General features: G+C 37.4%; 52 protein-coding genes, 1 other RNA gene and 1 pseudogene (1 of these 54 running past the window's edge). 28 read left to right on the top strand and 26 right to left on the bottom strand.

Annotated features, from left to right (window positions below):
- From VZD24_RS13965 to VZD24_RS13935, 7 genes are all read left to right on the top strand, one after another.
- Positions 1–923, top strand: the 3' portion of a protein-coding gene (locus tag VZD24_RS13965) for a T9SS type A sorting domain-containing protein (protein WP_279448626.1). The gene continues 652 nt to the left of window position 1, outside the view; 923 of the gene's 1,575 nt are visible here — the last part of the coding sequence; its start codon lies off the left edge, out of view; its stop codon occupies positions 921–923.
- Between the two features lie 294 nt (positions 924–1,217).
- A complete protein-coding gene (locus VZD24_RS13960) occupies positions 1,218–2,717 on the top strand; it encodes a T9SS type A sorting domain-containing protein (protein WP_342687902.1) in 1,500 nt (499 codons plus the stop codon).
- A gap of 71 nt (positions 2,718–2,788) precedes the next feature.
- A complete protein-coding gene (locus tag VZD24_RS13955; protein ID WP_342687903.1) occupies positions 2,789–3,790 on the top strand; it encodes a glycosyltransferase family 2 protein in 1,002 nt (333 codons plus the stop codon).
- 26 nt (positions 3,791–3,816) lie between these two features.
- Positions 3,817–4,767 carry a CdaR family protein gene (locus tag VZD24_RS13950; RefSeq protein ID WP_342687904.1) on the top strand — a complete coding sequence of 317 codons (951 nt, stop codon included), beginning with the start codon at positions 3,817–3,819 and terminating at the stop codon, positions 4,765–4,767.
- A gap of 29 nt (positions 4,768–4,796) precedes the next feature.
- A complete protein-coding gene (gene coaE, locus VZD24_RS13945; RefSeq protein ID WP_279448619.1) occupies positions 4,797–5,375 on the top strand; it encodes a dephospho-CoA kinase in 579 nt (192 codons plus the stop codon).
- A gap of 82 nt (positions 5,376–5,457) precedes the next feature.
- Entirely contained in the window at positions 5,458–7,017 is a 1,560-nt protein-coding gene (locus tag VZD24_RS13940; RefSeq protein WP_342687906.1) for a sensor histidine kinase, read from the top strand.
- Between the two features lie 12 nt (positions 7,018–7,029).
- A complete protein-coding gene (locus VZD24_RS13935; RefSeq protein WP_279448616.1) occupies positions 7,030–7,746 on the top strand; it encodes a response regulator transcription factor in 717 nt (238 codons plus the stop codon).
- Positions 7,747–7,781: 35 nt separating this feature from the next.
- On the opposite strand, the gene miaA is transcribed toward VZD24_RS13935, so the two are convergent.
- The 7 genes from miaA to VZD24_RS13900 form a co-directional block, all read right to left on the bottom strand.
- A complete protein-coding gene (gene miaA / locus VZD24_RS13930; protein WP_342687908.1) occupies positions 7,782–8,699 on the bottom strand; it encodes a tRNA (adenosine(37)-N6)-dimethylallyltransferase MiaA in 918 nt (305 codons plus the stop codon).
- Positions 8,699–9,547, bottom strand: a complete 849-nt coding sequence (locus tag VZD24_RS13925) for an ion transporter (protein WP_342687909.1) — start codon at positions 9,545–9,547, stop codon at positions 8,699–8,701. Before VZD24_RS13925 ends, miaA begins: the two co-directional genes overlap by 1 nt.
- Positions 9,548–9,586: 39 nt before the next feature.
- A complete protein-coding gene (locus VZD24_RS13920) occupies positions 9,587–10,966 on the bottom strand; it encodes an exonuclease domain-containing protein (RefSeq protein ID WP_342687910.1) in 1,380 nt (459 codons plus the stop codon).
- A 37-nt stretch (positions 10,967–11,003) separates the two neighbouring features.
- Positions 11,004–11,660 (bottom strand): YggS family pyridoxal phosphate-dependent enzyme, encoded by a 657-nt coding sequence (locus VZD24_RS13915; protein WP_342687912.1) that lies wholly within the window; start codon positions 11,658–11,660, stop codon positions 11,004–11,006.
- A 30-nt stretch (positions 11,661–11,690) separates the two neighbouring features.
- Positions 11,691–12,929, bottom strand: a complete 1,239-nt coding sequence (locus VZD24_RS13910; RefSeq protein WP_279448607.1) for a DUF1015 domain-containing protein — start codon at positions 12,927–12,929, stop codon at positions 11,691–11,693.
- 48 nt (positions 12,930–12,977) lie between these two features.
- Entirely contained in the window at positions 12,978–13,868 is an 891-nt protein-coding gene (locus VZD24_RS13905; protein ID WP_342687913.1) for a 3-hydroxybutyryl-CoA dehydrogenase, read from the bottom strand.
- Positions 13,869–13,955: 87 nt separating this feature from the next.
- A complete protein-coding gene (locus VZD24_RS13900; protein ID WP_279450277.1) occupies positions 13,956–14,924 on the bottom strand; it encodes a Gfo/Idh/MocA family protein in 969 nt (322 codons plus the stop codon).
- Between the two features lie 235 nt (positions 14,925–15,159).
- On the opposite strand from VZD24_RS13900, the gene VZD24_RS13895 reads away from it, so the two are divergent.
- Positions 15,160–15,801, top strand: coding sequence for a protein-L-isoaspartate(D-aspartate) O-methyltransferase (locus VZD24_RS13895; RefSeq protein WP_342687914.1), 642 nt, complete (start codon positions 15,160–15,162; stop codon positions 15,799–15,801).
- On the opposite strand, the gene VZD24_RS13890 is transcribed toward VZD24_RS13895, so the two are convergent.
- From VZD24_RS13890 to VZD24_RS13875, 4 genes are all read right to left on the bottom strand, one after another.
- Positions 15,798–16,313 (bottom strand): GNAT family N-acetyltransferase, encoded by a 516-nt coding sequence (locus VZD24_RS13890; RefSeq protein ID WP_279448601.1) that lies wholly within the window; start codon positions 16,311–16,313, stop codon positions 15,798–15,800. The genes VZD24_RS13895 and VZD24_RS13890 overlap by 4 nt on opposite strands.
- A 69-nt stretch (positions 16,314–16,382) precedes the next feature.
- Positions 16,383–18,863, bottom strand: coding sequence for a DUF5686 and carboxypeptidase regulatory-like domain-containing protein (locus VZD24_RS13885; protein WP_342687915.1), 2,481 nt, complete (start codon positions 18,861–18,863; stop codon positions 16,383–16,385).
- A 158-nt stretch (positions 18,864–19,021) separates the two neighbouring features.
- Positions 19,022–19,486 (bottom strand): SsrA-binding protein SmpB, encoded by a 465-nt coding sequence (gene smpB, locus VZD24_RS13880; RefSeq protein ID WP_279448597.1) that lies wholly within the window; start codon positions 19,484–19,486, stop codon positions 19,022–19,024.
- Between the two features lie 67 nt (positions 19,487–19,553).
- Positions 19,554–20,108 (bottom strand): SixA phosphatase family protein, encoded by a 555-nt coding sequence (locus VZD24_RS13875; RefSeq protein WP_279448595.1) that lies wholly within the window; start codon positions 20,106–20,108, stop codon positions 19,554–19,556.
- 156 nt (positions 20,109–20,264) lie between these two features.
- On the opposite strand from VZD24_RS13875, the gene VZD24_RS13870 reads away from it, so the two are divergent.
- The 3 genes from VZD24_RS13870 (at position 20,265) to VZD24_RS13860 (ending at position 21,622) form a co-directional block, all read left to right on the top strand.
- A complete protein-coding gene (locus tag VZD24_RS13870; RefSeq protein WP_279448593.1) occupies positions 20,265–20,450 on the top strand; it encodes a CsbD family protein in 186 nt (61 codons plus the stop codon).
- A 386-nt stretch (positions 20,451–20,836) separates the two neighbouring features.
- Positions 20,837–21,118: a TlpA family protein disulfide reductase gene (locus tag VZD24_RS13865; protein ID WP_342687918.1), complete on the top strand. Its 282-nt coding sequence runs from the start codon at positions 20,837–20,839 to the stop codon at positions 21,116–21,118.
- Positions 21,119–21,280: 162 nt separating this feature from the next.
- Entirely contained in the window at positions 21,281–21,622 is a 342-nt protein-coding gene (locus VZD24_RS13860; RefSeq protein WP_342687919.1) for a T9SS type A sorting domain-containing protein, read from the top strand.
- Positions 21,623–21,701: 79 nt separating this feature from the next.
- Here the strand turns inward: VZD24_RS13860 and clpB are convergent, their stop codons facing one another.
- Positions 21,702–24,302, bottom strand: coding sequence for an ATP-dependent chaperone ClpB (gene clpB, locus VZD24_RS13855; RefSeq protein WP_342687920.1), 2,601 nt, complete (start codon positions 24,300–24,302; stop codon positions 21,702–21,704).
- Between the two features lie 226 nt (positions 24,303–24,528).
- Between clpB and ytxJ the strand changes: the two genes are divergently transcribed.
- Positions 24,529–24,921: a bacillithiol system redox-active protein YtxJ gene (ytxJ, locus tag VZD24_RS13850; RefSeq protein WP_279448588.1), complete on the top strand. Its 393-nt coding sequence runs from the start codon at positions 24,529–24,531 to the stop codon at positions 24,919–24,921.
- A gap of 5 nt (positions 24,922–24,926) precedes the next feature.
- On the opposite strand, the gene VZD24_RS13845 is transcribed toward ytxJ, so the two are convergent.
- The gene (locus VZD24_RS13845) at positions 24,927–26,111 is read right to left on the bottom strand and encodes a hypothetical protein (RefSeq protein ID WP_342687921.1); all 1,185 of its coding nucleotides are present in this window, start codon (positions 26,109–26,111) and stop codon (positions 24,927–24,929) included.
- Between the two features lie 123 nt (positions 26,112–26,234).
- Here VZD24_RS13845 and VZD24_RS13840 point away from each other — a divergent pair, with 123 nt between their 5' ends.
- Positions 26,235–26,441: a hypothetical protein gene (locus VZD24_RS13840; protein WP_342687922.1), complete on the top strand. Its 207-nt coding sequence runs from the start codon at positions 26,235–26,237 to the stop codon at positions 26,439–26,441.
- A gap of 108 nt (positions 26,442–26,549) precedes the next feature.
- On the opposite strand, the gene fahA is transcribed toward VZD24_RS13840, so the two are convergent.
- The gene (gene fahA / locus VZD24_RS13835; RefSeq protein ID WP_342687923.1) at positions 26,550–27,830 is read right to left on the bottom strand and encodes a fumarylacetoacetase; all 1,281 of its coding nucleotides are present in this window, start codon (positions 27,828–27,830) and stop codon (positions 26,550–26,552) included.
- 277 nt (positions 27,831–28,107) lie between these two features.
- Between fahA and glyA the strand changes: the two genes are divergently transcribed.
- From glyA to VZD24_RS13820, 3 genes are all read left to right on the top strand, one after another.
- A complete protein-coding gene (gene glyA, locus VZD24_RS13830) occupies positions 28,108–29,382 on the top strand; it encodes a serine hydroxymethyltransferase (protein WP_279448582.1) in 1,275 nt (424 codons plus the stop codon).
- A gap of 96 nt (positions 29,383–29,478) precedes the next feature.
- Positions 29,479–29,958 (top strand): nucleoside deaminase, encoded by a 480-nt coding sequence (locus VZD24_RS13825; protein ID WP_279448580.1) that lies wholly within the window; start codon positions 29,479–29,481, stop codon positions 29,956–29,958.
- Between the two features lie 168 nt (positions 29,959–30,126).
- Positions 30,127–30,624 (top strand): lipocalin-like domain-containing protein, encoded by a 498-nt coding sequence (locus tag VZD24_RS13820; RefSeq protein WP_342687924.1) that lies wholly within the window; start codon positions 30,127–30,129, stop codon positions 30,622–30,624.
- Between the two features lie 165 nt (positions 30,625–30,789).
- Here VZD24_RS13820 and VZD24_RS13815 read toward each other — a convergent pair whose 3' ends face one another.
- The 3 genes from VZD24_RS13815 to VZD24_RS13805 form a co-directional block, all read right to left on the bottom strand.
- Positions 30,790–32,322 (bottom strand): hypothetical protein, encoded by a 1,533-nt coding sequence (locus tag VZD24_RS13815; protein WP_279448578.1) that lies wholly within the window; start codon positions 32,320–32,322, stop codon positions 30,790–30,792.
- Between the two features lie 182 nt (positions 32,323–32,504).
- Positions 32,505–33,578, bottom strand: coding sequence for a carboxypeptidase-like regulatory domain-containing protein (locus VZD24_RS13810; protein ID WP_342687926.1), 1,074 nt, complete (start codon positions 33,576–33,578; stop codon positions 32,505–32,507).
- 188 nt (positions 33,579–33,766) lie between these two features.
- Positions 33,767–34,813 carry a glutaminyl-peptide cyclotransferase gene (locus tag VZD24_RS13805; RefSeq protein WP_342687927.1) on the bottom strand — a complete coding sequence of 349 codons (1,047 nt, stop codon included), beginning with the start codon at positions 34,811–34,813 and terminating at the stop codon, positions 33,767–33,769.
- A gap of 87 nt (positions 34,814–34,900) precedes the next feature.
- On the opposite strand from VZD24_RS13805, the gene ffs reads away from it, so the two are divergent.
- From ffs to fsa, 4 genes are all read left to right on the top strand, one after another.
- Positions 34,901–34,999, top strand: an RNA gene (ffs, locus tag VZD24_RS13800) — signal recognition particle sRNA small type.
- Between the two features lie 306 nt (positions 35,000–35,305).
- Positions 35,306–36,112, top strand: coding sequence for an SDR family oxidoreductase (locus VZD24_RS13795; protein ID WP_342687929.1), 807 nt, complete (start codon positions 35,306–35,308; stop codon positions 36,110–36,112).
- Positions 36,113–36,387: 275 nt separating this feature from the next.
- Positions 36,388–37,476 (top strand): T9SS type A sorting domain-containing protein, encoded by a 1,089-nt coding sequence (locus VZD24_RS13790; protein WP_279449428.1) that lies wholly within the window; start codon positions 36,388–36,390, stop codon positions 37,474–37,476.
- A 176-nt stretch (positions 37,477–37,652) separates the two neighbouring features.
- The gene (fsa, locus tag VZD24_RS13785; RefSeq protein ID WP_279448567.1) at positions 37,653–38,306 is read left to right on the top strand and encodes a fructose-6-phosphate aldolase; all 654 of its coding nucleotides are present in this window, start codon (positions 37,653–37,655) and stop codon (positions 38,304–38,306) included.
- A 12-nt stretch (positions 38,307–38,318) separates the two neighbouring features.
- On the opposite strand, the gene VZD24_RS13780 is transcribed toward fsa, so the two are convergent.
- Positions 38,319–39,707 (bottom strand): TlpA family protein disulfide reductase, encoded by a 1,389-nt coding sequence (locus VZD24_RS13780; RefSeq protein WP_279448565.1) that lies wholly within the window; start codon positions 39,705–39,707, stop codon positions 38,319–38,321.
- A gap of 142 nt (positions 39,708–39,849) precedes the next feature.
- Here VZD24_RS13780 and VZD24_RS13775 point away from each other — a divergent pair, with 142 nt between their 5' ends.
- On the top strand, positions 39,850–41,475 hold the full coding sequence (locus tag VZD24_RS13775) for an ABC-F family ATP-binding cassette domain-containing protein (protein WP_279448564.1): 1,626 nt from the start codon (positions 39,850–39,852) through the stop codon (positions 41,473–41,475).
- Between the two features lie 18 nt (positions 41,476–41,493).
- Here VZD24_RS13775 and VZD24_RS13770 read toward each other — a convergent pair whose 3' ends face one another.
- Genes VZD24_RS13770 through VZD24_RS13760 form a run of 3 tightly spaced genes read right to left on the bottom strand, consistent with a single transcriptional unit; the run spans position 41,494 to position 42,735 of the window.
- The gene (locus VZD24_RS13770) at positions 41,494–41,727 is read right to left on the bottom strand and encodes a hypothetical protein (protein ID WP_342687930.1); all 234 of its coding nucleotides are present in this window, start codon (positions 41,725–41,727) and stop codon (positions 41,494–41,496) included.
- A 4-nt stretch (positions 41,728–41,731) separates the two neighbouring features.
- Positions 41,732–41,974, bottom strand: coding sequence for a putative signal transducing protein (locus VZD24_RS13765; RefSeq protein ID WP_342687931.1), 243 nt, complete (start codon positions 41,972–41,974; stop codon positions 41,732–41,734).
- Positions 41,975–42,018: 44 nt separating this feature from the next.
- Complete coding sequence (locus tag VZD24_RS13760; protein ID WP_342687932.1) at positions 42,019–42,735, bottom strand: hypothetical protein; 717 nt, start codon at positions 42,733–42,735, stop codon at positions 42,019–42,021.
- Positions 42,736–42,891: 156 nt separating this feature from the next.
- Here VZD24_RS13760 and VZD24_RS13755 point away from each other — a divergent pair, with 156 nt between their 5' ends.
- Together VZD24_RS13755 and VZD24_RS13750 are read left to right on the top strand one after the other, a co-directional pair.
- A complete protein-coding gene (locus VZD24_RS13755) occupies positions 42,892–43,461 on the top strand; it encodes a fasciclin domain-containing protein (RefSeq protein WP_342687933.1) in 570 nt (189 codons plus the stop codon).
- A gap of 110 nt (positions 43,462–43,571) precedes the next feature.
- Positions 43,572–44,147, top strand: coding sequence for a fasciclin domain-containing protein (locus VZD24_RS13750; protein WP_342687934.1), 576 nt, complete (start codon positions 43,572–43,574; stop codon positions 44,145–44,147).
- A gap of 67 nt (positions 44,148–44,214) precedes the next feature.
- Here VZD24_RS13750 and pheT read toward each other — a convergent pair whose 3' ends face one another.
- The 4 genes from pheT to VZD24_RS13730 all read right to left on the bottom strand — a co-directional run bounded on the left by pheT (position 44,215) and on the right by VZD24_RS13730 (position 50,077).
- Positions 44,215–46,641: a phenylalanine--tRNA ligase subunit beta gene (gene pheT, locus VZD24_RS13745; protein ID WP_342687935.1), complete on the bottom strand. Its 2,427-nt coding sequence runs from the start codon at positions 46,639–46,641 to the stop codon at positions 44,215–44,217.
- Positions 46,642–46,759: 118 nt separating this feature from the next.
- The gene (locus VZD24_RS13740; protein ID WP_279448551.1) at positions 46,760–47,965 is read right to left on the bottom strand and encodes an MFS transporter; all 1,206 of its coding nucleotides are present in this window, start codon (positions 47,963–47,965) and stop codon (positions 46,760–46,762) included.
- Positions 47,966–47,998: 33 nt separating this feature from the next.
- Positions 47,999–49,231 carry a M48 family metallopeptidase gene (locus VZD24_RS13735; RefSeq protein WP_342687936.1) on the bottom strand — a complete coding sequence of 411 codons (1,233 nt, stop codon included), beginning with the start codon at positions 49,229–49,231 and terminating at the stop codon, positions 47,999–48,001.
- A gap of 39 nt (positions 49,232–49,270) precedes the next feature.
- Positions 49,271–50,077: a TrmH family RNA methyltransferase gene (locus VZD24_RS13730; protein ID WP_342687937.1), complete on the bottom strand. Its 807-nt coding sequence runs from the start codon at positions 50,075–50,077 to the stop codon at positions 49,271–49,273.
- Between the two features lie 161 nt (positions 50,078–50,238).
- Here VZD24_RS13730 and VZD24_RS13725 point away from each other — a divergent pair, with 161 nt between their 5' ends.
- Positions 50,239–52,077, top strand: coding sequence for a T9SS type A sorting domain-containing protein (locus VZD24_RS13725; RefSeq protein WP_342687938.1), 1,839 nt, complete (start codon positions 50,239–50,241; stop codon positions 52,075–52,077).
- Positions 52,078–52,185: 108 nt separating this feature from the next.
- On the top strand, positions 52,186–53,031 hold the full coding sequence (locus VZD24_RS13720) for a DUF6503 family protein (RefSeq protein ID WP_342687939.1): 846 nt from the start codon (positions 52,186–52,188) through the stop codon (positions 53,029–53,031).
- Positions 53,032–53,125: 94 nt separating this feature from the next.
- Here VZD24_RS13720 and VZD24_RS13715 read toward each other — a convergent pair whose 3' ends face one another.
- A complete protein-coding gene (locus VZD24_RS13715; protein ID WP_342687940.1) occupies positions 53,126–54,193 on the bottom strand; it encodes a DUF3810 domain-containing protein in 1,068 nt (355 codons plus the stop codon).
- A gap of 206 nt (positions 54,194–54,399) precedes the next feature.
- On the opposite strand from VZD24_RS13715, the gene VZD24_RS13710 reads away from it, so the two are divergent.
- The 3 genes and pseudogenes from VZD24_RS13710 to VZD24_RS13700 all read left to right on the top strand — a co-directional run.
- Positions 54,400–55,851: an aminoacyl-histidine dipeptidase gene (locus VZD24_RS13710; protein ID WP_342687941.1), complete on the top strand. Its 1,452-nt coding sequence runs from the start codon at positions 54,400–54,402 to the stop codon at positions 55,849–55,851.
- A gap of 494 nt (positions 55,852–56,345) precedes the next feature.
- Positions 56,346–57,323 carry a zinc-dependent metalloprotease gene (locus VZD24_RS13705; protein ID WP_342687942.1) on the top strand — a complete coding sequence of 326 codons (978 nt, stop codon included), beginning with the start codon at positions 56,346–56,348 and terminating at the stop codon, positions 57,321–57,323.
- A gap of 11 nt (positions 57,324–57,334) precedes the next feature.
- A pseudogene (locus VZD24_RS13700) lies at positions 57,335–57,671 on the top strand (hypothetical protein); the annotation flags it as partial.

The raw sequence follows: 57,671 nt of genomic DNA, 5'->3' as shown, positions 1-57,671 counted from the left end.
CATTTACCGTCAATAATACACCAAATACTGAAAATTTTGTAGGCTATACTTCTGATGATGCTATAGGTAGAATTGAAATTCAAGCGGAAGCTGATGCCGGTGAATTGTTTGGTAACCTAGCATTTGGAACCGATCCTCTAGGTGGCGGTGGCGGCAGCGCTTGCCAAGAAGAGAACCCTAACGACGGTACTTTTGAAAACGGTTTTAACTGCTCTTCTGCATCTGCATTTATGACAGCTAATGACGTAACTGTTGCTATGAACGAAGATTTCGTTTTAACTAACATTACAGCAAGTATATTCGCCAACGGTGGAATTACCAATGTGGCCGTAAACTATTACGACGATGCCGCTGGTCTTCCAGGAAACCTTATTGGTTCTGTTGCTTCGGCTACAATCGACAACCAAACGGTTATTGGAAACAACTTTGGTTTTGATGTAAACGAAGTGGAGATGACCGTTCCGGCCTTTACCTTTGCAGGACAAGTAGCTTCGCCAACAACATACTGGATTGAACTTTCAGTTACCGACGGTGGTGCTACGGGTAGTGTATTCTGGGTAGTTACCTCTTCTACTATGGTTGGTAACCCTAGCGCACAGTTTGATGCAGCATGGGGCATTCCAGACCCATTAATGGACGGTGTTTACATCTGGGAAGGAGAATGTAATCCTTTAGGAGTTAGCGATAACGCACTTGCCGGATTCTCTTACTATCCAAACCCAGTTACCGATGTACTTTCTTTGAAAGCGGCAAGTAACATAGAAGCGGTTTCTATCTACAACCTATTAGGTCAGGAAGTATTGCGTACCGAAGTTGGTGCAACTACTTCAGATATTAACCTTTCTGGAATTACTACTGGCGCCTATGTTATGAAGGTTACCGTAAACGGCCAGACTGGAACATACAAGATTTTGAAAAACTAATTTTTCACAATTCTTATATAAAAGCCATCCACAAAAGTGGGTGGCTTTTTTTTGTTTAGATGTTTTTCTGAAAATTTTCCAATACTGCTTGGAGTTAAAGTAGGGGTACACCAAAGCTCAAACATTGTAAAATCAGAACTATTTGTAATTGGATAGGCTACAGAATTATCAAGTGTAAAGAGTTATCGAGTATTACCTAAGCTATCTTTTAATCAATCATTATTAATAGAAAATTTTGGAGGGGAAGAATATTTAAATATCTTTATAGCTAATTAACTTAAATCATTAAATATTATGAAGAAAATTACAATTATGATGTTATTGTTTGTTGCTGCTATCGGTTTTAGCCAGGAACAAGTAAAAATGCTCGGCAATGACAATCCAGTTATTTTTGAGCAACAACGCACCGAAGTAAACCAAACTACAATCATGCCGAACAATGCGGCACCGGTTACAGATATTGCTTTGTTGGGAAACAACAATCCAACTTATTTAGCAGCCTGTACTGAGGAAAACCCAAACGATGGTACCTTCGAGAATGGCTTTAACTGCTCGTCTGCGTCTGCTTTTATGACCGCTAACGATATTACAGTTGCTGCTGACGAAAACTTTACGTTAACAAATATTACTGCCAGTATTTTTGCCAACGGTGGAATTACTAATGTAGATGTTAACTATTATGACGATGCAGCTGGTCTTCCAGGAGCCCTTATTGGTTCTCAGGCTTCAGCTACAATCGACAACCAAACAGTTATTGGAAATAACTTTGGTTTTGATGTTAACGAGGTTGAAATGAGCGTAACTCCATTTGTTTTTAACGGACAAGCTGGTTCTTCTTCTACATACTGGATTGAACTTTCAGTTACCGATGGTGGTGCAACTGGTAGTGTATTCTGGGTAGTTACTTCTTCTACTATGGAAGGAAACCCTAGTGCTCAATTTGATGCTGCTTGGGGAATTCCAGATCCACTAATGGATGGTGTTTATATTTGGGAAGGTGATTGTGACCCAATTGGTGGTGGCGGTGGCGCTTGCCAAGAGGAGAATCCTAACGACGGTACTTTCGAAAATGGCTTTAACTGCTCTTCTGCATCTGCATTTATGACCGCTAACGACGTAACTGTTGCCGCAGGCGAAGATTTTGAACTAACCAACATTACAGCAAGTATCTTTGCAAACGGTGGTATTACCAACGTAGATGTAAACTATTACGACGATGCTGCTGGTCTTCCAGGAAACCTTATTGGTTCTCAGGCTTCAGCTACGATAGACAACCAAACGGTTATTGGTAACAACTTTGGTTTTGACGTTAACGAGATTGAATTGACCGTTACACCATTTACCTTTGCAGGTCAGGCAGGATCACCTACTACTTACTGGGTTGAACTTTCGGTTACCGATGGTGGTGCAACTGGTAGTGTATTCTGGGTAGTTACCTCTTCTACTATGGTAGGTAACCCTAGTGCTCAGTTTGATGCAGCATGGGGCATTCCAGATCCATTAATGGACGGTGTTTACATCTGGGAAGGAAACTGTAATCCTTTAGGAGTTAGCGATAACGCACTTGCAGGATTCTCTTACTATCCAAACCCAGTTACCGATGTACTTTCATTAAAAGCAGCAAGTAATATAGAAGCGGTTTCTATCTACAACCTATTAGGACAGGAAGTATTGCGTTCCGAAGTTGGTGCTACTACTTCAGATATCAACCTTTCTGGTATTGCTACCGGAGCCTACGTATTAAAGGTTACTGTAAACGGCCAGACTGGAACATACAAGATTTTGAAAAACTAATTTTTCACAATTCTTATATAAAGGCCATCCACGAAAGTGGGTGGCTTTTTTTATTTCATTAACTTAGCGCGATGCAAATAAGCTATTCTTTTATAATCCCAGTATATAACCGTCCTCAGGAAGTTAAGGAACTTTTAGAGAGTTTTGTTGCCTTAGATTTTAAAAAAGAGTTCGAAATTGTAATCGTGGAAGACGGTTCTACCGAAACATCAAAAGAGGTTGTGACACAATTTTCTGAGAAGCTTTCAATTTCATACTTTTTTAAACCGAATTCTGGTCCGGGCGATTCTCGAAATTATGGAATGGAACACGCAAAAGGCAACTACTTTATAATTTTAGATTCAGATTGTATATTGCCGCCGCATTATCTAAAAACTGTTGATACCTTTCTTCACGAAAACTATTTCCATTGTTTTGGCGGAGCAGATGCGGCACACAAAAGTTTTACTGCATTGCAGAAAGCAATTAATTATACAATGACTTCGTTTCTTACAACTGGCGGGATTCGGGGTAATATAAAAAGTGTAAATAAATTTGAACCCCGAAGTTTTAATATGGGCATTTCAAAACAAGCATTTTTAAAAACTGGGGGATATTCAAAAATACACCCAGGTGAGGATCCAGATCTTTCGCAACGTATCTTAAAAACAGGATTTGATACTACGTTTTTACCCGAGGCTTATGTATATCACAAACGGCGGATTTCTTGGAGTAAGTTTTATTTGCAAGTGAAAAAATTTGGATTGGTTCGCCCTATATTAAATAAATGGCATCCGGATGCAGCTAAAATAACATTCTGGTTTCCAACCTTATTTGTATTGTTTGTCTTGTTTTCCGTCTTGCTTTCAATACTTATAACGCCTTGGTTTTTACTGCCAATTCTTTTGTATTTAATTTTAATATTTATAGACTCAAGCCTCAAAAATCGAAGTGCCTATATTGGTATTCTTACCTTGCGAGCAGTTTTTGTTCAATTTTTCGGGTACGGGATTGCATTTTTAAAATCGAATTTTTTAATAAACATTTTAAAGAAAGATCCACAGGAACAATTTCCTTTTTTATTTTTTAAGTAAATTTATTGATGGCCAATAAAAATAGTATGACAAAAGGAATTTTTAAGAAGAATAAGAATTTAAAGATAAAACGCTTTTTATTCTTTCTGCTAATTGCTGCTATTTTCTGGATTTTAACCAAATTTAGTAGAGAGTTTACTACGACAATGGAAGCCAAAATTAATTATGAAAATATACCAGAAACCACGGCATTATCTGAAAAAAACTTGCACACCATTATGTTTGATTTAACGGCAAATGGTTTCGAAATTTTATTCTATAAATTTAAAAAACCGAGAATTGATGTACAAGTAAGTGAATTTTACGACAATGAAAAAGACCATTTCACCATTAGTAAAAATGAATTGTCGCGAATGGTTTCATCTAATTTTAATAGAAACTTAGGCATCAAAAATTTATCGGTAGAGGAATTAAAGGTTCTTTTGGACCCAATTGTGCTCAAAAAAGTAAAAGTAGTTCCAAGTACAAAACTTTCTTTTAAAGACGGATTTAAACCTATGGACAGTATAAAAATAAGTCCGGATTCGGTTACCATTTCAGGTCCTTCGGGTACATTAAAAAAAATAAATTCAATTGGAACCGAAGAAGTTTCATTGAATGGAATAGAAAAAAGTATTTCAAAATCTATAAGTTTGGTTTCACCTAATACCGAAATTGTTTCAATTAAACCCAACACCGTAACCATTAATTTAAAAGTAGCCGAATACTCCCAAGGACAATTTACGCTTCCCATAGAGGTGATTAATCTCCCGCCAGAAATGGAAATTAAATTAATATCGCCCTCCGTTACCGTATCGTACGATGTTCCGGTAAGCGAATTCACCAAAATTTCTAAAGAAAATTTTAGGGTTATATGCGATTACGCCAAGAGAAACAAAGACGACAATTTTATGTTGCCTACTTTAGAAAAAATGCCACCGGGTATTTTGAACGTTGTTTTTGAGCCAAAAAAAATCGATTTCTTTATTTTTAAATAATTTAACGATTACAACGTAAATATTACACAATGAAAATTATTGGTCTTACCGGAGGGATAGGAAGTGGCAAGACTACCGTGGCAAAAATGTTTTCTAAACTAGGCGTACCTATATATATTGCCGATGTTGAAGCTAAAAAACTTACCAATTCTTCCAAGATAATCCGTAGGGAATTAATTGCTCTTTTAGGTGAAAATGCCTACACAGACGCAGGTTTAAATCGCACCTACGTCGCAGATAAAATCTTTAACGATACAAACTTATTACAAGCGGTTAACAAAATTATACATCCACGAGTGGCCATGCATTTTAAAAAATGGACTACTAAACAAAATGCTCCATATGTAATAAAGGAAGCCGCTATCCTTTTTGAAAACGGCGGTTATAAACACTGCGACCTTACAATACTTGTTACGGCGCCAAAAGCCATTAGAATAGCGCGTGTTATGGCACGCGATAAAACTTCGAAAGAAGCAATAGAGCAACGCATTAATAACCAATGGAGCGATAAAGAAAAGCTAAAATTGGCCGATATTATTATCGAAAATACCACTATTGAAGCAACTAAAAAGCGCGTTTCTGAAATCCATAAAACGCTTCTGTTGTAAGGCGTTGTTATAGCTGTATATCTTTTGTTAACATTTGGTTAAACTACCAAGTGGCTAAATGTTAAAATCTTACTTTTGGGGTATGAACAAAAAGCTATTCGTATTGCTTATAGCGCTCATGAGCCTCTCATTATTGGGAATAGTATTTGTTCAGGGATATTGGATATCAAACGCTTATAAAACAAAAGCGGAACAGTTTACTATAAATTCCAAGCAGGTGATTTTGTCAGTGGCAAGGGAAATTCAGTTACGAGAAAACGAAGCGTATTATCAAGTTTACAGTGCGTATGTAGATAGCATACAGGTGCCCGACAGCCAAAGTTTTACAGAGTTAGCCTATCGAATTCAAAATAAGGCAACAAATGAAACTTTTATTTTTACCGATGGAATTTTAGAACAGGATTACAAACTTTCTTCTGGATTTTTTGATTCTGAAATGGATAGCATTCAATTTAGAAAACTTACCAGCAGAAAAACAAAGACAAAAATAACTGAAGGAATAGACGGAACCACCACAACCCAAACGAGAGTGGAGTCGTTTTCTAGATTAAAGGATTACGAACGCAAACAATTTGAAGATTTTGTTAGTAATGTAACATCAATGGTTCCTATATACAAGCGGGTTAAGGAAGAAGAGATTTCGGAACTAATTTCAAAAGAGCTAAAGGAGCGTGGGTTAAAATCTAAATTTGAGTTTGCCATTTTTAATAATAACCTTGAAACAAAAGTACGCTCAAAAAATTTTAAGTTCAATCCTGATAATACCTATATCGTTCCCCTGTTCGTAAATGAAAATAAAAGCAATTATGAGCTTTATGTAAATTTTTCAGAAAAGGAGAAATTAGTAATTAATAGTATTTTAGGAATGGCCATCCTCTCACTGGTATTTACGGCAGTGATTATATTGGCCTATTCTAGCGCGATTTCGCAGATATATAAGCAGCGTCAGATTTCTCAGATTAAGAGTGATTTTATCAATAATATGACGCACGAATTTAAAACGCCAATTGCAACTATTAATTTAGCGTTAGATTCTCTTAAAAACCCGAAAGTAAAGGATAACAAAGAGTTTTTGAACCGATATTTGGGAATGATTCGAGATGAAAATAGAAGAATGAATGCACAAGTAGAAAATGTACTTCGAATTTCAAAACTTGAAAAAAATGAGCTGGATCTACCAAAAGAGCGTGTAGATTTACAAGATTTGGTCGAAGATTCAATCTCGCACGTAAGCCTAATAGTTGAAGATAAAGGCGGTTATATAAACACACATTATGGAGCGCTTAAGTCTACGGTACTGGCAAACGAGTCGCATTTAACAAATGTAATAGTAAATATATTGGACAACGCAGTTAAATATTCTGAAGAGCAGCCAAAAATAGATATCTATTCAGAAAATGTTAAAAATAGTGTTATCTTAAAGATTCGCGACCAAGGCATGGGAATGAGCAAAGGGGTTCAGAAAAAAATATTTGAAAAGTTTTACCGTGAACACACGGGCGATATACACAACGTTAAAGGGCACGGACTCGGTCTAGCATATGTTAAACGAATTTTAGACGATCACGACGCCGAAATATTTGTTGAAAGTGAAAAAGGAAAAGGCAGCACCTTTATATTAAAACTACACCTAATATCTTAATATCTTAAAATTATGGAAACAGAAAACAAAAAAATACTCTTAGTAGAAGACGATCCCAATTTCGGAACAGTTCTTAAAGACTATCTAGCGATGAACGATTATAACGTTACACACGCAAAAAACGGAATGGAAGGTTTTGAAAAATTTAAAAAAGACGATTTCGATCTCTGCATATTAGACGTTATGATGCCTTACAAAGATGGGTTTACATTGGCTAAGGAAATACGTGAAAAAAATGAAGACGTACCTATTATTTTCCTTACAGCGAAAGCTATGAAGGAAGATGTGCTAAAAGGCTATAAAGTAGGTGCAGACGATTATTTAAACAAGCCTTTTGATAGCGAAGTATTGTTGATGAAAATAAAAGCTATTATTCAAAGAAAGGCAACAGATTCTATTGCAGATAGCAAGCAATTTGAATTTGAGATTGGTAATTTCCACTTAAATTCTAAGCTGCGTTTCTTAACCTACAATAAAGAAACCCCTATCAAATTATCGCCAAAAGAAAACGAATTGTTGCGTTTATTGGCACTTCATAAAAATGATTTAATGCCACGTGAATTGGCGCTAACCAAGATTTGGAGAGATGATAACTACTTTACCTCAAGAAGTATGGACGTTTACATTGCTAAACTCAGAAAATATCTTAGTAAAGATGATGGGGTAGAAATAATCAATATTCACGGTGAAGGTTTCCGATTGGTTGTTAAAAGCGAAGTAGACAACTAGTAGTGTAAATTAAGATATGTGTAAAAAAACGCCTCCTAGTGGGCGTTTTTTTCTTTTATATACTTTACAATTATTTTAGCGCTGGTTTTATAATCAAACCAGTGAATGGCATCATTTTTTTTAAACCACGTATTTTGGCGTTTTGCAAATCTTCTGGTGTTTTTTTTAATTTCAGCAATAGCTTCTTCCAAGGTAAAGTTTCCATCAAAATATTCAAAAAGCTCCCGATAGCCTACCGTTTGCAACGCGTTTCTTTTTCTGTGAGGTAGTAACGCTTTTGCTTCCTTAACCAAGCCGGCCTCTACCATCTTGTTTACCCGCAAATTAATTCGACTATAGATGGTTTCCCTGTCTGCCGTTAAGCCGACAAAAAGTGTTTCAAAATTTCTATGTACGGTTTTATTATTTAAGAAAGACGAATACGGTTTTCCCGTACCTCGATATATTTCCAGCGCCCGTACCAATCTGTGCGGATTTTGAATATCAACTTTTTCAAAATAAAGGGGATCTGCCTTTTTTAATTCATTTTGAAGTACTTCAATTCCGCTTTCCATCAGTTCGGTATTTAACTTGTCGCGTATGCCTGATTCTACTTTCGGAAAATTGTCTAATCCTTTTACCACTGCATCTACATAAAGTCCGGAACCGCCTACCATTATAACAATGTTGTGCTTTTTAAAAAGTGTAGTTAACAAAGCAATGGCATCTTTTTCAAAATCGCCCACCGAATAGTCTTCTAAAATACTTTTAGTTTGAATAAAATGGTGGGGTGCCGCATTTAATTCGTCCTCGCTGGGAACAGCGGTTCCAATGTGTGTTTCTTTAAAAAATTGTCTTGAATCTGCCGAGATTATTTCGGTAGAAAAAGCCTTTGCAAGTTTTACAGCTAATGAAGTTTTACCGATGGCGGTAGCGCCCACAACGCAAATAAGCAATGGTTTTTTGGAACGCATTACGCTATGGGGTTAGTTTCTGAATGCAATTCATAGCCACATTTATGACAGAATTTTGCATCATCTCTATGTTTAGATGCGCCGCAATTTCTACAAGACTGAGTGTTTACGTGAACAAAATCGTCTCTCTCTTTTCTTACATATTGGGCACTAATAATTCCCGTGGGTACAGCTATAACTCCATAACCTAGAATCATAATTATGGTTGCCAAAAACTGACCCGCAGGTGTAACGGGGGCAATATCGCCAAAACCTACCGTGGTAAGGGTAACGATGCACCAATATACACTAACCGGGATACTCTTAAAACCACTTTCTTCTCCTTCAATTAAATACATAAGCGTGCCTGCAATAATAGCGACAATAAGTACGGCAAAAATGAATATAAATATTTTTGCTCGGCTTTCTAAAAGTGCTTTTTTCAGTTTATTGCCTTCACCTATATACCGTGCTATTTTTAATATTCTAAAAACGCGCAACAACCGCATGGCCCGCACTGTAAGCAAATAGTTGCTTCCCACTAAAATAAAAGACAGGTATAATGGAATGGTTGACAACAAATCAATAATACCGTAGAAACTGAAAATGTAGTTTTTTGGTTTCTTTACAGTGATAATTCGAGCTATATATTCAATGGTAAAAAAGATGGTTATAATCCATTCAATAACATAAAACAATTTGTGATATTCTAAATCTATAGAACGTACGCTCTCTAGCATAACAATTATTACGCTAAGTAATATTAATATAAGTAGAATAATATCAAAAAGCTTCCCCATGGGCGTATCTGCCTCATAGATTATCTCATGAAATTTATAGCGCCAGGATTTTTTATTGCTTGGTTTCAATTTATATTATTTGAAAGACTAAAAATAGGGAACTTTAATTTAATTCACGGTATTGGCGGTAAGCTTAACCGTTTTAAGTACTTTTTTCCTTCGTAAATAACTTTGGATAATATGCTGTACATCCCGATTGTTTTGCATTGGATTTATGATAGATTTTAATATTTCAGGATTGTTTATTTGATGGTTCAAATTATAAAAACCGTATCCTTTATAAACACCGTTTTCAATTAAAATTACCGATCGTTCCTCAATTTCCCTTCCGCGATCTATTATTAACATGTTTTGGTTTTCGTAACTACATTTTTCCAAAAAAGAATTTACGCGGCTGTTATATTCAGCAACTGCCTCATTATTTACACATGCTCCAAAGCATTCTTGAATAGTGTAATTAAAACATTGTTTTTCTGTATGGTTTAGTCCAGTAAGTTTTTCACAAAGTTGATATTCTTCAGTTATTTTAAACAGTGCCGTTTTGGCCTGTTGATAATTGCCGAAGGTAGTTATGGCTTTTTTACGATTATCTGCCTTTTCAATTTTTAGATTCATATAGCCTTTTTCATCTACAAACGATGTAAGCTGATGCGTAAATGTAGTATGCCGCAATGCTCTGTTGTACAAAGGTTTGTTGTGTTTTATTTCTTCACATTCCTTTAATAGAGCAATAAGTTCGTTTCCTGTTTTTTCATATGAAACAGACTTTACTTCCAACTGAATTTTTTTAGATTTTCTGTTGTCACTTGTGAAATGTTGTGTTAGGCGTTTCTTAATATTTTTACTTTTCCCGATGTATATAATCTTGCCGGCCTCATTGCGCATATAATATACGCCAGTTTCAGAAGGCGTGTTTTTAATTATATCTAAGAGCTTTGGCTCTAGCTGTTTTTTGGTGTCTTTACGAAGGGTTTCGGTAATTATTTCTTTAGACTTGTCTTTGTCCAACAACATTTTAAAAAGTGCTACGGTTGCCTTAGCATCGCCTTGTGCGCGATGGCGGTCGCTTAAAGGAATGCCCAATGCGCGTACTAATTTTCCCAAACTATACGATGGCATATCTGGAATCAATTTTTTTGAAAGCTCTACCGTACATAGTGTTTTCTTTTCAAATTGATATCCCAATCGGTCAAATTCGGTTGTAAGAATTCGTTTGTCAAAAAGTGCATTATGCGCTACCACTACGCAGTCTTCGGTAATTTCGATAACGCGCTTTGCTATTTCGTAGAATTTTGGCGCATTCCGAAGCATTTCATTATTAATGCCGGTAAGGTTTACAACAAAGGGCTGTATGGGTATCTCAGGATTGATAAGACTTGAAAACTGATCGACGATTTGATGGCCGTCAAACCTGTATATTGCAATTTCGGTGATTCCCTCCTCATTGTATTTTCCTCCCGTCGTTTCTATGTCTAAAATTGCGTACACGTATTAAATTTATGGTTTTAATTTTAATTTCTGACTATTAATAATTGCGTTCCCCAAAAATGGCACTGCCCACGCGAATCATGGTACTGCCATTAGTTATGGCAATTTTATAGTCCCCGCTCATGCCCATACTAAGAATGGTAAATTGATTGTATTTCTCTTTGAAGTGATCAAAAGTATTTTTTAATTTTTTAAATTCTTCCGAAATCTGCTGCTCATTATTTGTAAAGGTTGCCATCCCCATGAGCCCTACAATACTTACATTTTTTAGGTTTTTAATTTCCTCGGAATCGAGAAGATTTGTAGCATCTTCTTCGCTCATGCCAAATTTACTTTCTTCTTCTGCTATTTTTATTTGAAGTAAGCAGTTAATAATACGATCGTTTTTTCCAGCTTCTTTATTTATTTCCTTTAAAAGTTTGTCACTATCTACCGCGTGAATTAAACTCACAAACGGTGCCATATATTTTACCTTGTTACGTTGCACATGGCCAATCATGTGCCATTGAATATCTTTTGGCATTTCTTGCCATTTCTGCTCCATTTCCTGTACTTTGTTTTCACCAAAAACACGGTGCCCAGCATTATAAGCTTCCATTAAATCGCTAACGGGCTTGGTTTTAGTAACCGCCACAAGGGTAACATTTGTAGGTAATTTGGAATTAAAATGTTTTAAATTTTCTGAAATCGTCATTGTGTTCTCTCTTTTCCTTTAATCCATTTATTAAAACTCATAAACCGTAACACCACTTCGAAGTTTGGGTTCAATATACGTACTTTTGGGAGGCATTTTTAAACCTTCATCAGCAATTTGTCGCAACTCTGCGGTGGTGACGGGCACCAAGCCAAAACCAACTGCAAATGTGCCAGAATCTACTACTGTTTTTACATACGCCAAGTCTTTTTTGCCGTGTGCGTATTCTATTCGTTGATCGTTTCTTAAATCTTCAATGCCTAAAAGTGGCTTTAAAATTGTAACATACAAAATATGCGTGTCTAAAGCATCGAGGGCATTGTTTATTTGGTATTTCGTTTTACGAAGGTACAATGAATAAAATTCGCCGTCTAAATACATACTGAAATGATGCAGTTTAGAAGGTTTATAGTAATCCATTCCGCGATTTTCAATTCTGAAATATTCATCCAGTTTAATTAAAAACTCTTCTTTGGTCATACCGTTTAGGTCTTTTATTAAACGGTTGAATTCATAAATTTTTAGATCGCTCTCGGGAATCAGGAAACTCATAAAGTAATTATAGGGCTCATCTCCCGTATGCTGCGGGTTTTCTACCTTTAAGTCCTTAGCTAACAAATAGGAAGAGGCGGAGCGGTGATGACCGTCCGCAATATATAAAGCTGGCATTTCTGCATATATTTTTTGAATTTTTTCCAACAATGCACTTTCATCAACATTCCATAAATAGTGGGTGTCTCTATAAGTTGTGGTAAATTCATACTCCGGCCGGGTTTGCATTATTTCGGAAATAATTGCCCCTAATTTGTCATTATCGGGATAGGTTAGGAGTACTGCTTCTGCATTAAAACCAACTGTTTTTAAATATTCCTTAAAAATCACTTCTCGAAACTCCAACGTATCTTCGTGTTTTTTAATAACATCGTCCTCGTAATCTTGCACGCTTGCAGCTGCCACGATGCCGTGAAATTTTCGGCCATCTCGATTAACGATTTTATAAATGTAAAACGAAGGCTTTTCGTCCTGCATAAATATTCCGTCCTCCTTAAATTCTTGATAGCGATTGCGCACCAACCCGTAACGTTCTTCGCCAGAAATCTCTTTTTGGTATTTATACCCTGGATTTACAATGTGCAAAAACGAAAACGGATTATCTCGCAAGCGCGATTCTACCTGCATTGCCGTGTAACTTTCGTACGAACGTGCTGCTAGTAAACTCACTTTGTCTCGCGTAGGCCGGACGGCTTTAAAAGGAATTATTTTTGCCAAATTTTAATTGATAATTTATAGTATTACTGCGTTAAGCAATAAAAAATATTACTTTTTAAATTGTGAGGAAATAGTTTCTGCCTTTCGGTTTTGGCTGTAATCGTAAAATCCTTCACCGCTTTTTGCTCCCAGTTTGCCTGCCATAACCATATTTACTAATAACGGACACGGGGCATACTTTGGGTTTTTAAATCCATCGTACATTACATTCAATATAGATAAACATACATCGAGTCCAATAAAATCGGCTAGCGCTAAGGGTCCCATCGGGTGCGCCATGCCTAGCATCATAACGGTGTCTATTTCTTTTACGCCAGCCACACCGTTATAAAGCGTTTCAACAGCTTCGTTAATCATTGGCATTAAAATTCTATTGGCTACAAAGCCTGGATAATCGTTAACCTCTACCGGTACTTTGCTTAATTTTTTTGAAAGTTCTTTAACGGTTTTAAACGTTTCTTCAGAAGTACTGTACCCTTTAATAATTTCGACCAATTTCATAATGGGCACAGGATTCATAAAATGCATTCCGATTACCTTCTCAGGTCGAGAGGTGGCGGAAGCAATCTGCGTAATGGAAATAGATGAAGTGTTGCTGGCCAGAATTGTTTCGGCAGGACAAAATTTATCTAAATCCCTAAAAATTTTCAGTTTTAAATCTAAGTTCTCGGTTGCCGCTTCTACAATCAAGTTGGCACCTTTTACGCCTTCTTCTAATTTTGTAAATGTTGAAATATTGCCTAGAGTGCGCGTTTTATCTGCTTCCGAAATTTTTTCCTTTGCCACCATTCTATCCAGATTTTTGGTAACAGTTGCCATTCCTTTCTCCAGCGATGTTTCAGAAAGATCAATTAAATTTACTTTGTAATCAAATTGTGCGAAGGTGTGGGCTATTCCGTTGCCCATGGTTCCTGCGCCTATTACTGCTATATTCTTCATTATTTAAATATTATATTTTAGATTTTAGAACTTTTATCCGTTCTCAGATTATTTTTTATTTTTTAATTTGTCTTTAGGAATTAGTGGCTATATTTTTTTAAAATTTTCAATTATCAACATTGCAACCCGCAGGGCTTCAGTTCCTTGTTTAAGAGATACTTCGGGGGTGCGGTCTGCTTTAATTGCTTCGTAAAAACTTTCAAGCTCGTCAAGAATTGCGTTGTTGGCTTCAATCTTTGGATTTTCAAAATAAATTTGCTTTTTTACGCCTTCGGCATTGGTAAGTACCATGGCAAAATCATCCAGCTTTTCGGGTGCGTTTTTCATTTTTACCACTTCACATTTTTTCTCAAGAAAATCTACAGATATATAAGCATCGCGCTGAAAAAAGCGTGCTTTGCGCATGCTTTTTAGCGAAATACGGCTAGCCGTTAAATTAGCTACGCAACCGTTTTCAAATTCTATTCTGGCATTAGCAATATCCGGTGTTTCGCTAATAACCGAAACCCCACTGGCACTCACCGCTTTTACAGGGCTTTTTACTACACTTAAAATAGCGTCAATGTCGTGGATCATTAAATCTAAAACTACTGAAACATCGGTCCCGCGTGGATTAAATTCCGACAGCCTGTGGGTTTCAATAAACATTGGATTGTGAATTTTATCTTTAATTGCCTGGAATGCAGGGTTAAATCGCTCAACCTGCCCCACTTGTCCGCGAACTTTTTTAAGCTTTGCCAAATCGCGAATTTCTTCAGCTTGCGTTACGGTTTGGGTAATTGGCTTTTCAATAAAAAGATGCTTGCCGGCATTAATTACCATTTTAGCACATTCAAAATGTTTACTGGTAGGAGTAACTACAACTACCATTTCGCTTGCATCTATAAGGCTTTCCATAGATGGAAAACTCTTGTAGCCAAATTCAGATTCTATTTTTTCTGAAGCCTCTTTGCTGGCATCGTAGAAACCTACAAGTTCGTATTTAGTAGATTGTTGCAGCAATTTTAAATGTATTTTTCCAAGGTGACCAGCACCCAGAACTCCTGCTTTTAGCATTGGCGTGTGATTTTTCACAAATGTAAGTGTTTTAGAGGGAAAGTTTAAACCTTTAGGAGGTTTATGGGGGTAAGAGCCTCGAGAAATTTACCGTGCAGCCTTTCTGTGTTTTTATAAATTTATCACTTAAACTATAAATTCGAAATTATTATGCGAAACGTGTAGCTTCATCTCCAAATTTGGTTACTTTGTAAGATTGATTGTTTAGCGTATAATTTGTAAAATCTGAAATAAAGTGAAAGATACATTTACCCATCAAGGAATGCGAAAAAAATTGGTTGAAACGCTTAAACAGAAAGGTATTGCCAATAAAAACGTGTTGCAGGCCATTGGTAAAATTCCGCGGCATCTCTTTATGGATTCCGGTTTCGTGGGACACGCTTATGTTGACAAAGCTTTTCCGATTGCAGCAGATCAAACTATTTCGCAACCCTATACCGTTGCCCGGCAAACCGAACTTTTAGAAGTTAAAAAGGGCGATAAGATTCTTGAGATTGGAACGGGAAGTGGTTACCAAGCATCGGTACTTTTAGAGATGGGAGCAGTACTATTTACAATTGAAAGACAAAATGAACTATTTAAAAAAACAAAACTTTTTCTTCCGAAGCTCGGATACAAACCCAAACGTATGATTTTTGGCGACGGCTATATTGGCCTTGAAGAAGAAGCTCCTTTTGATGGGATTATTGTAACTGCAGGCGCGCCTTTTGTTCCAAATGCATTGTTGGCACAATTAAAAGTTGGTGGAAAATTGGTTATTCCCGTTGGCGAAAATGTGCAAATTATGACTGTGTTTACCCGTAAATCCGATACCGAATTTGAGAAGGAAGAATACGGAGAGTTTAGATTTGTTCCGCTTTTGGAAGATAAAAACTAACGGTTTAAGTAAAACACCACATTGTCTTGGTTATGAATATCTTTACGTGTTGTGCTTGGAATAAATCCATGCTGTTTTAGTAGGCTTTTTGACGGAATATTCCTATAATCTGTAAAGGCTTCAATGATTTGGAAACCGCCTTGGCTAAACCCAAAATTTAAAACTGCTTTTAATGCTTCGCTCATAATTCCCTGGCCCTGAAATTTTGGATCGAGGACGTATCCAACTTCGGCGGTTTTTTTATCTTCTGAAAAATTCCACAAACATATTGAGCCAATTAAAATGTCCGATTTCTTTGTTGTAATTCCCCAGGTAATAGATTTGTTTTGTCGTAAATCGGCAGTAATTTTTTCAATATGCGCAATGGTCATTTGGTTTGTTTGCGCTGCTCTTTTTATAAATTTATTAATTGCTTTATCGGTTCTGAAAAAATGTACCCTTTCAAAATCTGCAGGCACTATTTTCCGAAGATTTAAACGTTCTGTAATAATAACTGGAAAAGGAATAGCCATAGCTGTTTGTATTTATCTCGCCGAAATTGTAAAGTACAATCATTATATGTTTAAACAATGTTTTAATTTTTAGGGTTCAAAAATATCGAAAAACTTCAGTCCAAAAATAAAGGCACCGCGACTCTCATTATTGTAGTAGGAACGAACGTAATCTACCCGAAGCAGTCTAAATTTACCAATGCCTAGATTGTCTATTCCCACTGAGAATTCGGAATACGGTTTACGTTCTTCGGTACTTAAAAAATGTGCACCAGCTACCAAATTGAAGTTTAATTTATTAATCCCAGGGATTTTGCCTAAAATCCAACCTCGAAAATCGTGCTCTAAATGTCCTTCAAAATAGCTTTTATTGGTGCTAAACATATAATAAGGCATCAAGTTAAACATTTGGGTATAATTAGCCGAAGTGCCCACTCTTGTTTGGTTTCCGTTAAAATGTTTAAAATCTACAAACGAAATTGCGTCGCCATTCGCAAAAGTGCCGCTCTTTAAATTGTAAGCAAATTGCCCTTTGTTTCCCAGAGTTAGCGATTGATTTAAACTCGCTTCAATTTGTGTGTAATCGTAGTTAGATTCTGTTATTGCTGTTCCATTTTCAATTGAAATATTTAACTCCGGAAATGGGCTATCGCCGATATTAAATTTCATATCTGGATTTGAATAATATTTCTGAGCAAAATTAATTTGCAACCGTAACTTGCTTTTTACAATGTTGTGCTCCTTAATGGCAGCATTGCTATAATCGTTCGGGGCTAACGGATTATTACTGGTATAGCTTATATTCTCAAACGGAATGGTAACATAATCAGAATTATTAAAAAGTGGTTTGCGATTTTCATACCCTGCGGCAGCATACAGATGAAGACCATTAATTACTTCCTGGCTGTAATCAATTTGCCCGTAATTACGTTCGTACAACTTCATATAATTTCGTTCAAAAAACAATGTGGAAATAGTATTTATAAACGGCGAAATAGGTTCTGAACCATTAAACTGATTCACTTTGCTTCCGCCAGATAGTGAAAGCCGCAATTTGTCTTTCCAATTAAAATTGCGAACCATATGCACCGTAAACCGAAACCTGTCTTCGGCAATTCCGTAGTTTCCGTGTACGGCGCCAGAAAATGTGTTTGTGCGAGCGTCATCATACCACTTGCTATAGGTTAGCCCAGCTTTGCTATTCCAGCCTTGAACGGTATTAAAATTAATTTTGGTTAGGGGCGCTTCGTAGTCAACGGCCCATTTTTCAAAGGAATTTTTATAGGTGTACCCCATAAGCAAACTAAGAATTTTTGGCTTGTTGCGTTTTGCGTCTATTGAATCCAAGTACGGTTTTGAATGCTGTAAAGTCTGAAGGCTGTCTTTTTTAATGTAGTCTTTTAATTCCTCATCCGTTAGTGGTACAGGACGACTATCTCTCCAAAAAATACTGTCTTTTTTATTAGCTTCGGGCTTAAATGAAAGTACTTCATTAGTAAAGGTGTTTTTGTTGAACTGCGGTGTAAAATTATAATTGCTGTAAACAGCTATAAACCCGCCTTCGCCTTTCATTCCTAAAAGCCCGAAACCAAAATCGATAGTTTGTGAAATCTTGATCCAAACATCATTTGTGGTATCGTACTTATAATTCTGTTTTACCAATAAGTTATTTACAAATGGCACCTGAATTGCAGCCCCGGTAGCGGAAAGTGCAGTTCCGTACAATTGCCAATCGTCTTCAGCTATATAAATAAAACCTGTCCAAACCCTATCGTTGGGTCGTTTTGGAATTACCTTTATTTTATTAATGAGTTTTGGCCCATCGTAAAAAACACCGTCGAGTTTATAGTTATAATAATTTAAGGCGTTGGTAGCAATAGGCGAGACCAATGCAGCATTGAGTTCCACCGTATTTTCATAAAACGAAATATTAGCGCTTTGAGCACTGTTAAAGCTGAAACCGTTATCGTTGCCGCTTACTTTACTGGCAATTATTTTTTCGGTGAATTTATTGGGTTTTTGGTAAGCAATTTCTGAAATAGTTTCCGAAAGATAAATAATACCAGTTCGGGTAGAATCTAACATGCCGTTAAAATCGCCTATTTCTTGTCCCATTATTTTTTTGGGTACGTCTTTAACTTTCCACAATCCACGCGAATAAAAGTGAGCTGTGTACGCGCTTAATCTTGCTAAATTTTCCTTTTGTTGTGCAATAGTATTACGAATAATGCGGTATGCAGGATCTTCTGCAGTGTTTAAAATTACCTCCTCAAGACTGGTAGATTCTTCTTCGAGTTTAATATTTAGAATATGCGGAAACGAAGTGGGAGTAATATTCTTGCTTAAAGTTTTATATCCCAAAAATTGAAAAACGATTACGTATTCCGCTTTTTTTGAAATATTTAAAGTGTAATTTCCGTCGTCGTTCGTTGTGGTGCCAATATAGCTGTTTTGCAGATAAATGTTAACGTAGGGCAGAGGCTCGTCTTTGGAGTTGGTTACTTTTCCAACTATTTGGGCAGAAATACTTGCTGAAATAAAAAGGAGAAGAATACTAAGTTTAAAGCGCATAAATCGGGGTCTGGTGGAACTATTTTTTTTGACCTATGCAAAATACTAATAAATGATTTCAATTATGGAAATGAAAATTATTTATGGGCTGAATTTATTTTCGCGAGCCATTACAATCAACAATGAGATGAAGCCAAAAGGAGGGATGTATTTTTTAGTTAATTGTTAAAAGCTTTTTTAATTCTGCTAAGTTGTCTTTTGGAATCACGTTCTTTTATTACTTCGCGCTTATCAAATTGCTTTTTCCCTCGAGCTAATGCAATATCAATCTTTGCTAGGCCTTTACTGTTCGTAAAAAGAACCAACGGAATAATTGTAAGTCCGCTATTTTTTACTTCCTTTTCTAGTTTTTTAAGTTCACTTCTATTTAAAAGAAGCTTGCGTTCGCTTTTTGGAGAGTGATTGTAATGTGTGGCGTGGCTGTACTCTTGCACGGTCATATTAATTACAAAAAGTTCGCCGTTGCTAAATTCGCAAAAACTTTCGGCAATAGAAGCTTTTCCTTCGCGAATTGCTTTTATTTCGGTGCCTCGAAGCACAATGCCAGCCGTGTAGGTATCGAGAATTTCATACTCAAATCGCGCCTTTCGGTTTTTAATTTTTACGTTTTTCTGAATTGCCATATGTGCAAAAATAGAATGATTATTGGAGAATGAATACGAATTAATAAAGATTTCAGATTAAAAAAAATCAATCTACCGTAATTGTTTCTACTTTTTTATCATTCCCATCAATGGTAACCTTAAACAGTGTTGCATTGTCGCTGTCGTCCATCTCTTTATATTTTTCTTCACCAATTAACTTGTTTACCAGTTGCGGCGTTGTATTGCTATGGCCAGCAATTAATACGGTTTTGCCGTTTGTTTGTTTTAAAAATTCTTCGGAATATATAGTATTGGGATCGTAGCGTATTGGCGAAATTGCCTTTTGCTGTGCGATAAGCGAAATAGTCTGTTTGGTACGCACATATTTGGTTATGTAAATTTCATCAATTTTAATGGGTTCAAAGTACGACGCCCATCTTTTGGCGCGCATCATTCCATCAATATTGAGCGCAGGATCCTGATTTGTGGGGTCTGTACGATCTTTTTCGGCATGGCGAAGTAAATAGTAAGTAGCGCTAAAATTTTCGGTATCTATTTGGTTTGTAGATTCGGTTTTGGTGCTGTTATCGTCTTTATCTTTTTGTTGCCCACAGAAAGTGAATAACGGCATAAGTGTTAGTAATAAAAGTATATGTTTCATAAGTTACTTATTAAAATAACAGTTTTTAAGAATTATTGGCAAAGTTATAACTAAAAGGCTTTAATCTTTAATAATTCATTATTATTAATGTGAAGGAAGCTGTTGTAATTTTATAGTACGAAAAAGAAAAATTAATTTAACTTAAATCAAAACGCTATGAATGAAGATCAGTTTAAAGGAAAATGGAATCAAGTAAAAGGTAAGTTTAAGCAAGAATATGCAGATCTTACTGATGATGACCTAAAGTATGCCGAAGGAAAATCTGACGAATTACTTGGGCGTCTTCAAGAAAAAACCGGAAAGACAAAAGAAGAGTTGAAGGACCAAATTGACAAGTGGTAGTTTTTAGCTAAACTTTAAATACCACTTTATTTGAAGCCGAACCCCTCAAAATTTCAATGAATGAAATTTTGAGGGTTTTTTTAATTTTATTTCATTGTTGTCCGATAAAAGTAATGACTAACTCTGGAAAACCCCATATTATATGTCGTCCCTACGGGACTAGGAATTGACGGGGATCTATTTTTTTACCCATATTTAATGCCTAACGGCATACTGCTCCAGCTGGGCAAAATATTGGTGATCAAGAGATCGCACCTAAACAAATGTCCCGTAGGGGAAAAACATGATTTTTAATCGGACAATACTGATTTTATTTGTAATAATAAATTTTATTTTGAATTTATCTGTACTTTTATTGGCAACAAACCCACTAATTATAACTTATTATGAAAAAAATTACATTTCTTCTATTATTTATTGGTTTTACAATAAACGCCCAAGTAAACAACTACAGTGTAGGCGACGTTGTTGATGATTTTACCGTTACGGATATCGATGGCGTGGAACATAACTTATATTCCATAACTGCCCAGGGCAAATATGTTTGGCTGGACTTCTTTTTTGCAGATTGCGTTCCCTGTCAACAAACGGCTCCTATTTTCAATGAGTTTTTTGATAAATATGGGTGTAACGAAGGTTTGGTGTTTTGTCTGTCTATTAACAATTGATATGATGATGACGATCGCGTACGATTATACGAGCAACAGCACGGCGGACCATTTAACCATGCACCGGCAGTAAGTAATGAAGGCGGCGGACCTGATGTAGATGCAAACTTTGGTGTTTCGGCCTATCCCACGTATTGCTTAATTGGTCCAGACAATACCTTGGTGGTTAGAGATATTTGGCCATTATCTGGAGTAGAGACCTTTGAAGCTACATTTCCAGCCGGTTTTGAACCGGCGGTTATGGAATGTACCTTGGGCATTACGGAGAGTGAAGTATTCAATTTTGAAGTTTACCCCACAATTTCTAACGGTAACATAAGTATTAATTTGCCAAGTAGGTTGGACTCTTCTGTTGCGGTATTTAATACGCTCGGGCAGCAAGTGTTTGCGAATAACTATACAGATAAAAATATTAGTTTAAACCTTAAATTAGCGCCTGGAGTGTATTTAGTAAAAGTTACCGCCGATGCAAGTACGGTAACAAAACGAATTATTATTCAGTAAAACACTTCCCAGAACCTATATTAAAAAACCCCCAAGCAAATGCTTAGGGGTTTTTCAATTTTACTATTTAAAAACTAAATTATTCAACTAAATTTTCCTGGTTTCTAAATACCAACTCGTCATTAAAGCTATCCAGCAAAATAATACTGTCTGTGGTTATTTTTCCAGCGAGTATTTCTTTACTCAATTCATTAAGTACTTGACGCTGAATTACTCTTTTTACGGGTCTTGCTCCAAATTGCGGATCGTATCCTTTTTCTGAAAGATATGAAATTGCTTCTGAGGTAGCATCCAGTACAATGTTTTGTTTTAGCAACATTTTAGAGACACCTTTTAACTGAAGCTCCACAATTTCGCGGATGTCTTTTTTAGAAAGCGGCGTAAACATAATAATATCGTCTATACGATTTAAAAACTCTGGGCGAACAGTTTGTTTTAATAGTGCAAGCACTTCTATTTTGGCGCCTTCCATAGCGGTGTCTGGATCTTTAACAGTTTCAAAACGCTGCTGAATTATATCGCTCCCCATATTACTCGTCATAATAATAATGGTGTTTTTAAAATCTGCTAAACGTCCTTTGTTGTCTGTTAATCTACCTTCATCTAAAACTTGCAACAGAATGTTAAACGTATCGGGGTGCGCTTTTTCAATTTCATCCAATAATACTACACTATACGGTTTACGGCGAACGGCTTCGGTTAATTGTCCACCTTCATCGTAGCCTACGTATCCGGGAGGCGCACCTACCAAACGGCTTATACTGTGCCGTTCTTGGTATTCGCTCATATCAATCCGAGTCATAGCATTTTCGTCGTCAAATAAATATTCGGCCAAAGCCTTAGCCAATTCGGTTTTACCAACGCCCGTTGTTCCGAGAAATAGAAAGCTTCCTATAGGTTTTTTTTCGTCTTGCAATCCTGCGCGACTTCTGCGAATAGCATCACTTACTGCTATAATGGCTTCGTGTTGCCCAACCACGCGTTTGTGCAATTGATCTTCTAATGTAAGTAGCTTTTCACGATCGCTTTGTAGCATTTTAGTAACAGGAATCCCGGTCCATTTAGCTACCACTTCGGCAATATCTTCGCGAGTTACTTCTTCTTTAATCATGGAAGTGCTTTCGTCGTTTTCGGCAAGTTGAGTTTCCAATTTGCTCAATGCAGCTTGGGCATCTTTAATTTTTCCGTAACGAAGCTCGGCAACTTTTCCAAAATCGCCATCGCGTTCGGCTCGTTCGGCTTCAAGTTTTAATTCCTCAATTTCGGTTTTTAGATTTTGAACATTATCTACAACCTGTTTTTCACTTTGCCACCTCGCATTTAATTCGTTGCGCTCTTCTTTTAAATTTGCCAAATCTGCGTGAAGTGACTTCAATTTTGTTTCGTCCTTTTCACGTTTAATAGCTTCCATTTCAATTTCGAGCTGCATGATTTTTCTATCTAAAACATCGAGTTCTTCGGGTTTGGAGTTTATTTCCATCCGTAACTTACTCGCAGCCTCGTCCATTAAATCAATGGCTTTATCGGGAAGAAATCGGTTGGTAATATAACGTTCGGATAGTTCTACGGCAGCGATAATTGCTTCGTCCTTAATTCTAACTTTGTGGTGGGTTTCATACTTTTCTTTAATTCCCCTCAATATTGAAATGGCACTTTCGGTATCTGGCTCATCTACAACAACTTTTTGGAAACGACGCTCCAAGGCTTTATCTTTTTCAAAATATTTTTGATATTCGTCTAAAGTAGTTGCGCCAATGGCACGAAGCTCTCCACGCGCAAGTGCGGGTTTTAAAATATTGGCGGCATCCATTGCGCCTTGCCCGCCTCCAGCACCAACCAAGGTGTGAATTTCATCAATAAACAATACAATGTCACCATCACTGGAAGTTACTTCCTTAATAACGGCCTTGAGTCGTTCCTCAAATTCCCCTTTATACTTTGCGCCGGCAATAAGGGCACCCATATCTAGAGAATAAATTTCCTTGGTTTTTAAGTTTTCGGGTACGTCGCCGTCAACAATTCTGTGGGCCAATCCTTCGGCAATGGCGGTTTTACCAGTGCCGGGCTCTCCCACGAGCATGGGGTTGTTTTTAGTTCGGCGTGACAGAATTTGAAGTATTCTTCTTATTTCTTCATCGCGGCCAATTACGGGGTCTAGTTTGCCATCGCGTGCAAGTTGATTGAGGTTTTTGGCATATTTATTTAAAGAATTATATGTTTCTTCAGCACTTTGCGAAGTAACGTTCTCACCACCGCGCAATTCCTGTATAGCTGCTTTCATTCCTTTTTCGGTCACGCCTTGGTCTTTTAAACTTTGCGCAATTCCGCTTTTTGAATTTAAAATGGCCAATAAAACATGTTCAATGGAAACATATTCGTCCCCCATCTTTTTTGCGATGTTGGAAGCTTCAATAACCATTTTATTCGCTTCGCGCGAAAGCATAATATCGCCACCCGAAACTTTTGGGAAACTTTCCAATTGCTTATCCAAAATCTGTTTTAAAACCGTAAGGTTTACGTTCAGTTTTTTTAAGATGAAAGGTGCGACGTTTTCGTCAACCTCAAAAATAGCTTTGAGGATGTGTTCATTTTCTATCTGTTGGTGTCCGAAACCCTGTGCAATTTGCTGTGCTTGCTGGATGGCTTCCTGACTTTTTATAGTAAAATTATTGAAATTCATATATATAATGTTTTGTTTTTAATGTGATGTTACGTTTGCTTTTGGGGCTAATATGTTATTGTGTGTGGTGAAATTACAAATACAAAGCCATATTAAAATTAAGACAAAATGTCGGCTAAAAGCTTCAATTTAACAGACATTATGACTGCTTTAACATCGCGTATTTTATAATATCTTTTAGACTATTGAAATGTTTTAACTAGTAGCTTTGTAAAAAAGAAAAACCATGGGATTATTTGATGCTTTTAAAACACCACGAGATATTGCGAAAGAGGAAATAGTGGAAATACCGTGGCACGTTATAGGAAAAATGGAGCAATTGGATGAAATTGTAGAACAATCTAAAACAGTGCCCGTGGCTATTTTTAAACATTCTACGCGTTGTGGAATAAGCAGAGCAGTATTAAAAATGTTTGAGAAAAATTATAGTCTCAACGATGAACAATTAAAATTGTACTTTTTGGATCTGCTACAAAATAGAGCTATTTCCAATGAGATTGCAGCGCGTTTTAAAGTACAACACGAAAGTCCGCAAATTATAGTAATTAAAGACGGGGTGGTAGTTCACCACGATTCGCATCATTCTATTGAGGCCGAACATTTACAGAAATTTATATAGTATTTCTAATAAATGGGATTGTCCCGCAAAATAACTTTAAATCTTTCTTTAATATCCTGACCGGCGTCAAAAACCATTTGCTCGTTGTTGGGAAATGGTATGGGGCGGTTGTTTACCAGTCGTCGGTCATCTGCTGTTAAAGCGCGTTCGTCTCCACGAAAGGTGGCGTAAACATTTTCGAAAATAAATTCGGAAGAAAGTGGAAAGCTATTCAGTTCTCTTCTTTTATTTAAATCTTTATAAACTACTGTTCCGCCCACTAGTACTGCTTTTTCTTGTGCTGTAATATAAACAGTGGCCGAAACATCTATGTATTTATCTACTTTAATAGGGTTGCCAAGGCTGTCGCGAACAATATTTCCTCCACGATCCCGTCGGAAATCGTAACCGTCCTTAATGCGTTGTTTCCTCGTAAATTGTCTATCAGAAATACGTTCAGGTGTAATTTGAATTGTCTGAAAATTTAAGTCGATACCTAAGGCATAGTCAATTCCATTTTCCCGCTGTGCGTGATATTCGGTCCAAAAATCGTCTAAACCATAGGTGTTAAAGTTCAATAAATCTTGCTCTAATCTAAATGGTATTATTTGTCTTGTATGATTGTTCAGCTGTACAAATACGAAATTTGTTCCACGGAAATGTGCTTCATCTTTTAATTGATTTACATCGCGGTAATTGGGCATAACCTCTTCTAATTCGCATAGCACGTTAAATGCACTGCGATAATCAATGGTTGTGTTCCGTTTTAAATAAACTTGCGCTTCTTGATATAATGCTTTTACATAACCGTCTTTGGCTGCCAACAAATCACTGGTATAATCGGTAAAAACGAAATTTGCCTTTCTGCCCATTTCGAGGCTATAAAGCGGCAATAATGGCCTGATTAAATCCTGTCGCGCCTGAAGATCTAAGTAGGTATAATAAATTTCTTTAGCGTTGGCAAGGCTATTTTCTCTTTTTAAAAAAGTGAGATGCCGAGTGTCTTCTTCTTTCGCTTTTAGAAATGCCTCTTCTAAAATACGAATGTGGGCATCGTATTCCTTGGCGCCTTTATCTTTCTGAAGTTTTTTAGTGGCAAGTGCAATTGCTTCATCGTAATTACCTTGCGATACAAATTTTTGAGTACGCTTTACACTGTTGCAAGAAAGGGCGAAAAGTGCAATAAATAAAAGGAAGTAGCTGTTTTTCATAATCAATTCGATTTGGTTGTAGTGGGCTAAAATACAATAGTAGTGCCAAAAAGAATAAGAATCTTTTTATGTTCTAAATTTTTACTATCTTTATGTTGTACTAACTTATTAATTATCAGTATTATGAAACGAATTTCTTTATTTTTTGGAGTACTTCTAATAGGTTGCATGTCTATTAGTTTTACTGAAAGTAACACCGACGCTGGGCATAAAGAATATGTTTGCCATATTCCGCCAGGAAACCCCGAGAACATGCATACTATTTATATAAGCAAAAATGCTGTTCGGGCACACTTAGCCCATGGATGTTATGTAGGCTTTTGTGAATAGCTTGTAGACCTAAAAATATAGCTTAAATAAATGGCTATAAAAAATCACAAAAAAAGAGGCAGCTTTAAAAGAAAAGGCTGCCTCTTTTTTGTTTTTATGTAGGAAATATTATTGCTTAATAGCAGGTAATAGTTTTGTCTTACATTCACCAAAACCTATTCTTACACCGTCAGATTTACAATAACCACGCATAATTACAGTATCGTGGTCGTTAATAAATTTTCTTTCGGTACCGTCTGAAAGGGTAATAGGTTTTGCACCGCGCCAAGTAAGTTCAAGCATAGAACCGTATGAGTCTGGTGTTGGTCCCGAAATAGTTCCGCTTCCCATCATATCGCCACTGTTTACATTACACCCGTTTACGGTGTGATGTGCTAATTGCTGGCTCATATTCCAATACATATATTTAAAGTTTGAAGCGGCAACCTTTGTTTCCTCTCCATTTTCTGGAGCAATGTAAACCTCCAGATTTATATCGTAACTTTTTTTGCCTTTGTATTGAAGATAGGGCAGTTGTTCCATCTCAGGTTTTGGGCCAGCAACTTTAAAGGGCTGCAAGGCATCTAAGGTTACAATCCATGGAGAAATGGACGACGCAAAATTTTTCGCTAAGAATGGGCCGAGAGGCACATACTCCCACTTTTGAATATCGCGCGCACTCCAATCGTTAAACAGTACCAATCCAAAAATATGGTCTTCAGCTTCATCTACAGGAATTGGTTCTCCCAGTACATTAGCATCGGTTGTTATAAAGGCCATTTCAAGTTCAAAATCAACAAGTTTTGAAGGTCCAAACACGGGTTCGGTAGCACCTTCGGGCATGGTTTGCCCCCAAGGTCTGCGGGCATTGATTCCGCTTGGGATTATGGATGAGCTTCTCCCGTGGTATCCTACCGGAATATGAAGCCAATTAGGCATTAAAGCGTTTTCTTTTCCGCGAAACATAGTTCCCACATTGGTAGCGTGTTCTTTACTCGAGTAAAAGTCGGTATAATCACCTACCTGAACTGGAAGCTGCATTTCTACCTCGTCTAAAGTAAAAAGCACGTACTCTCTGTGGTCTTTGTTTTCGCGAAGTTTGGGGTTTTCTTTATCAAATATATCGGCAATTCGATTTCGAACCAAACGCCAAGTTTTTCTTCCGTCGCTTATAAAATCATTTAAAGTATCTTGAAGGAATATATCATCGGTAAGTTCAATTCCCTTAAAATAGCCTAACTGGTGTAAGGCACCTAGATCAATGGCGTAATCGCCAATTCTGGTTCCGATAGTAACAATGTCATCGCGCGTTAAAAAAACACCGAAAGGTATATTTTGAATGGGAAAATCTGTGTCTGGCACGGTATCGAGCCAGGTTTTTCTTTTTGGATCGTTTGCTGTAATTGGCATTTTTAATATTCTTTAATTGTTGAAAATAAAACTAATTAAAATAAATTTCAAATTCTTTTAAATCAGTTAATTATTTGCTGATATAAATTATTTCCAACTTGTGTGTTGTTAGTAAATTTCTTCGTCAAATATATATATTTCATGATAGTTCCCGAATGTAATTAGTATTTTTGGATTTAATTAACTTTCAACGGAATTTGTAGTGATAGATTTGTATTTCTAAAGCTGAATTTTCCGTAATTTTTAAATTCAATATTCCAAACCATTAGTTTATACCATGAAAAGAGACGCACAAATTTTTGAATTAATAGAAGACGAAAAACAACGCCAACTCAACGGATTGGAGCTAATAGCTTCAGAAAATTTTGTAAGCGACCAAGTTATGGAAGCGGCGGGTTCTGTTTTAACAAATAAATATGCCGAAGGCTATCCCGGCAAACGCTATTACGGCGGTTGCGAAGTGGTAGACGAGGTGGAACAAATAGCCATTGACCGCGCAAAAGCCTTGTTTGGCGCCGAATACGCAAACGTACAACCGCACAGTGGTTCGCAGGCAAACACAGCGGTTTTTGCTGCTTGCCTAAAACCGGGCGATAAATTTTTAGGATTCGATCTTTCGCATGGTGGGCACTTAACCCACGGGTCGCCAGTAAACTTTTCTGGCAGGCTTTACACCCCGGTATTTTATGGAGTTGATAAAGAAACCGGAAGAATTGACTACGATAAAGTAGAAGAAATAGCCATAAAGGAAAAACCTAAAATGATTATTGCCGGAGCTTCGGCCTATTCGCGTGAAATAGATTATAAACGTTTTCGTGAAATTGCCGATAAGGTTGGTGCAATTCTGTTTGCAGATATCGCCCATCCTGCTGGCTTGATAGCAAAAGGAATCTTAAGCGACCCAATGCCGCATTGCCACGTTGTTTCAACTACTACTCACAAAACCTTACGTGGCCCGCGTGGTGGATTGATTTTAATGGGTAAAGATTTTGACAATCCGTTTGGTATAAAACTCAAAAACGGCAACCTTCGTAAAATGAGTAGCCTGTTAGACAGTGCGATCTTTCCAGGTAACCAAGGTGGCCCGTTGGAGCATATTATTGCAGCAAAGGCAATAGCATTTGGTGAAGCATTAACAGATGATTTTCTTCATTATATGGTGCAAGTGAAAAAAAACGCAGCCGTAATGGCACAGCATTTTGTTGAAAAAGGATACGGTGTTATTTCTGGCGGAACTGATAACCATATGATGCTTATTGACCTTCGCAACAAAAATATTTCGGGAAAAGAAGCCGAGGAAGCTTTAGGAAAAGCAGATATTACGGTAAACAAAAATATGGTGCCTTTTGATGATAAATCGCCTTTCGTTACCAGCGGAATCCGTATTGGGACGGCTGCTGTTACTACGCGGGGTTTAGTTGAAAAGGATATGGAAAAAATAGTGGATTTAATAGACGAAGTAATTATGAATCGTGAAGACAATGCAAAATTAGAAAACATTGCCGAAAAGGTAAATGAAATGATGTCTGGCTTACCATTGTTTAAACAGTAAAATATTAAACAGAAAAAATAGAACAAAAGGAGTACTCAACTAAAAATGCTCCTTTTTTTGTTTTAAATCGAGAATTTTTAAAAATTGACGTCACAAATGATAACCGAAAAAGACAAACAGTTTATAAAACGAGCCATCGAACTTTCCGAAAAAGGGATGAACAACAACGCCGGCGGCCCCTTTGGAGCTGTAATTGTAAAAAATGGCGAAATAATTGCCGAAGGTTTTAATCAAGTAACTTCCAGCAATGACCCTACAGCGCACGCTGAGGTTGTTGCCATCCGGAAAGCTTGTGAGAACCTCGGTAGCTTTCAATTAGACGATTGTATTATTTATACCTCCTGCGAGCCGTGCCCCATGTGTTTGGGCGCTATTTATTGGGCACGACCAAAAGCGGTTTACTATGCATGCACGAAGGAAGACGCTGCGGAAATAGGCTTTGACGATCATTTTATTTACGATGAAATTGAGAAGAATATTAAAAATAGAAACGTAAAATTTATTAATCTCGACAGGGAAGAAGGCCGAAAAGTTTTCAAAAAGTGGGGAGCAAAAGAAGGTAGAATTGATTACTAAATAATTGCCTCCTGCAAGGTTTTCAAAACCTTGTAGGTATTTCGACAGATCGTACATCGGTAGGTCTTATTTGGTAGGTTTAACTTTGCTAGTTAGTTATACCTACAAGGTCAAAAAAGAGACCTTGCAGGATGGTCTAGGTTAATTTATAATTTATTAAATTTTTTAATGAAAAAAGTAAAATATATAATTGCTGCCGGAATTTTGATAGCTACATTTTCCTGTAAAAATGAAGATAATTCTCCTACAAAAATAGCGGGACTTTGGAAACTTGAAAGTATGAAAGTGCGCGACACCGTTACTGATACGTGGAGCCATTATCGCGGCGGAATGGATGGTTACTTGCTTTATGATGCAAATGGGCACGTTGCGCTTCATCTCTATGAGAAAGGCTATGAAAAAGCGGGAATGAAGTTCCCAAATTTTAACGATTCCATTGCGTTGGAGGCTTTAAAATATATCACTAAATCCTACTATTATATGGGCAATTACAAAGTTTCTGAAGCAGATAGCATCGTTTCGCATTTTAAACTTTCACACTCTAACCCTTCTGAGTTTGGATTGACTGCCGAAAGAAGATTTTACTTTAGCGGCGATACTTTGGTAATGCAGCCTGTAGAACGGAAAAACTCCAAACTGAAACTGAAATGGTCGAAGGCAGAGTAACAAAAACAGCTTTTCTACATTAAAGTCATTGTTACTCTTTGTCTCTGGGTGCAAATTTTTCTCGCAAAGTCGAAAAGTTGCAAAGAATAAAAAATTCAATAGGAATTTAAGAAAATACAAAAGACTGCCTTTTCAGACAGTCTTTTGTGTTCTATGTTGGTGAGATTAATCTTCTGGAAACACTGTGGTTTCATAAGCTCCCGCATCTGGCGGATTGCTTCGGGTTCTTCCGTTTAAATCAATATTTGGTCCAACGCCATTCTTTCCAATATTTTCGGCAGCTGAAGTTTCAGCTTCAATATTAAAATTGTTTTTTTCGGTATTCTGAAAAACAGGGTCTTGGTTTTGAACAATATTCGTGTATAATGAAGCATTCGCAAAATCGTACAATGGATTGTCGCTAAACTCTCCCGTTGGATCTTCAAAACGAATTAAACTATTCTCAAAATTAAAATTAAATGCGGCAGCCGTATTTTGAAAAACTGAAAATTCGCGGCGTTCGTTGCCGTAGATAATACAGTTTTTAAAGTCTGCCTTTACTAAATCTTCAACAACCGTGGTGGTTTCATCAATATTTAAACTATTATCAATTGTTACGGCTGGCGTAGAGCGGAAACCGTTGGTCCAGTAATTGGCAAATGTACTGTGTTTAAAAACATAGCTTCCACCCACTTGAATTGCCAAGGAAGAAATGCCGCTATTGTTAACCACCATATTTTCGCCTTCTATTAGTCCAGTTCGCGCAAGCACACCGTAGAGCGTATTGTTGTAAATTTGAACATTTTTTAAAGAAACCTCGCTGTTCTCCACACGAAGTGCTACCGTGCTATTTTTTATTGTAGTATAGTTAAACTCATTATTAACGCTGCCAGAAGTTAGCCAAATGCTTAGCCATTGCCCGGGGACGTCGCTAAAACCTGGTTCTAGGCGGTCACCTTCAATAATAACTTCATTTTCTAAAGCCACGGGATCTGAACTTAATTCACCCATAGATTTTATTGTGCCATTTTCGGCAACCAAGAGTGCGCTGCCGTTGTGTAAATGTACGCGGGCACCAGCTTCGAGCGTTAGTGTTTTATTACTCGGTACGGCTGCGTAACCGTAAATAACGTACGGTTTTTCATTGGTGAAAGTAAGCTCGTTATCGTCTAAGTAAAAACCTTCAACAAGTATTGGGTCGCCATTTTCATCATCGCCAAAGTACAGCGTTTCGGTTGTTCCATCCGGAAATCTCTCTGGAAAAAGAAAAACCGCATCCTTAACAAGAGTCACCAAATTAACTTGTTGTTGGTTTCCGCCAGTATCAAATAGCAATTCGTCTGTATATAGAAAATCTGTTTGGTTCGTGGGAAGGTTATTTATATCGAAAGTGGTTTCAATAAAAATGAAAATACTGTCTTTTGCCAAAACCTGTACGTTTTCAAAAACTTTGCCCGGCATGCCGTCAACATTTAACCGATAATGCGAAGCTTCACCCTGCGCCAATCTAACGGTGGGAATATGAATATCCTCATCGCTGCGGTTGTAGACTTTTAAATTATAGGTGCTGGAGCCAATATTACTAAATATAGTGTCTAAGTAAACCGTATCTTTCGAAAACTCTAAATTACCAGTGCTGGCAACGGTTTCAAAATCGTTGCGGCAAGAACTCCATAATACCAGGCAACACAAAATTGCCAAACCGTATAAATACCTCATTCAATTATAATTTTGGTAAAAATATAACTTTTTATGAAGCTTATTATTGTAATGTTTAAAGAAGTTTTCTATCAATAATTGAAACTTGAGAATAGTGGCTAAAAAAGGAAAATCCACGAAAACACGAATATTTTAAAATTATAATTCGCGAATTCGTGGCTGCTATTTACCATTTTATACTATTATTTGTTTTTACGCGCCGCTTTTTTTCGTGCCTTTTTTAGCTTTCTAAACGCAATAGTGTTTTTATATGCCGCTTTTGCCTTTTCGTACCAATTGGGGTCTTTTTCTGATACGTAATAATCATTATAGGAAATACCTCCAGTTACAACCACAATACCTCCTAAATATCCTCCTACTTCTAGGTTTAGATTTATAATGTTAGAAATATTCGAAACCGTTACTTCTTTTGTTTCAAAGCCAACGTAGCTAAAAACCAATACATCGCCCGGTTTGGTTTCAATATTATAATTGCCGTCAAAATCGGTTTGGGTACCCGTTGCAGTTCCCTTAATTATAATGTTTACGCCCGGAAGTGGCAAGCCCGATTCATCTGCAACCACGCCTTTTGTATAATTTGTGGTTGAATCCTTTTCTACCAATATTTTAGTCGTTGGAGCAATTTTTCCCAAAACAGCACTTTTAAGTTCTGTTTTATATTCCATTGAAACAGCTATTGTTTTTGAAGAATTACTCAACGTTATTTCTTTCGAAATGTAATTTTTCAATTTAAATTCAAGCTGCTCATGGTCTAAAGTTACAATTCGATATTCTCCTTCTTTATTGGTCCATTCACGGGCGCCTGTTTCGTTGGAGGTGATCTCTACGTTTCGCAACGGAATTCCGTTTTGGTCGGTTACAATGCCTTCGGTTACAATTTGAATTCTGTTTAAACCGTTGCTGAAACGACCAATTCCCAATGAAACCATCGGTTTTTTTGAAGCCGAATTAATTTCCGTTGGTAAATTGTTAGACAACAGCGAAAGCGGCAGCAACATAGAAGCTGCGATAGGAGCAACGCTTTGCCCACTTTTGCGCTCTAATTTTACTTCGCGATTAAGTTGTGATTTTTTTAATCTGCCACAAGCGTTTTTATTTTTCGATAGAATTTTCACTAATTCTTCATCGGTTTTAGAAGTAAAGTCGAATACTTCTTTTGTGCAGACACTGCAGAATTTTCCTTTTTCGGTAGCTGTCATTTTTGCCCAGTCTTCATGGCAAGGCTCGGGGATACTGATTGTAATTGCTTTTTTCATGATTTTGATGGTTTTGTTATTCAAAGAAATTAAATATCAAACCGTGAAAAAATAGCGTTTGAGGGAACAGGCCTTTTGGATGAGGGAAAAGTGATTAAACAAAATCACCACGAATTCATCAATAGTTTCAATTACTATTTCGTGAATTGTGGTGAAAAATTTCGGTTTGCTTAAAGTAAAATGTTCAATTACTTTTCAAAAATTTCAATCTTAAAAAGCTTGTCCCAGTTTTTTCCAGTAATGTAAAGTATGTTCGGTTCACCATTATAGGCAATACCGTTCAGCACGTCCAGTTTAGGGTGTTGCGTAACTTTATCTTTTAAATCGGTTAAGTCAATAACGCCTTCCACCGCGCCGTTTGAAGGATCTATTATGGCTATTGAACCTTGTTGGTACACATTAGCATATATTTTTCCTTCCACCCATTCCAGCTCGTTTACACTGCTTATTTTACTGGTGTTTGTGAAAATTTCTATGTAATCTTTTTCTGCAAGTGTATTCGAATTTAAAGTCCAAATTCTATCGGTACCATCACTTTTATATATATTATTTTCGGCATCATGGCAAAGGCCCCAGCCTTCTTTACTTTGTCCATAAACAAAAGTGCCGGTTTGCTCCATAGTTTTAAGATTGTAAATAAAACCTGTGTTTTCGCGCCACGTAAGTTGGTATATTTTGTTGTTGAGAATGGTTAGCCCTTCCCCAAAATATTGATCGGCAAGCTTAACTAGTTTTAAAACTTCCCCTGTTTTATAATCTGTTTTTCGAAGCGAAGATTCTCGGTATTGTCCCGTACTTTCGTATAAAGTGTCATTTTCAAATTCTAAACCTTGCGTATAGGCGTTTATATCGTGCGGATAGGTTTCAAGAATTTTATAGGTGTAAAGCTTTGGTTTTATAGACGACACAATCGTAATTTTTTGTGAAGCCGTAAAAGTTTCACCATCGCTGTGTATTTTGGCTATTAAAGTTCTTTCGCCCAACTTTTTTCCTGCAAGGGAAATTGTATTGCCAGAAATTTCAACTTTATCTTTGTTCAAAAAGTAAACGATTGAATCTGTTTCAATATCCTTTTTGTTAATTAATGAAACCGAAAGCACATCTTCAGGAGTATAAGTTTTCTTCGGACTCTCAATTTGAAGTGAAAATGCATCTTTTTTGTCTTCGGAATTATTGCCGCAACCACCCAAAAAGAGCAGTAAAAGTGTAGGAACTAAAACGTTATAGATTTTCATGACAAGCTATTAATTTGTCGCAAGGTATTTATTAAAATTGAAATGTGAAAATACTTGCAAAAACTTGAAAAAGCCTTATCTTTGCAGCGGCAAGTCCTACACAACCAGCTCCTGTTGAATCCCCCAGGGCGGGAACGCAGCAAGGGTATACGGTCGTAGCGGTGTGATGTAGGTAGCTTGCCATTTTTTGTGCGCTATATTCTCGTGGCTTCGGCTCCGCTTATGTACCGAAAATTTGACGGTTTGCCCCACGACCACTTGGTTGCACGAGTCACGAAAGGTGTGTTCAATTCTTTCAGTCGTGGTTCCCTTCAGTCGTGATTCGTGTTTTCTTTTTCTCCGTGAAAATGGCAAATTCCAAAAAAAGAAAATCCCAAATCCCAAAAGCAACATTTTTTCTTTCCTCTTTTCTCTTTCCTCTTTCCTCTTTTTTAGAAAAACTATTTGGAAAACCCAGCACTTAACCGCACCTTTGCCTTTCAACAACCATGTATGCCAAAAGTAGTACTCATCACAGGCGGTTCTTCAGGAATTGGTAAAGCCATTGGCGAATATCTTACCGAAAAAGGCTATCAAGTTTTTGGAACCAGCCGAAACCCAGAAAAAATTACAGACTCCCTCTTTCCATTGTTGAAAATGGACGTGAACAACACAGAATCTATTGAAGCTGCTATTGCCGACGTATTGATCAGGGCCGAAAAAATAGATGTTGTAATTAATAATGCCGGCGTGGGTATTACCGGACCAATTGAAGAAACTCCCGAAAATGAAATAAAAAAAGCATTCCAGACCAATTTTCACGGACCCATAAATGTAATCAAAGCTGTTTTGCCGCAAATGCGAAAACAAGGCTTTGGTCATATTCTTAATATTACTTCAATTGCAGGTTATATGGGTCTTCCATACCGCGGAATTTATTCTGCCAGTAAGGCTGCTTTAGAAATTACGATTGAAGCCATGCGTATGGAAACATTGCAGTTTGGTGTAAAAATGACCAACATTGCTCCAGGCGATTTTGCCACAAACATTGCCGCAAGCCGTTACCACGCTCCGGTTTTGGATACTTCCCCATATAAAAAAGATTACGGCAATACCCTCAAAACAATGAACGAACACGTGGATAATGGGGGCAACCCGTTGGAAATGGCAAAAGCAGTCCATAAAATTATTGAAACTGAAAATCCGCGAATACATTATAAAGTAGGCTCTACATTACAGAAATTCTCCATTGTACTGAAACGTATTCTGCCCGATAGGGTTTATGAACGGATGCTTTTAAGGCATTATGGGTTGAAGTAAAAGGCTTGTTTTTAAGAAGTTTTTTGACTTTTATATGATTTTAACTTATATTTAAGACGTGTAATTTTTAAAACTGACCAAATCATGAAAAAATTTACTTCTTACTTCTAGCTTCTTTGATCTTTGTGATGAGCGATAAGGCCCACGCACAGATCCATTGCGAAATTTACACCTTGGCTTCCGCCCTTGACGAAGGATTATACTTCCTTCATTTTTATGAGAATGGCCAATTGACAATCAAACAATTGATTGTAGAACATTAAAAAACCAGTATTATGATTTTGAAAAAATTGTTGGTTTTTATAACTCTTTTGAGCTCATTTATTTGTTTTGCACAATACACTGCTATACCGGATTCAAACTTTGAAAACCATCTTGAGCAAAATGGCATGGGGGACGGCATTCCAAATAACGGTTTGGTATTGACGGCAAACATTGAAAATGTAGATACCTTATTGGTAAATTCCCGAGGCATCCATGATCTTACCGGGATTGAAGATTTTGCAGCGTTGGAACTTTTAAATTGTGCCTACAACATCATTCCGGTTTTGGATGTCTCGCAGAATATGAACCTATGGGGGCTAAATTGCGAATCCAGTAGCGTTACCGAATTAATACTCCCCCCTACCTCAACCTTGGAGATTATTAACTGTCCAGAAAACAACTTGACCGAGCTGGATGTTTCTCATAACCCTGGTCTAGTACAATTATACTGCTTTTTCAATTACTTAACTAGCTTGAATTTGACTAATAATACAGTGTTGGATTTGGTTTTCGCTGATCATAATGAGATCACAGGTTTTTTGAACACCTCACAAAATCTGGCGCTTACTTCTCTTTCGGTGAGTTACAATGATATTGCCGAATTGGATTTGACCACAAATATAGCACTCCACAGTTTGGGAGCTAGTTCTAACCCAATTTTATCATTGGATGCTAGAAATGGCAATAATGAAGATATAGTGAGTTTTGTTGTTACTGAAACTACAGGCGAACTCGATTGTATCCTTGTGGACGACGCCAACGCCAGTTATCTGGACGATTGGTTGGTTGATCCGTACATCACCTTTGTAAACAACCAAGCAGAGTGCGATGCGCTGGGCGTGGCCGAGGCAACACTCGAAGATTTTACCATGTACCCCAACCCGGCAACGAGCACCTTGGCAATAAACCTCCCCAACCACGGGTTTGAGGGGCTGGTCGTTACCGTGGCCAACAACTTGGGGCAGGTTTTGGAAAGCAAAGAGCTATTGGAAAACACTGCTGTTGTACCTCTGGATGTTTCAGGCTATGCCGCCGGAGTCTATTTTGTAACCCTAAAAGCCGGCAATGATGTTACTACCAAAAAGTTGGTGGTGCAGTAAGATTTTTTGTACTTTAAAATTAGAAAAAGGGAGCTGTTGTGGCTGCCCTTTTTTGGTTTAAATCGGTTGCTGTTTTAATTAATTGGGTTAATCTATTTTATTAATCTTTATAAACAACGCTATCCAATGAGCCTTTTCTTTGTTATTTTTGTGAAAATAAATCTGAAACCACACATATGAAATTCTTTATAGATACCGCAAACCTAGACCAAATACGCGAAGCCCAAGATTTGGGAGTACTTGACGGCGTTACCACCAATCCTTCGTTGATGGCAAAGGAAGGCATTACGGGACGCAACAACATCCTAAAACATTATGTAGATATCTGCGATATTGTGGATGGCGATGTTTCTGCAGAGGTAATTGCAACCGATTTTAAGGGAATGGTAAAGGAAGGCGAGGAACTTGCAGAGCTACATCCACAAATTGTAGTAAAAGTGCCGATGATAAAGGAAGGGGTTAAGGCAATTAAATATTTTGCAGATCACGGCATTCGTACTAATTGTACGTTAGTTTTTTCGGCCGGACAAGCTTTGTTGGCCGCAAAAGCTGGAGCAACCTACGTTTCTCCGTTTATTGGAAGATTGGATGATGTGTCGACCGACGGTCTGGAACTGATTGCAGACATCCGTTTGATTTACGATAACTACGGTTTCGAGACCCAGATTCTTGCAGCCTCCATTCGCCACACCATGCATGTTATAAACTGTGCAAAAATAGGTGCTGATGTTATGACGGGCCCGCTTTCATCTATTGAAGGTTTACTAAAACACCCATTGACCGATAGTGGTTTAAAACAGTTTTTGGAAGATTATAAAAAAGGAAATTAAAAGTTCGAAGTACTATCTATTTAAGAAACCTAAAAGTAATTGTTCAAAATTTGTGTTGAAGAGATTTATTTTGCCTTCTAATATTTTGCCATCTTTATCTAAAATCAGAGCGCTGTTCATGTATTTTAAAAGAAGCTTTTTTTCGGCTTCGTTTAAATTTTCTATTTGAAATTCGTACAAGGGATTATAATTATTTCTGCGTATGGTCTGGCGCCATTTTTTAAAGTGTGTATCTGTATTTATTCCCAAGAAATCATATTCCGGATATTTCGATTTTAGTTCTGCCGCACGGTTGTGAATGTTTTTATAATTTGAAGTAGATATTCCAGACCAGAAATAAATTACGGTGGGCGCTTTAATGATACTGTGTAAATCTTTTAAAGTATTATCTGTATTTACCAGAGCAACATTGGGAACGATGTTTCCTGGATTAAGTTTTTCAGTAATGTTGTACATTTTTTCAACTTCTGCCACATGCTGAGGGTCTGTATTCATGTTTGAGAATTCTTCAAAAAACCTTTGCTCCTCTTCGGCGTTTTTGGCATTTAAAAAATAGAACATAGCATTGGATCGGAGTAAACTATTTCGAAGCGAATCGGAAGTTACCAAACTGTCAATTAGCTTTATTCTTTTAGAATTAAATTTGTACGAATTGCGATCTACGGGAGTATTGCCTTGATATTCCGAAAAGACCAAATTCTCGAAATATCTATTCATAAAACGATAATAGGGGTAATAAAATTTTAAGTTCTCCAACTCAAAGTCAATTTCATTCCGGTAGTCAAAAAAGTTCTTGTCAAAATCGGCTATACGATTTCTATTGGCAGCGGCGTAGCGTTCTTTTTTAATAAAGTAATCGTATTTAATATTGGCCATTACAGCCTGTTTAAAACCATCGGCTACCGTATGTTTAGATAAAAAATCTTTGTACTCCTTTAATTTAAGTTTCTTTAATGAATCAATTTTTTGTGTAAATTCCTTTGAAGAAAGTCCATACCAATTTTGAAGATTTAGGTTTTCGTTCTCATTGGTTAAGTATAAATACATCAACAAATTATTCTGTTCGCCTCCCCTTCCTGAGTATGCGAGCGATTCGTCAAAATCTAATGTATTAAGATGCAGCAATAAACTATCGCCCGGTTCAATAAAGAAAACCTGTGTTTCGTTATGCTTAAAATTATAAAGACCGGCCTTTATTTTTTGGGTTTTGTAGAGAAAGAAGTTATTAGAGTCTAATTTTACAGTGTCTAATATATGGTTGCCCTGAGAAAAAATTATATAATCTAAGGTTGGATTTATAATTTGGCCGCTTATCCAGGTAGTCTTAACAGCAGACTCATCATTATTTTTACATGAAAGTACTGTGACAAGTAAAAGGAGAAGGAGTAGTTTTTTTAACAATCGAGCTAATTTTATGAATAACAAACAAATTTAGTAAGCCCAAGGCATCAATTTGTTAAATGGTAGTTAAAAGGATTTTTAAAACGTTAATCTTTTCGGGATGTCGCTTAAATACCTACTTTTGCGCAAAATTTAAAAAGTTATGCTTTCAATTTCAAATCTTTCAGTACAGTTTGGAAAACGCGTGTTGTTTGACGAGGTAAATACCCAATTTACCACCGGCAACATTTATGGTATTATTGGCGCCAATGGCGCCGGGAAATCTACCCTGTTAAAAATTATTTCGGGAAAACAGGAACCCACTTCCGGCCATGTGCATTTAGAAAAGGGCAAGCGCATGTCTGTTCTTGAACAAAACCACAATGCGTACGACGATTTTAATGTGCTGGAAACCGTAGTTCGCGGTAATAAGGAACTTTTTGAAATTAAAACCCAAATTGATAAACTCTACGAAAACTATACGGATGATAATGCCGAAAAAATTGGCGAACTCCAAGTTGTTTTTGAAGAAATGAACGGTTGGAACGCCGATAGCGATGCTGCTGCAATGCTTTCAAATCTTGGTATAGATGAAAGTCTTCACTATACATCAATGAAAGATTTAGACGGTAAGCAAAAGGTACGTGTACTTTTAGCACAAGCGCTTTTCGGAAATCCAGACGTGCTAATTATGGATGAACCTACCAACGATTTGGATTACGAAACAATTAGTTGGTTAGAAAACTTTTTAGCTAATTATGATAACTGTGTAATTGTGGTTTCTCACGACCGTCACTTTTTAGATGCTGTATGTACGCATATTAGCGACATTGACTTCGGGAAAATAAACCATTATAGCGGTAACTATACGTTCTGGTACGAAAGTAGCCAGCTTGCGGCCCGCCAGCGCGCACAACAAAATAAAAAGGCAGAAGAGAAGAAAAAAGAACTTCAAGAATTTATTATGCGTTTTAGTGCGAATGTAGCTAAAAGTAAACAGGCAACATCGCGTAAAAAAATGATTGAAAAATTAAATATTGAAGAAATTAGACCATCAAGCCGTCGCTATCCTGCAATTATTTTTGAGCGTGAGCGCGAAGCTGGCGATCAAATTTTAAGCGTTGAAAACCTATCGGCTTCTATTGATGGCGAAGTGCTTTTTAAAAATGTAAATATTAATCTTTCCAAAGGCGATAAGGTAGTTATCTATTCTCGCGATTCGCGTGCGGCTACTGCTTTTTATGAAATTTTAAATAACAATGCAAAAGCAGACACGGGTACCTTTCAATGGGGTATTACTACCAATCAAAGTTACTTACCATTAGACAACGAAGCTTTCTTTAAAAACAATCTTTCGTTAGTAGATTGGTTGCGCCAATACGCCAAAACCGAAGAAGAGCGCGAAGAAGTTTTTCTACGTGGTTTCTTGGGAAAAATGCTTTTTAGCGGCGAAGAAGCGCTTAAAAAAAGCAACGTGCTATCTGGAGGTGAAAAGGTACGATGTATGCTTAGCCGCATGATGATGCAGCGCGCAAACGTGTTAATGCTTGATGAACCAACAAATCACTTAGATTTGGAATCTATTACAGCTTTTAATAATTCATTAAAAAACTTTAAGGGAACGGTGTTGCTTACAACCCATGACCACGAATTTGCGCAAACCGTTGGTACGCGCGTTATAGAACTTACACCAAACGGCGCTATAGATCGCTATACTACTTTTGACGAGTATATGAACGATAAAAAACTAAAAGAACAGCGCGATAAAATGTATGCGGTAGAAGCATAAGAAAATTGGCGGTCAAAATTATTGATCGCCAATTTCATTTAAAAATTCTTCTATAGTATCTTGAGCTTTTTCATACTCATCATTTCTGATGAAAACCATGGTCTGGTTTGCAATACTCATTGTAAAACCCGCACGCAAACTACTGTCGTGGTCGTTTCGTTCAATGGGGCTGATGCCTATTTCATTCAATCGAGCTACCAATCCTTTCGCAATTAATGTGGGACCGGTGTAAATTCTTTTAGTGTCGGACATACAATTATTCTTCTATTTCCTTTAGATAAGCATCCACAATTGGTTGTGCAATGGCAAGTTCATCTTTTCTAACATAAACCCGAACTTGATCATCAAACTTACTTCCGGAGCCAAACATAACGCCACTTTGTTCATCATCTCGAAGTATTGGGGTAATATTTGCTTCTTCTAATCGTCCTACCAATGCTGTCGCCATTATATCTGAGCCGGTATAAATACGGACTGTTTCTTCTGTATTTTCTGTCATAATTATATTTTTTAAACTCTTAATATTTTACGTACTACCTAGACTTAAGCATTATAAAATTTGCTATTCCAAATAGCGTTATTAAAATTTTTTCCTTTTGAAAAGCCGTAGAGAATTACCATCCCGCCCATCCCAATAAAAATAAAGAACGCCAAAAATAAATACTCACCAATTCCGGGGTGGGGGGTGAGCCACTCCATAGGCGTTAATGCCGTAAATAATATGCTTAAAAGCACTACCGTAAAAACCAAATTATCAAAGGTTTTATAGGGCCACATTAATAATCTTCTAAACGGATGCAGGTCTTTTCCCCATTTGTGGATAAGGTAAAAATAATCGTTTCCCATGGGTGCAAAAAGCAGCGGATCATCGGCATTTTCTAATTTTAACAATTTTGCAGGCGCTACTATCTTAAAGTTGTTCAATGTAGTTTTATGTGTATGCTCCAGACTATTTACCGCCGTAATGGCTTCTTCGGGAAAATCTGCTTTAAAATAATGCGAATCTAAAAACCGCAACCTGTAATTTACACAAAGGTTTTCTATATCGTTTATATGAAATATATGCGAACTTTCCAGCAAATTAAAATTGAATTGATTTTCAATTTCAACAGTTTTTTCGGTTAAGTTAGAAAGAATTGCTTCGCGCTGCTCTGTATTTTCAGAAAAAATACGCATTACTTCGTCCATAACAGCTTGCTCGTCAATACGTTTATTGCGAACTTTAAGAAGCTGTTCTTCAATATTGGTTCTTGAAAACATAACATTATTTTTTTTGAATAACTAAATTTACGCAGTCCGTTTCAGCATTACAACAATTTAACACATTTCGGCTAAAAATTTTAATAAACGCAAGCCTTTTGCGTTTATAGAGTAATTGACACTGTATTTATTATATTTACACCCTTAAATTTTTTTATGCAACTCAGGAAAACATTCGTACTGCTTTTTATAATTTGTTTCGGAACAACCGTTTCGGCTCAGAAATATCTTTCAACCAATTCCAAAGAAATTTCCAAAGTATTGGGGGAAAGTAATTTTACATCGAGTAAAACGTTTTATGAAAATTTAAAAGATGCTCCGGATTTTACCATTTTGGCGAAAATCTTAAAAAACGATCAATTACGAAAATCACTTGAAAAGCCAGAAATGGTAACCATATTTGCCATTGCAGATGAAGCGTTTACCAATTTGCCTGAAAAAAGTAGGGACTCTATTTTAAATAATCCGCGCATAGTGAATTCAATCGTTACGTATTTGGCGGTTCCCGGCAGATTAGACAGCAACAGCCTTAAAGTGGCGGTTGAGGAAAATGGCGGAAAAGCATACCTCATTACAATTAAAGGAAAACGATTGGGAATTAAGGAAGAGCAGGGCGAGCTCATGCTCGTTGATGATGATAACAATACCGCAACAATAATAGCACCAGATTTTTACCATAAAAATGGATTTTTTCATATTGTGAATGGCCTAGTATTTCCGAATTAGAAACTTTAGGCCAAAAAGTTAAATAATCTATAAAGTCCCGAAATTGCAAAACCGCAGTTTCGGGACTTTCGTTTATAGTTACATAATCATAAACTAAAAACAAACACATTATGAAAATCAAATTTTTTACAGCAACAGTATTTGCAATCGCCCTTGTAGCCGGAACAACTTGTGGTATCGCCCAAAGCAAGATGAATAAGGAAAAAACAGTAATGGTTGGTGGCGCCGAAATGTACCCTACTAAAAACATCGTTGAAAACGCAGTAAATTCAAAAGATCACACAACGCTCGTGGCTGCGGTAAAAGCTGCAGATTTAGTTGAAACCCTTCAAGACGATGGACCATTTACAGTATTTGCTCCAACGAACACAGCTTTTGAAAAATTGCCAAAAGGTACGGTAGAAACATTACTGAAGCCAGAAAACAAAGCAAAACTGCAAACTATTCTTACCTATCATGTGGTTGCGGGAAAACACAGCGCAACAGATATTATGAAGAATATTGAAAAAGGAAACGGGAAGGCCACTTACAAAACGGTTAGCGGTGGTACCTTAACTGTAATGATGAAAAATAACAAAGTAATAATCACGGACGAAAAGGGTGGAATGGCTACTGTTACTATTGCCGATGTAAATCAGTCTAACGGAGTTATACACGTAATAGACAGCGTGGTTTTACCTAAATAATTCTAGAAAATACCTGTACTAAAAACGGCAACCTTTTGAGGTTGCCGTTTTTTGCTTTTCGCCGTATTTATCGCAGCGAAGCGCCAAATTCACTTTCAAATTTTTGTTGCAATTTGTTCATTATTTTATCCACCTGTTTATCAGTAAGCGTTTTTGCTTCATCTTTAATAGAGAAACTAATTGCGTAGCTCTTTTTTCCGTCGGGCAGGTTTTTTCCCTTGTACACATCAAATAACGTTACCGATTTTAAAAGTTTTTTTTCTGTTTGAAAAGCAGCTTGTTGCAAATCGCTAAACTTTATTGATTCGTCTAAAAGCAATGCAAAATCACGTTGTACTGCCTGAAATTTAGCAATTGGTTTTAATTTAAAGTTTTTAGTTGAAATTTGTTTTAACACAGCATCCCAATTAAAATCTGCATAAAATACCTCGGCGTCAACATCAAATTCTGTGGTAATTTTTTTCTTTACAATTCCAAATTCAACAATAATTTCCTTGTTTCTTTTAAATGAAATAGCTTCAGAAAACAAGTCGGTTTCGGTAGTTTCCTCCGTATATTCATCCAGTCCCAGGCGTTCCATAATGGCGACAACTGTTCCCTTTCCGAAGAAAAAATTGCTATTTGTTTCGGCTACCGCCCAATTGTTTTCTGCTTTTAATCCAGTAATAAAGAATGATAGATGTTTGGTTTCGGTTCGGCCTCCCGGAAAATTATGATAGGTTTTCCCGAATTCAAAAAACTTTAAGTTACTACTTTTTCTGTTGCTGTTATATTCAATTGCCTCCAGCCCCGAAAACAGCATAGATTGGCGCATTACAGATAAATCTTGACTTAGCGGATTTAGCATTGTAACGTTAAAGTGATCTTTTATTGTTTGGCTTAATGTAGCATAATTTGGCGATGTAAGTGAATTGTTCAACATTTCATAATATCCAAGAGCCGTAAGTTGTGCAGCTATTTTATTTTGAACTGAATAGTCGCTGCCGGGTAAAATAGTAGAAATGGAAGCGTTTAATTTTTCGGTAAACTTAACATTGTTGTATCCGTAAACCCGAAGAATTTCTTCAATAACATCTACATCGCGGGTAACGTCGTTTCGATATGCAGGAATAGTCATCCCAATGCCGGTTTCGGTAACGTTGTTTATTTTCATTTCTAGCGAAGTAAGAATTTCTTTGATGGTTTCTTTTGAAATTTCTTCCCCAATTAATTTATTTGCCTTTTCAAAATTCAATATTACTTGGTGATCTTCAATTTTTTTCGGGTAAATATCCAATAGATCGCTTGTAATTTCGCCGCCAGCAACTTGAAGGATTAAAATGGCAGCGTGCCGAAGTGCATAATCTGTAATATTCGGGTCTATTCCTCTTTCAAAACGAAAGGAGGCATCGGTGCTTAAACTGTGGCGTTTGGCCGTTTTGCGGATACTCACAGGATTAAAATAAGCGCTCTCCAAGAAAATGCTAGTTGTTTCGTTGGTTACACCGCTATTTATACCACCGTAAACCCCAGCGATGCACATTGGTTTTTCGGCATCGCAAATCATTAAATCTTCTTCGTGAAGTTCGCGTTCCACCCCATCTAAGGTTGTAAATTTTGTACCTGTGGGCAATGTTTTTACATTAACGGTATTGCCTGCAATTTTAGCAGTGTCAAAAGCGTGCAAGGGTTGCCCCAAGTCGTGGAGTACATAATTGGTGATATCCACAATATTATTTATGGGCGAAATACCAATTGCCTTCAATCTATTCTGAATCCAATCCGGCGATTCTCCAACCTTAATATTGCTAATTGTAATTCCGCAATAACGTGGTGCGAGGACATTGTTTTCTACTTTAATATCTATTTTATGCGTTCGGTTATCTACCCTAAAACTACTGGAAGATGGCGTGTTGAGTTTTGTTGAAATATCGTGGTGAAGCAAACCTGCCTTTAAATCACGAGCTACCCCCCAATGGCTCATCGCATCGGCTCTATTTGGCGTCAAGCCAATTTCAAAAACCTTGTCGTTTTCAATTTTTAATACCTTAGCAAGCGCGGTTCCGGGTTTTAATTTTGCATCGAGAACCATAATACCATCGTGCGATTTGCCAAGCCCTAATTCGTCTTCGGCGCAGATCATTCCTTCACTAACTTCGCCGCGTATTTTACCTTTTTTTATCTCCCAAGGTTTTTCATCCGCATCGTAAAGCGTAGTGCCAATAGTAGCTACCGGAACTTTTTGACCCACCGCAACATTTGGAGCGCCGCATACAATTTGTAGTGGCTCATCAGCACCAATATCTACCTTAGTAACTTTAAGCCGATCTGCGTTAGCGTGCTGAACACATTCTAAAACGTGTCCTACTACAATGCCTTCCAACCCTCCTAAAACGGAAGAAAAATCTTCTATTCCCTCTACTTCAAGACCGAGGTCGGTTAATAGTTCGCCTGTTTTTTCAGCATCCCAAGGAAGGTTGATAAATTGTTTAAGCCAATTGTAAGAAATATTCATAAGTATAAAATTCTAAACAGTGCGCAAAGATAATATTCTAATGGTTATTGTTTATTATTTATTGAGTATTGTTTTGGTGGCCACGAAGTGCTGCACGTGCAATGTGGGTTTTGTGGTTTTACTTTGTGTTTTTGCTGCTTTGCGAAAAAATTGGCGATGCGTTGCCAACATTTCCCAAGAAATAAATAATAGCAAAAGAGGTTGCAATTGCAGTGACGATAAACGTAATTTTCGCTCCGAAATAAAACCATAACAATCCCGCGAAAACACTGGCAATCATAGCAGCAATACTTTGAAAAGCTGCGTATGTTCCCACGGCTGTAGCAGTGTCATTTTCATTTGAAATATTAGTAATCCACGCTTTGGAGATGCCTTCGGTTGCGGCGGCGTAAATTCCGTAGCCGAAAAAGAGGGCAATAATTATATATAAATTTGAAGTTAATCCCATTCCGAAGTACACCAAACTAAAAATGATTAATCCGAAAATAAACATTTTCTTTAACCCAACTTTATCGGCAAAAGTACCCAAGGGATAAGCGGTGAGGGCGTATATCAGATTGTAGAAAATGTAGATGCTAATTACCCAAGTATCATCCAGTCCGGCTTCTTTTGCTTTCAGAAGTAAAAATACATCACTACTATTAAACAGGGCGAAAAAGAGCAAGCCAATTACAACTTTACGATATTGCGCAGAACTCTGCTTCCAATAATTTAGAAAGGAGAAAAAATTTATTTTTTTCTTTTTTGAAATAATGTTTTCTTTTTGGTCTTTAAGCAGAAAAGAAGCAACAATTGCAAAAACGCCGGGAATAAAAGCGATATAAAAAAGATTTATATAATCTTCGGGAAAAAAGTATAAATACAGGAGCGCCAAAACTGGTCCGAGAACCGCACCAAAAGTATCTAACGATCGGTGGAAGCCAAAAATTTGCCCTTTATTTTTTTTGGTGGTTTCTGCCGAAAGCATGGCGTCGCGAGCGCCGGTACGAATACCTTTCCCCAATCTATCTGTGGTTCTAGCAAAGAAAATCCAAAGCGGATATACAAAAAGCGCCATCATGGGTTTGGAAATGGCGCTGAGGGCATAACCCAGTTGCACAAAGGGTGCTCGTCTTGCTTTGCTGTCGCTCATTTGTCCAAAATACCCTTTGCTCAAGCCAGCCACGGCTTCTGCCAAGCCTTCTAAAATACCAATCAACAAAATTGAAAATCCAATGCTTTTTAGATATATGGGCATTATTGGGTAAAGCATTTCACTGGCCGTGTCTGTAAACAGACTGACTAGTGAAAGAATCCATACGGTGCGAGTTATAGTGGTTTTCACATTACCTCTTTTAGTTAGTATAGGAAAGGTAGTTTATTTCTTCAAATTCCGAAAGCGCTGTAAAAGCGTAGGATGCGAGTAATGCACAAAAACATACAACGGATGGGGGGTGAGATTGCTGAGACTGTTTTTCGAAAGTTTTTTTAAACCTGAAATAAGTGGTGATGCAGCATAGGTTTGTTTCGCAAAATTGTCTGCTTGATATTCAAATTTCCTGCTTAAAAAATTCATCACAAAACTGGTAATCCCCGAAATGGGACTGTATAGTACGCCGAAAGCTATTAGCCCGATGTGAAATGAAGGTTGCGAAACATTCAAAGCTTCTGATAACAGCGGATTTCCAATAAACAATGACAACAACCAAAGCGTAAAACCAGTAGTTACAATTGCAACAATTAGGTTTATAATAATATGGTTGCGTTTATAATGACCAACCTCGTGGGCGAGGACGGCTACAATTTCTTCTTCGTTTAAATCTTTAATGAGCGTGTCGTAAAGAGTTACGCGTTTTTCACTCCCAAAGCCAGAGAAATAGGCATTTGCCTTTGTGCTGCGCTTGCTGCCATCTATCACAAAAATTTTATCTAATGTGAAGCCTACTTTTGAGGCGTAGGTTTCTATTTGTGAACGTAGCGTGCCTTCTTCGAGCGGGGTTTGTTTGTTGAAAAGTGGAACGATAAAACGCGCATAAAACAAATTCATCAATACGGTAAAAACCGTAACGATACCCCAAGCATAAAGCCAAAAATTCGCGCCCGTGCTCTGATAAAACCAAATAATAACGCCTAAAAGAATCCCGCCAATAACAGCGCCCATCAGCCAACCTTTCAGTTTATCGAGGAAAAAAGTTTTACGCGTAGTTTTGTTAAACCCGTATTTTTCTTCAATTACAAAAGTGCTGTAATAACTAAAGGGAGTGCTTAAAATATCGCTGGCAATCATTATTATTCCGAAGAAAACCAAAGCGATAATTATTTCATTGTTTGCAAAGGAACGCGCTAATTCGTCTACATACGCGAAGCCGTCAAAAAAGAAAAACAGGAGGGTAGCAATAAGTGATACAGCCGAAGTAAGTATACCAAATTTATACCGTTCCGTTTTGTAGCGCTGCGATTTTTTGTATTCTTCCTCATCAAAAACATCCTGCAATTCTGCGGGAAGTGGCTCGTTGAAGTGTTTTGCGTTTAAATAATCTAACAATTGGTCAATTATAAAACTGACAATTAAAATTGCTATTATTATGAGGAAAAGGGTTTCTGGTTTCATAATTTAAATTCGAAAAGAGTACGAGTTCCTCTTCGGGGACTAAGGGGCTATTCTTTGTCTTTTCGCCTCAAATATAAGGATTCCCGCGGCTACGGAAACATTCATACTATCTATTTCGCCTTCCATTGGGATGATGATATTTTGGGTGCTGTTTTCAAGCCATGCTGACGAAAGACCGGTGGCTTCAGTTCCCACTACAATCGCTGTGCTTTCTTTAAAATTACAAGTGTGGTAAGGCACCGATGCTTGTAATGCAGCACAATAAATATTGACTTTATTTGCTTTCAAAAACGCAATAATTTCCGAAGTACTTCCCGTGGCAATTTTATTGGTAAACAAACACCCCACACTACTGCGGATGATGTTTGGATTATACAAATCTGTTTTCGGGTTGGCAATAATTACCGCATCTACATTCGCGGCATCTGCGGTACGAAGTAGGGCACCTATGTTACCCGGTTTTTCAGGGGCTTCGGCGATTAGTAACAGTGGTTTGTCGGTTGAAAGTTGCAGGTTGGCAAGTTCTAAAGTTTTGGAATGTACAATTGCCAAAACTCCTTCGGTAGAACCGCGGTAGGCCAGTTTTTCATAGATTTCTGAATTAATCTCTATGAATTCTGATTCACTATTAACAGATTTTTGTAACGTAAAAATTTCTTCTTCAGAAATAATTTTAGAGCAAAAAAGCAGGGTTTTTAATTGATAACCACCTTTTAAAGCAAGCGAAATTTCACGATGGCCTTCAATTACAAATAGGTTTGTTTTGCGGCGTTCGCGCGATTTTTCCTGTAATAAAACAATCTGTTTTATCAGTGGATTTTGAAGGCTTGTGATAGATTTTTGCATTTTGCAAAGATACGGTACTGAAAATATTTATTCGGCAGATTTTGCTTGCTGTTTTATTGAATATTTAACGATGCTTGCTTGCATTCAACTATCTGTTTTCAATGTTAAAATTTTCTTAACGTGTTAGAAGTATTTTATATCTTGCGAAAAAAATATTTCTTATGAAGAAATTAATACTTTTAGTAGGATTCCTTTTAACAACCATATCATTATCTGCCCAAGTGGTGGCAAACCCAGCACCTGATTTGTCTGCTTGCGACATAAATAACGATGGGGGTGAAGTATTCAATCTTACGGTAAACGATTTAATTATTTTTGGTTCTCAAAATCCTAATCAACTTCAACTTACATATCATAAATCCCAAGTTGATGCGGATAGTGGCAATAATCCAATAGCAAATCCTTGGAGCTATTTTGCTAGTGCTCCTTTCGAAACAATTTATGCGAGACTAGAAGATATGGGATCTGGGGATTATGATACTACTAATTTTGAATTAATAATAAATCCAACCCCGCCAAACCTAGGCCCCTTTGAAATCATGTTGTGCGATGATGAGCTACAAGGAAGCACCTCAACAGATACAATTAGCACTTTCGATCTTACCGCAAATAATCAAGTGATTACAGGGGGTGATCCTACTTTAACTGTCACTTGGTTTTTAAGCTTTGCAGATGAAGCTGCGAATATTCCCATTCCAAATCCAACAACTTATCAAAATATAGCTACCCCACAAACCGTAATTGGCAGAGTTGAAAACACATTTGGCTGTAAAACTCTCGTTGCGCTTACATTAAGTGTTTGGCCAAATCCAAGCCCAAATGCAAATCCAACTCCACTTATAGTTTGTGATGACGACAATGATGGGTTTGCCGCTTTCGATCTAACATTAAAAGATGTCGAAATTGGCAACGGTCAGCAAAATATTAATATTACATATCATGAAAATGAAATTGATGCTCAATTGGGAGTATTTCCACTTCCTAGTCCCTATGAAAATATTATTGCAAATTCACAAACTGTTTATGTGCGGGTTGAAGATTCCTCAACTGGATGTTACACAATTGTTGAACTCGAATTATTAGTAATCGAAATCCCCCCAATTAACCAACCCAACAACCTATTCATAGATGAAGGAGATGGCGACGGTTTTGCAATTTTTGATCTTACGGTGAATATTCCCGTGATGTTGGCAGGTTTAAACCCAGCAGATTTTGTGGTTTCTTTCCATGAAACGGAAACAGATGCTCTAAATAATGTACTTATTATTATACCTCCTACAGCATATTATAATACTTCAAACCCACAAACTATTTACGTTCGTGTTGAAAATTTGAATACTGGCTGCTCTGTGGTTACTTCTTTTGAAATCGCTACAGATGAACTAACCCCAGATGCAGACGGCGACGGCATAGCAAACGAAGATGAGGACATAAACGGGAACGGTAATCTAAACGACGATGACACCGATGGCGATGGAATCCCAAATTATTTAGACGACGATGACGACGGCGATTCAGTGCTTACTTTAATTGAAACAACTGGAATTGGCGCAGGCGTTGGTCCATCGTATATTTATATTGATACCGATGGCGACGGCGTAGAAAATTATTTAGACAATGACGATGACGGCGATGGCACTTTAACAATTGATGAGGACTATAACAACAACGGCACACCACTTGACGACGACACAAATGGCAACGGTATTCCAGATTTCTTGGATGATGAAGTGTTCCTTTCTGTAAATTCTTTCGGTTTTGAAAATTTAGAAATTTATCCGAATCCCACTTCGGAAAGCTTTACGGTACAGTCGTCCCAGTTGGTTTTGGAAACAACTATTTCACTTTATGACATTCAAGGGAAACTATTGTTTTCTGAAAAAGTGCTTCCGCAAAACGGAAAGTTAACGATAGATGATTCTTCTTTGGAAAACGGTGTATATTTCGTCAAGATTTCTTCCGAAGGAAATTCCGTAGTTAAAAAATTGATAAAGAAATAATCATTCCAAAAATCTCACGTCTCACATCTAAATAATCATAAACCTTTCTAAAAAGCTTCCCACAACTGGGGAGCTTTTTTACTTTTAAATAACCAAAAACCAATTAATATGAAAAAACTAATTTTAATGTCTGCTATTATAGTAGCTTTTTCTGCCTGTAGAAACGACAAAAAAACTACAGGTGAAGATCCGCGGGTTGAAGGCACCGAACTTGATACAACCGGCATTGAGGCGCCAGACGGTGAGGCTAAAAACGAACAGGCTGCGGCTCCCAAAACCTTTCCAACTTCTCTTCAAAATGTTTTTATGGCCCACGGCAGACTGGACCGTTGGAAGCAAATGAATAACCTTTGTTTTGAAATGAAGGGCAAAAACGGCGATGAAATTCACACCATTTCCTTGCCCAACCGAAAAACAAAAATTGAATCTACAGATTGGTCTATCGGAAAGGACGCAAATGGAGTTTGGCTTTTACGACACGATTTAGGTTATGAAGGCAACCCCGTATTTTACCATAATTTGATGTTCTATTTTTACGCAATGCCGTTTATAATTTCCGATCCCGGAACCAATTATACTGCTGTTGAACAAACCGAACTTGACGGAAAAATGTACAATGGTTTTAAAGTTTCCTATAAAGATGGCGTTGGCGATTCGCCGGATGATGAATACATTTTATATTTTAATCCTGAAAACAATAAAATGGAGTGGCTGGCCTATACTGTAACGTTTAAGGATCAAAAGAAAAGCGATGATTGGCATTATATTAAATACGATAAATGGCAGGATGTAAATGGGCTGCTGCTACCCGAAAAATTGGTTTGGTACAATGTTGAAAATGGCAAGCCGAAAGGAAAAAAGTTGGACATAAAATTTAATAAAATTACTGTTACGGAAACCATTCTTGACGCTTCTGTTTTTGCAAAACCGGCTGAAGCAGAATATGTAAAATAGAGGTGAAACCTGAGACGTTAGACTTGAGATTTTAGACGCTAGAGTACGTTTTTTGATTTCGATTTGAGTTTCGATTTGAGTTTCGATTTCGATTTTACAACCTTTTATCTTCAAAATAATTTACAACCAAAGCTACCATATAATCATAACTCATAATACCGCGGCTTTGGTTGTTGGCTTTTAAAAAATTATCCCAAAATATTTTGGAAAAATTTTCAAATGGGTTTTCATAACTTTTCCAAAAATCGCGCATCTCTTTATAACTGGCCAGAATTCCTGGATTTATGGTGGTTAAAAGGTCATAATATTTTGCTTCGTCTCTTCGTGCTATTTCATTGATTAAATAGCGCAGCGTAAAAATATAGCCTGCATATTGTATGTACGGATCGTCATTGTGTAGTGTGGAAAGCGTGGCAATAAAATTGGCTTCGTTTTCTGCGGCATACCCTATTTGGTGTGCTTCTTCATGGCACGCAACTACGGGAAATTTATAGGTTGTAATTAAATTATTTACTTGAGCTTCACCCGAAAAAGGGTTGAGATAACCGCTGTACCCCATATAGGTAAGACCCAAACTCCAACCACTTTTTTTAAGGCTTCGCGGCGAGATGGCGAGTTGCGGAAATTCTTTTTCCAAATTTTGATAACCGTTTAAGGTCTTTGTAAAAATTTCCTTTTGCGAATAGGGTAAGTCAATTTTCACGCTATCGGCATAACCTAGAGCGCGGTGCATTTTGTTGCTTTTATCAATAAAGCGAATGGTAGTATTAAAAAGCTGTTCGGTAGTATAATCGCTTTCCAGATTTAACGATTTGTGCAATGGCAATCTGTAATAATTAAAGCCCCATAGAATGTGAAACATAAAATACACTATGGAAGCGGCCGCAAGAATATCAACAAAAAATGGTAGGGTAGCGGTTTTAAGTCGTTTTACATTTTTATAGAGCCAGCGAAGAGCCATTATTATAATTAGTAAGTAAAACAAATCGCCAACCGAAAAAGGAATCCACCCAAAAAGATAGCGCGAGATTTTTGAAAGTATGGGGTAAAGGCCCAAACTATAATATTGTTCTACAAATTCTGGGAAATGTTTCAGAATTTGAAGTAGAATTATCTGAACAGGAAGCAGGAGCGCAAGAATTAGCGCAGTTCTTTTTTGCATATTTCAAACTTACAAAGTAATTCTTTCCCAACATAATTTTTATAGCGGTTGTAAAACTGTAATTTTGCGATTACTTGACCACGAATACACGAATATTTTTCTATTCAATGTTACGGAAAAATGCATTTCGCTGAAATGCCTGATTAACAAAACTTAATTATTCTTGACTTCGAGGCGAAAAAATTTCACAATACAAATTATAAACTATGAACGAAGAAATAAGAAACCTAAAACCCAAAGCGCTTTGGAACAAATTTGCAGATCTAAACGCCGTGCCACGCCCTTCAAAAAAGGAGGAACGCGTAATTGCGTTTATGAAAGACTTTGGAAAAAATCTAGGCTTGGAAACTATTGAAGACGAAGTGGGCAACGTGATAATCCGCAAACCCGCAACCCAGGGAATGGAAGACCGAAAAATGGTCGTCCTGCAAAGCCACTTGGATATGGTTCACCAAAAAAATAACGATACCGATTTTGATTTCAACAAACAAGGAATTGAAATGTACGTAGATGGCGATTGGGTGCGTGCAAAGGGTACTACCCTGGGAGCCGATAATGGCCTGGGCGTAGCAACAATCATGGCCATCTTGGAAAGCAATGATATAGAGCATCCCGCCATTGAAGCCCTGTTTACAATCGATGAAGAAACCGGAATGACGGGCGCCAAAGGTTTAAAAGGCGGTTTGCTGAAAGGCGATATACTTTTAAATCTAGATACGGAGGAAGACGATGAAATAGGCGTAGGCTGCGCTGGTGGGGTAGATGTTACCGCAACGGGAACCTATTCTGAAATAGACGCTCCCAAAAACGCGCTTGCCCACACAATAAAGGTGAAAGGTTTAAACGGCGGCCATAGCGGCATGGACATCATTAAAGGTTTGGGCAATGCCAACAAATTAATGAACCGTCTGTTATTCGCCACAAACGATTATATGCAATTGGCAAAATTGGAAGGTGGGAGCCTACGTAATGCAATTCCGAGGGAGAGCGTGGCGCAGGTTTTGGTTACTTCGGAAACTGAATTTCATACTGCCTTTGAGAAGATGAAAAATGATATTCTTACGGAATATAAATCCTTGGAGGCGAACCTAACTATTACTGCCCAAAAATCTAATAATAGCATAGAAAAAACAATGTCTGCCGCAGACCAAAAGAATTTTCTGAATGCAATGAATGCGGCGCATAACGGGGTTTACAGAATGAGCCCAGAAATTGAAGATTTGGTTGAAACCTCAAACAACATTGCCAAAGTTTCGGTTGAACGCGGAAACATTAAAATTGAATGTTTAACCCGAAGTTCGGTTGAATCTTCAAAAGATGCGTTGGCAAATGCGCTTACATCTACTTTTGAACTTGCCGGTTACAAAGTTAATCTAGCAGGCGATTACCCCGGTTGGGCGCCAAATATGGACAGTGATATTCTAAAAGTATTGGATAACCTTTACCAAAAAATGAATGGTGAAAAAGCACATGTTGCCGCTTGCCACGCTGGTTTGGAATGTGGTATTTTGGGCCAGAACTATCCCGGGATGGATATGATTTCCTTTGGACCGACCATTAAGGGGGCGCACTCTCCCGATGAGCGCGCGAGTATTTCCTCCGCACAAAAATACTGGGAGTTTGTTCTTGAAATCTTGAAGAATATTCCGAAGAAATAGAGCCAAGAGTAAAGACCGCTTCGCTGAAAGACACAAGACGATTCTATTATAAGGAGATAAATGTTATTTAAAAGAATCCTTCTCGATTCTTGGCTCTTGTTTCTTGAATCAAAAAAAGAGGAACCGAATCTCCAGTCATGGTCGGAAGATTTTTTCTTCCGACTATGATTGGCTGTAACAGGCTCCTTTTTTTATTTTGATGAAATTGGTTTTTATGAAATTTTAACGTATCTTTAAGAAATGTAATTTTTAAAACTGATATAATCATGAAAAAATTTACTTCTTACTTCTTACTTCTTACTTCTTACTTCTTACTTCTTACTTCTTTGATCTTTGTGATGTGCGGTAAGGCCCACGCACAGGTTTATTGTGAAATTGATACTCTTGCGGCCGCCAACCAAGAGATATTAATCGAACCATATAGAACACAAAATTATTCAAACTACTCCTTTTGTGTTCGGATATACGTACACGTGATACGAAAGTCAAGCCACATGGGAGGACAGTCTCCATCTGATGTTAGTTTGGCACTGAGTTATTTGGATACCGCCTTTAACCCCCATAACATCTATTTTGTATGGGATCATCAGATTGATTATATTGATGATGATTCAGAATTTTATAGCCCAGGCGCCAGCGTATTCGATATAAATAACCATCCCGATGGTGTGGATATTTATATGTATGATGACTCTGTTGGTTTTTTAGGTTGGGATGGTTATGGAACATCAAGTCAACCTAAAACCGCATTTTTGGTTTCTGGTTTTATGGAAGACCCGGTAACCCTGCAAACCTATCCATTGGTAAAATCGCACATCCTTTCCCACGAAATGGGCCACGTGCTTTCCTTGTGGCACACCCATCACGGAACCGGTGAAAACACACAGCAAGACCCCTATGAATGTCCCGAATTTGCGGATGGTTCCAATTCTGCTATCTGTGGCGATTATATAACTGATACTCCAGCCGATCCTGATATGAATTACAAAGTTGATTTTGCCACTTGCCAATGGTTGGAAAGCGGTTTTGATGGCAATGGAGATCCAGACGACCCCAACGATCCCGGTGATCCCTATGATCCCGATGAACATAATATTATGGGGCACTCGGTTGTTCCGTGCATGTCTTATTTAACACCTAAACAGGGTAATAGGATGAAAGTGGCCATGACCATAATACCAGCTTTGACTGCCGTCTCAAATTATACGCTTTCGGGCTATCCCTGTGCCACAGCAGGCTTAAATTTTTATCCAAACGCAATGGATGGAGAACTTAATCTTGACCTTCGGGAAAAACCGGCCAATACCTATCCTTATCAAATATTCGATGCGTATGGGGTAATGGTACTTTCGGGCGAAAGCCAAAATGTGTTAAAGACAATTGACACCTCAGGTCTTGACGAAGGATTGTACTTCCTTCATTTTTACGACAATGGCCAGTTGACCATCAAGCAATTGCTAGTAGAACATTAAAAAATAGGGTTATGAAACGATTTTTGATTTTTATAGCTTTATTGAACTCCTTTTTTTGTTTTGCACAGTTCACGGCCATCCCCGATGCAAATTTTGAAAATTACTTGGAGCAGAACGGCATGGGCGATGGCGTGCCCAATAATGGTTTGGTGCTTACAGCAAATATTGAGAACGTAACGGAGTTAGTAGTATTCTCGAAAGGCATACAGAATCTTGCTGGAATTGAGGATTTTGCCGCAGTGGAGCTTATAAATTGTGCCAATAACAACCTTCCAATACTAGATGTCTCACAGAATATGAATTTATGGGGGCTAAATTGCGCATCCAGCAATATTACAGAACTACTCC

This window comes from Aequorivita flava (genome assembly GCF_038742595.1).
Classification (GTDB): Bacteria; Bacteroidota; Bacteroidia; order Flavobacteriales; family Flavobacteriaceae; genus Aequorivita; species Aequorivita marisscotiae.
This window is presented reverse-complemented; position numbering and strand designations above follow the sequence as displayed.

Coding starts and splice junctions, on each gene's coding strand:
- VZD24_RS13955 (WP_342687903.1), top strand. CDS start 2,789: ATGCAAATAAGCTATTCTTTTATAATCCCAGTATATAACCGTCCTCAG.
- VZD24_RS13730 (WP_342687937.1), bottom strand. CDS start 50,077: ATGCAAAAATCTATCACAAGCCTTCAAAATCCACTGATAAAACAGATT.
- VZD24_RS13825 (WP_279448580.1), top strand. CDS start 29,479: ATGATAACCGAAAAAGACAAACAGTTTATAAAACGAGCCATCGAACTT.
- clpB (WP_342687920.1), bottom strand. CDS start 24,302: ATGAATTTCAATAATTTTACTATAAAAAGTCAGGAAGCCATCCAGCAA.
- smpB (WP_279448597.1), bottom strand. CDS start 19,486: ATGGCAATTCAGAAAAACGTAAAAATTAAAAACCGAAAGGCGCGATTT.
- VZD24_RS13790 (WP_279449428.1), top strand. CDS start 36,388: ATGATTTTGAAAAAATTGTTGGTTTTTATAACTCTTTTGAGCTCATTT.
- VZD24_RS13775 (WP_279448564.1), top strand. CDS start 39,850: ATGCTTTCAATTTCAAATCTTTCAGTACAGTTTGGAAAACGCGTGTTG.
- VZD24_RS13875 (WP_279448595.1), bottom strand. CDS start 20,108: ATGAAACATATACTTTTATTACTAACACTTATGCCGTTATTCACTTTC.
- VZD24_RS13810 (WP_342687926.1), bottom strand. CDS start 33,578: ATGAAAAAAGCAATTACAATCAGTATCCCCGAGCCTTGCCATGAAGAC.
- coaE (WP_279448619.1), top strand. CDS start 4,797: ATGAAAATTATTGGTCTTACCGGAGGGATAGGAAGTGGCAAGACTACC.
- VZD24_RS13805 (WP_342687927.1), bottom strand. CDS start 34,813: ATGAAAATCTATAACGTTTTAGTTCCTACACTTTTACTGCTCTTTTTG.
- VZD24_RS13795 (WP_342687929.1), top strand. CDS start 35,306: ATGCCAAAAGTAGTACTCATCACAGGCGGTTCTTCAGGAATTGGTAAA.
- VZD24_RS13935 (WP_279448616.1), top strand. CDS start 7,030: ATGGAAACAGAAAACAAAAAAATACTCTTAGTAGAAGACGATCCCAAT.
- fahA (WP_342687923.1), bottom strand. CDS start 27,830: ATGCCAATTACAGCAAACGATCCAAAAAGAAAAACCTGGCTCGATACC.
- VZD24_RS13940 (WP_342687906.1), top strand. CDS start 5,458: ATGAACAAAAAGCTATTCGTATTGCTTATAGCGCTCATGAGCCTCTCA.
- VZD24_RS13720 (WP_342687939.1), top strand. CDS start 52,186: ATGAAAAAACTAATTTTAATGTCTGCTATTATAGTAGCTTTTTCTGCC.
- VZD24_RS13715 (WP_342687940.1), bottom strand. CDS start 54,193: ATGCAAAAAAGAACTGCGCTAATTCTTGCGCTCCTGCTTCCTGTTCAG.
- VZD24_RS13755 (WP_342687933.1), top strand. CDS start 42,892: ATGCAACTCAGGAAAACATTCGTACTGCTTTTTATAATTTGTTTCGGA.
- VZD24_RS13705 (WP_342687942.1), top strand. CDS start 56,346: ATGGGAGGACAGTCTCCATCTGATGTTAGTTTGGCACTGAGTTATTTG.
- VZD24_RS13870 (WP_279448593.1), top strand. CDS start 20,265: ATGAATGAAGATCAGTTTAAAGGAAAATGGAATCAAGTAAAAGGTAAG.
- VZD24_RS13960 (WP_342687902.1), top strand. CDS start 1,218: ATGAAGAAAATTACAATTATGATGTTATTGTTTGTTGCTGCTATCGGT.
- VZD24_RS13915 (WP_342687912.1), bottom strand. CDS start 11,660: ATGACGATTTCAGAAAATTTAAAACATTTTAATTCCAAATTACCTACA.
- VZD24_RS13905 (WP_342687913.1), bottom strand. CDS start 13,868: ATGAAGAATATAGCAGTAATAGGCGCAGGAACCATGGGCAACGGAATA.
- VZD24_RS13815 (WP_279448578.1), bottom strand. CDS start 32,322: ATGAGGTATTTATACGGTTTGGCAATTTTGTGTTGCCTGGTATTATGG.
- VZD24_RS13890 (WP_279448601.1), bottom strand. CDS start 16,313: ATGGCTATTCCTTTTCCAGTTATTATTACAGAACGTTTAAATCTTCGG.
- VZD24_RS13950 (WP_342687904.1), top strand. CDS start 3,817: ATGACAAAAGGAATTTTTAAGAAGAATAAGAATTTAAAGATAAAACGC.
- VZD24_RS13765 (WP_342687931.1), bottom strand. CDS start 41,974: ATGACAGAAAATACAGAAGAAACAGTCCGTATTTATACCGGCTCAGAT.
- VZD24_RS13845 (WP_342687921.1), bottom strand. CDS start 26,111: ATGAAAAACAGCTACTTCCTTTTATTTATTGCACTTTTCGCCCTTTCT.
- VZD24_RS13710 (WP_342687941.1), top strand. CDS start 54,400: ATGAACGAAGAAATAAGAAACCTAAAACCCAAAGCGCTTTGGAACAAA.
- VZD24_RS13885 (WP_342687915.1), bottom strand. CDS start 18,863: ATGCGCTTTAAACTTAGTATTCTTCTCCTTTTTATTTCAGCAAGTATT.
- VZD24_RS13770 (WP_342687930.1), bottom strand. CDS start 41,727: ATGTCCGACACTAAAAGAATTTACACCGGTCCCACATTAATTGCGAAA.
- ytxJ (WP_279448588.1), top strand. CDS start 24,529: ATGGGATTATTTGATGCTTTTAAAACACCACGAGATATTGCGAAAGAG.
- VZD24_RS13760 (WP_342687932.1), bottom strand. CDS start 42,735: ATGTTTTCAAGAACCAATATTGAAGAACAGCTTCTTAAAGTTCGCAAT.
- VZD24_RS13735 (WP_342687936.1), bottom strand. CDS start 49,231: ATGAAACCAGAAACCCTTTTCCTCATAATAATAGCAATTTTAATTGTC.
- glyA (WP_279448582.1), top strand. CDS start 28,108: ATGAAAAGAGACGCACAAATTTTTGAATTAATAGAAGACGAAAAACAA.
- VZD24_RS13820 (WP_342687924.1), top strand. CDS start 30,127: ATGAAAAAAGTAAAATATATAATTGCTGCCGGAATTTTGATAGCTACA.
- VZD24_RS13750 (WP_342687934.1), top strand. CDS start 43,572: ATGAAAATCAAATTTTTTACAGCAACAGTATTTGCAATCGCCCTTGTA.
- miaA (WP_342687908.1), bottom strand. CDS start 8,699: ATGCGTTCCAAAAAACCATTGCTTATTTGCGTTGTGGGCGCTACCGCC.
- pheT (WP_342687935.1), bottom strand. CDS start 46,641: ATGAATATTTCTTACAATTGGCTTAAACAATTTATCAACCTTCCTTGG.
- VZD24_RS13900 (WP_279450277.1), bottom strand. CDS start 14,924: ATGCTAAAAGCAGGAGTTCTGGGTGCTGGTCACCTTGGAAAAATACAT.
- fsa (WP_279448567.1), top strand. CDS start 37,653: ATGAAATTCTTTATAGATACCGCAAACCTAGACCAAATACGCGAAGCC.
- VZD24_RS13840 (WP_342687922.1), top strand. CDS start 26,235: ATGAAACGAATTTCTTTATTTTTTGGAGTACTTCTAATAGGTTGCATG.
- VZD24_RS13725 (WP_342687938.1), top strand. CDS start 50,239: ATGAAGAAATTAATACTTTTAGTAGGATTCCTTTTAACAACCATATCA.
- VZD24_RS13865 (WP_342687918.1), top strand. CDS start 20,837: ATGAAAAAAATTACATTTCTTCTATTATTTATTGGTTTTACAATAAAC.